Genomic DNA, 57,671 nt, shown 5'->3' with positions numbered 1-57,671 from the left:
ACACACCAGATGCTGCCCGTTGAATGGCGTGCGTAACACGGCCACGTCCAGTAGGCGTTTGTGCAAATCATCCAGTAGCTCGTAAGTATTGCCCTCTGTCACAGACAACTGGACGTCCGCATGCTGCTGTAACCACTTGCGCAGCGCCGGATTCGGGATCACTCCCGCCGAAGAAGACACGGTTCCGAGATTGATGGTCCCAGTAATCCCATGTGCCAAAGCGCGGACTTTATTTTCGGCCGTCGCTGACAATTGCGTCAGTTGTTGGGCATAGCCAACCAATAGTTTGCCAGCAGCCGTCACCGTCACGCCCTGAGGTAGCCGGTTGAATAGCGTCACCCCGAGTTCTTGCTCCAGTTGTTTGATTTGATAACTCAATGGTGGTTGAGCGACGTGTAACCGTTTGGCCGCTGCCGTCATCTGCCCCTCTTCAGCCACCGCCAAGAAATAGCGTAATTGTTTCAAATTCATTTTTCAGGCCCCCTCGTCATACAATCTTAGTATACACGACTCTGAAAAATGGAAGTTTACAATTTATTTAAGGCGTGTCAGAAGCCTGGTGAATGCGTTATACTAGTGATAATTAATTTATTAATGAAAGGAGTGGTCACGTGTCGTTTCTTGACCGGCTAAAAGGGATGCTACACGCATTAAATAGTACCGAAGCTAGCACCGAAACTACCGCGGCGTCCACGGAAGAAGCTGCGCCCCGGGCCATCACCGCACAGCGCGCAGACACTCTGGCGACCAACCAAACCGAAGCACTGATCTTGGTCCACCATTTAGACCAAGCCGGTAATACGCTACAACCAGCCGACATGATTGCGGGAATCATTGGTGAAGAAATCCACTTGCCCGCTGTCAGTATTGCTGGTTACCACCTTGTTAACATCGACGGTCTCACGCGCTGGTTCACCAAACCACAGGCCAGCATCACACTCACTTACGAGCGCCAAGCTGGTCAACCCGTCTGGATGTACGCCTACGATATTGACCGCCGCGAGCTGATTGGTCGGCCGACCATGTACCGGGGGAAACTAGGAACCCCTTACGAAGTCAGCGCACCGACCGTCGCCGGGTTTAAACTACTCCGCTCCGTGGGTGACGTGACTGGAGAGTACACGACGACTTCGAAGACCGTCCTGTTCTTCTATCGAAATGAGAACTGGCAACAGACCGACCTCAGCACCGGTTTTATTCAAATCAACCACGAAACCGCGGTCTACCCCTATCCAGGCGCAACGACTACCAACTATCTGACTAAATTACAGCCAGGTAGCACTTATAAAACGTACATGCGCGTGCGCTTAGTGACGCATGAGACCTGGTATGCGATTGGCGACGACCAGTGGATTCCAGAAACCCATCTGCAACTGACCACCGGCGACCAACTCTTACTCAAGCTTCCGGCTGGCTACCGCGTGCAGAATCAACGTCCGGTCCGGCAAACTGGGATTGTGAGCTTTGTTCCTGGTAAACAAGTGCATACGTACATTGAACCGTACGGCCGCTACTTAGCGACTGTTACCCACGGTGACCAAGTCAACTTAATCGAACGGTTAGCGGACGATAACGGTGTCGTCTGGTATTGCCTGCAAGACCAAGGTTACTTGCCCGGGCGTTACTTGACGCAATTGGACCCACCGTTTGCTTAACATACGAACTGAAGACAACGTCAAAAGGCAACAGTGGTGCATTCCAAGCTTGGGGGTGCACCACTGTTGCCTTTTTAATCTTCAGACACAACGTTTGCTTATTCATCCAATGAGCAAAATTAGAGCTAACTAGCACAACGCGGACCGCTTATTTATTTTTTTGTATAAATGCTGCCACAAACAATATAATCGCAATAATTATCGCTAACCACGGACCAGTTGATGAATGATAATGTAGAATGGGATCACCGATCAATCCCACTACTGTTAATATCCCTAGCCAAAAAGGCAATGTCTTAAAAAAGTTTGGGTTAAAGCTTATTTTTTTGATAACGGTCTCTTCCCTTCTAAATCATTTTAGTTATTTTTAATCACACTATCCAATTATATTAAGCAAACCCAAAGCTCGCCTGATGATCCAGTTCCCAAGTGCTCAATGGTCAATTGTACCAGGACATGATTCATGACAAATTAGCACCCACAATACGTTAAGACTGCTTGTCGACAACCATCCACATCAATTCCGTCCCGCGATTAGTCAACAAGAAGCCCTGATCAACACCATGCATGAATACTAGCCCTTCAAATTCACGTTGTCCGGCAAAATTAGCCTCGCCGACTTGGTGCGCTGTCCAACGACCCCACTTAGCGACTGGCAGTGAGGTGATACTTTCATCTGCCACCAAGTAAAGCTTGCCGGTCGCTTCATCATACCCCGTCGATTGGGCAAAAAAGCCCGGATTATTGGCGAGTCCTTCTGTGGCCGCCTCGAAGTGCACACCCGTCGTCGCAATCGACCCGCGATACAAGTCGACTTTGCTGGTCCGCAACTGGCTAGCGTGCGTCCAGTAATACGCGGTGCCGTTCTCATCAAACGCCAACTCATCGCCCAGATGTCCGCGGCCAGTCGTAAAGACTACCCGCGCATCGGGGGTAAGCGACTGCGTATTCAAACGAGTGATCGTGTCATTTTGGTTACGCGCGGCATTTGAAATGAACCATAGCTCGTTCGTCCGCGGATTAAGCGCTAATGACTGGGCATGTCCGGCAGTAAACTCGGGCCCAACCTCAATCGCCGCTAACACTTGGCGGTCAAACGCCGTCAGTTTGCCATCAAACTGGTGCGCAGCGGCAACCCGTAACATCGCCATTTTGCCAGGTCGGCCAGTACCCAGCGCCATCAGCCGTTGCCAGTCATAGCGCACGACCCAGCCAGCTTGTGACGCTTGCCCCGGCTGCTGGTCATCGACATACATGACGTATAAATAGCGATTATTCAGTGAAAAAGCGGCACTCTGCGGATCACCCAAGTTACGAGTCCCCAGTTGTTGCGGTAAATACAACGCCGTTTTGAAGTGGTAGTGGTCGCGATAACCGGCTTGCTGCAGCAAGGTATCCGGCTTATTTTGCACACCCATCGTGGCTAGATAGGCCGCCGTCGGATGAAAAATCACCCGCGGTTGCGTATACCGACCGGCACCCACTAGTGAGAGATAGCGGGATGTCCCCGCAGTAGTAATGGCAACTCGCCGTTGAAACGTCGTCTTGACCGACATCGGCGCTCGTTTCGGGGTAACGATGTCCTTTGATGAGGTGCCGGGGCACATGAACGGCATCGGCTAAGACCCAGCCAGCGCGATGCAAACGTGCATTGCGCACTTGCCAGTACGTGACTAAGCGACCATTCTGTGTCACCATCACTTGGCCGACGCGCACCCACCCGGTCGTCAGCTTAGCGGTCCCGGTGGCCGTCAGATGCATCGTGGCATGGTTCAACTGATATAATTTCGTCTGCTTCTCCTGCAACGTGCAAGTACGAGCCGTCAGCGGTTGCACCGCGGGCCACCGTACCAGATTCGGTGCCGCATGCGCTGTCGTGGTTCCCCATAATCCCAATCCAACCAATAACCCCAATAAGCCCCGCATACTTCGCTTCATCTCAATCGCCCCCATTATCCATTGTCACTGATTGTAGCGTAAGTCCAGTGTGGCCGCTGATTGCAACGGTTGGTTCACATGGTAACTTTACGTGATCATTGTGAGGCTGTACCTAACAGTAAAACGTAATCTGCGCTAGTTATTCCTTGGCATTAAAGATGATTAAGGCATACCCTTTTCTAAGGTCAAGTGCTACCAGCTGAGACCCGCTGGAAACAGTGCGAGTTACTGTAAACTTGCTGTGGTGGATGTTTCCTAGTCCGGCTTCAAGGCATTCTGGGCAATGGCCGGAACGCGGTGGACACAGATTTAAGCCGATAGCCCACGTCTTAAATACTGGTCTTTCACTAACCAAGCAAAGGGCGCTTGCTAAGTGAAATTTCACCACTTGGCCTTGCCCAGAACACCTTCCTGCCGGGGACAGTATTCGAAAGGCGGACATGTGCGGACTCAACTTTCTGTTGGATTAGTCGTTGGTTCCTTGAGATAGAGTGAATTTGACATTAACTGTTAGATTGTTTTCTAACAATCGCTAAACTTTCTTTCCCATGGTTCAGTTTTTCGAATCAGGAGCTTCACGGAAACTGTCAGAACTTCCTCTGATCGTCTGAGTTAGTAAAGCCTCAAATTATAAACGAAGGTAATTTTATCGGCTGAATTCAAAGCTAATCGCCATTAAAATTAGTCAATAATACTCAAGTACCATAAAGCGTTAACGATACTGATTAATTATTTGCTTGAAGGACCAGTCAGTTAATATTCGGTGGTCAATTATACCCAGATAGGTGGCCGTTCATCCGCCATTCGAACGGCTTCCCGACTGTAGGGGCTGGCTGACAATGCTCAAGGGCGAAGTTCTTCTTGTCCGGGTGGTCTTCCCGGGCTAGAAGAAGACTCGTATTTGAAATTGCGCAGTGCTTTTCTGCGTAAGTTCAAATCGATGTCCGCCCTGTTCCAGCGTTGTCAGCCGGCCCCGGAAGTCGGAATAAGGAGATCACCAGCTGACGAACAACAATCCCACCTGGCATGCCTTAACCCTGATTCATGACAACTCAACGAGTACAATGCAGGCAGTTTCAAATGAATTCACTGCTCACTTCACCTTCGATAATAAAAAAGTGGTATAGAAGCTCCGATTGGATAACTTCTATACCACTACTTTTGTATTATTAGAATTTACAAACACGGTACCCCGCGCGAAAACGGTCAAACAGTCAAAATGGTCTAAAAGTTCTACCACGGCCTACTGTCAGCTAACAAATAACGACAGTTGAATCACGATTAAACAAACGACCTGTGATTAAAGCTTGGACGTCAATTTAACATCTGGATACTTGTCAGCAAACCAGCGTTCGGCAAAGGCGTTTTCGAATAGGAATAGCGGTGCGCCTGAGCGGTCTTTGACCAGTAAGTTCCGCGAACTGGACATCTTTTCATCCAGCTGGTCAGGGTCGATCCAGCGTGCGGTCTTACTACCCATTGGTTCCATGACGACTTCAGAATTGTATTCATTTTGCATCCGGAACTTGAACACTTCAAACTGCAGTTGACCAACGGCACCCAAGATGTAGTCGCCAGTCGAGTACGAGGTGTACAGCTGAACGGCCCCTTCTTGAACCAGTTGTTCGATTCCTTTGTGGAAGGACTTCTGCTTCATCACGTTTTTGGCAGTGACGCGCATGAAGAGTTCTGGCGTAAATTGAGGGAGCTTTTCAAACTGAACGGCGTGCTTGCCGGCATAGATCGTATCACCGATTTGGAAGTTCCCCGTATCGTAGAGGCCGACGATATCGCCAGCAACCGCCGTTTCCACCGTTTCACGTGTGTCTGCCATGAATTGCGTCGAGTTGTTCAGGCGCATCTTCTTGCCAGTCCGTTGTAAGACGACGTCCATCCCACGGTCAAATTCGCCTGAGCAGATCCGGACAAAGGCGATACGGTCCCGGTGGTTGGGGTTCATGTTAGCTTGAATCTTGAAGACAAAGCCCGCAAATTCATCATCGGTTGGTTCAACGACTTCATCGTCACGGGTCTTGTGCGCCGCTGGTTTAGGCGCGTACTGTAAATAAGTCTTCAGGAACGTTTCGACCCCGAAATTGGTCAACGCGGAACCGAAGAAGACCGGTGTCATATCACCAGCCATGACTTTAGCTTCGTCAAAATCATTGCCGGCTTCATTGATGAGTTCCACTTCGTCCAAGGTATCGCGGTAAATGCTGTCCTTGGTCAGTTCGTTGCTAGGGTCGAGTTCGCCGTTATCGTCCAACGGTAAGAACGTTTCTCCCTTCGCTTCGTTATGATACAGCTCAACGCGGTGATTGTACCGGTCATACAAGCCTTTAAGGCCCTTACCCATCCCCATTGGCCAGTTCATTGGGTACGTTTCGATGCCCAAAACTTCTTCGACTTCGTTCAACAGGTCGAGTGGTTCGCGGCCATCACGGTCCAATTTATTCATAAACGTGAAGATCGGAATCCCACGCATTTTACAAATTTGGAACAACTTCTTGGTTTGTGGTTCGATCCCCTTAGCCGAGTCGATCACCATGACAGCGGAGTCCACCGCCATCAAGGTCCGGTACGTATCTTCAGAGAAATCCTCATGCCCTGGGGTATCCAGGATATTGATCCGCTTGCCATCATAATCGAATTGCATCACGGAACTAGTGACTGAGATGCCCCGCTTCTTTTCGATTTCCATCCAGTCAGACTTGGCGAAATTACCACTCTTCCGGGCTTTAACGGTCCCAGCTTGACGAACGACGCCCCCGAACAACAACATCTGTTCCGTAATCGTCGTTTTCCCGGCATCCGGGTGAGAAATAATCGCAAAGGTGCGCCGGGTGTTGACCGCGGCGGTTAATTCTGTCTTATTCATTAAAAATTCCTTTCATCTTACCTTTATATTCAACGTCCACGGTGCTACCGTTCCACCGTAAAAAAACATAGCCTTACATATTTTACTGATATTTGACCAAAAAATCCAGTACCACCCCTGTGCCAGGCGAGATTTATCGAAAATTCACTTTACAAAGGCGTTTTATTCGGATATTAATCGGTTTCAGTCCGCCAAATAAAAAAATAATATGGCCTTTTGTTTGGTTTCATGAATTAAGTTGTGTACAATGTAATTGTTTTAAACGTTCAGTTTTGCAGTCTATCAGTCTATCAATGAGGAGGATGTTTTGTATGGCAGAACAATTTGATGTGTTATATCTCGGTAGTGGACATGGGACCTTTGATGGTGCGATTCCGCTCGCTGCCCGTGGCAAAAAAGTCGGTGTGATCGAAACTGATTTGATTGGTGGAACCTGCCCGAACCGGGGTTGCAACGCCAAAATCACTTTGGATCAACCAGTGGCAATCAAGAACCAAGTCGCGAACTTTCAAGGCTACGGCCTAACTGGCGGCCCTGAAATCGACTGGAATGCCAATTTCAAGCACGAACGGGCCGTCATCGAAGGCTTACCGGACATGATTGCCGGTCTGATGGAGCAAGCAGGTGTGACGCTGATTCATGGTCGCGGCGAATTTGTGGACGCCCACACGTTACAAGTCGGCAATCAAACTTACAGCGCAGACAAGATCGTGATTGCGACCGGTCAACATCCGCACCGTTTGGACATTCCTGGCACCGAACTCGCCCATGACAGCAACGACTTTCTAAACCTGACTGACCTGCCACAACGGATTACGGTCATCGGGGCCGGCTACATCGGCTTGGAATTTGCTAACATGGCACTGACAGCTGGTAGCCAGGTCACCCTCCTCATGCGCGGCGACCAAGCGCTGCGGCAATTCCACCAACCATTCGTTGAACGTTTATTGGCCGAATTGCAAGACCAGGGCTTAGATATTCGGCGTGACTGGGTGCCAACCGCCATCGAGCAAACGGGCGACCAGCTGACCGTCACGAGTGCAGACGACCAAGTGACGACTGACTGGGTCCTTGATGCGACTGGCCGGCAACCCAACACCGCTAACCTCGGACTCGAAAAAATCGGCGTGACCTATAACAAGGCTGGCATCACCGTCGACGACCACTTACAAACCAGTGTCGCTGGTGTGTACGCCTCTGGTGATGTGATTGCCAAGTCTCAGCCCAAGTTGACGCCAACCGCGATTTTTGAATCCCAGTACCTGACCCACTTATTCACGGGTGACACCAACGCGGCGATTCAATACCCAGCCATTCCATCTGTCGTCTTCACCTCACCACGACTCGCCCAAGTTGGGACGATTCCAAGTGCCGATGCGAGTGACGTCAACGTGACCGTCAGCGATTTGAAAGATGATTGGTTCCGCCAGACGACGCGGGACGTCCAGGGACATAACCTGGTCGTGACTGATGACCAACAGCGCTTAGTCGCGGCGGCTGAATTGGGTGAACAAGCCGATAACACCATCAACACGTTACTACCGGCCATTCAATATCAACTGACACCCGCCCAACGCGAACAACTCGTCACCCTCTTCCCAAGTATCGGGTCGACAGCTTGGTCCGCCATTTAACAAAAATTTTATTGTGGCAACCAGCCCCGTCAAATTAGGGCTGGTTGCCTTTATTTACATTTAGTTGAAAACTTTTTACATAAATATGGTTGAAATTTGTAAATAGTTTTATTACAATGAAAGCGAATACAAAAAGTGATTAATAATTTTCATATAAAAGAGGGTTTTAATGATGAAATTAGGATTGATTGGTTTAGGTAAAATGGGCATGAACTTGGCACTCAACATGCATGACAATGGACACACTGCAGTCGGGATGGACCTTAACCCCGATAACTTACAACGAGCTGCCCAACAAGGCATCGCGACGGCGACGGACTTAGCTGATTTAGTCGCACAACTGCCGTCTCCTCGCGTGATCTGGATCATGGTGCCAGCTGGCAAGGCTACGGATAGTGTCATCAGCCAGCTCGCCGATAGCCTGAGTGCCGGTGATATCGTCTTAGACGGTGGCAATTCCCACTACCAAGATAGCATCCGCCACGGCGAACAACTCGGCGCACAACACATCAACTTTTTAGATGTTGGGACTTCCGGTGGTCAAGCCGGTGCTCGCCACAATGGTAACTTTATGATTGGTGGCGACCCTGCGACATTCAAAGTCGTCGAACCGCTATTTCAAGCAATTGCAGCACCCGATGGATACTTGTACACCGGCCCAGTTGGTAGCGGTCACTACTTGAAGATGGTTCACAATGGGATTGAGTATGGTATGATGGCAGCAATAGGTGAAGGCTTTGATGTTTTACAGCATAGTCAATTCACTTATGACAACGCTGCTGTCGCCAAGATGTGGAACAACGGCTCCGTCATCCGCAGTTGGCTCATGGAACTCGCCCAAGACGCTTTCAGTAAAGACGGTAACTTGGACGACATCAAAGGGGTCATGCATTCATCCGGCGAAGGTCGCTGGACGCTAGACACCGCCCTCGACCAACAAGTGGCCACGCCGGTGATTGCCATGGCACTGATGATGCGCTACCGGTCTACCACGGATGATACCTTTACGGGTAAAGTTGTTGCCGCATTACGCAACGAATTTGGCGGCCACGCTGTCGACCACGAATAGGAGGAACCTGCACCATGACTTACCTAATCGGAACTGATTTAGGAACTACAAGTACCAAGTCGGTCTTATATGACCATCAAGGCCACGTCATTGCCAGCGCAAACGTCGGCTACCCACTCTATCACGATACAGTGACGACTGCGGAAGAAGATCCGCAAGAAATCTGGCAGGCCGTTCAAGCCACGATTCACCAAGTAAGTGCCGGGATTGCCACCGATGAGATCGAAGGAATCGCCTTCTCCTCAGCAATGCACAGCCTGATTTTATTAGACGCCAATAAGCAACCGCTTACGCGTGTGATTACCTGGGCAGACAATCGCGCCGCTGCGGATGCCGCTGCCTTAAAGGCTCAACCACTCGGCCAGCAACTCTATGAGATGACCGGGACCCCGATTCATCCGATGAGTCCACTAGTCAAGTTACACTGGTTTGCCAACCAGCAACCAGACTTATTGAACCAAGCCCGCTACGTGGTCGGTATCAAAGAATACATCATCTACTTAATGACGGGACAGTTGCAGATGGATTATTCGATGGCCAACGCGACCGGCCTCTTCAACCTGTATAACTTTGACTGGGAACCCGCCGCCCTCGACTACGCTCAAGTGACGCGGGCCCAACTCCCACCGTTAGTTGATACGGATGCGGTGATCAACGGCTTGACGCCGACTGCTGCTGGTGAGCTAGGGTTACGTTTGGCCACCAAAGTCATCATGGGGGCTAGCGATGGCGCACTCTCTAACTTGGGCGTTGGCGCCGACGAACCCGGCGTGGCCGCAATCACGATTGGGACATCCGGCGCCGTACGGGTCATGACGAAACAACCTTACTTAGACCCTGAAGGCCGGCTCTTCTGTTACTACGTGGCCCCGCATCACTGGATCGTCGGCGGCCCCATCAATAACGGTGGTCAAGTCTTCCGCTGGGTCCGCGATGAATTGTTTGCGACGGAATCGCAAGTTGCACGCGACCACCAACAAGACCCCTACGACCAGTTGACAGCGCTTGCGGCCACCGTTCCCGTTGGTGCGCACGGCCTGTTATTCCATCCCTATTTGAGTGGCGAACGGGCCCCACTGTGGAACGCGGATGCGCGCGGTTCACTGCTCGGTGTGACGACGACCACGACAAAGGCCGACATTGCACGCGCCGTGCTCGAAGGCATCGTCATGAATTTGAACACCGTGCTCCAACTGACTGCCGCAGCCGAACCAGTCCATGCGATTCGCGCCACGGGTGGCTTTGCCCGCTCTAGTCTCTGGCGTCAAATTTTGACCGATGTCCTCGGCCAACCCATCACGATTCCAAGCAGCTTTGAAAGTTCTTGTCTGGCCGCTGCCGTGATTGGACTGAAAGCCCTAGGACACATCGATGATTTAAACGCGATCCACGCGATGATTGGCGCAACGGAAACGTATCAACCCAACGCAGCCAATCATCAACTGTATCACCAACACCAAGTCGTTTTCGACCACGTGACTGCGCAACTCGCGCCACTGTATCACGAAATCGCAACTCTTAATCGTTAGGAAGTGTACACCATGCCATTCGTTGTTCTAACACTTGGAATAATCTTACTATTATTACTCATTATTAAATTCAAGCTGAACACCTACATCGCACTGATCGTCACCGCGGTCGTGGTGGGAATCGGCTTAGGAATGCCGCTGACGAAGATCGCCACCAGTATTCAAAATGGGATTGGTGGTCAACTGGGCGAACTGGCCCTCGTCTTTGGGTTCGGTGCCATGCTCGGGCGCTTAGTCGCCGACGCCGGTGGTGCTTATACCATTTCGACGACCTTAATCGATATTTTTGGTCGTAAACGGCTCCAAATTGCCATCGTGGTGGCTTCCTTCATCATCGGGATTGCCCTGTTCTTTGAAGTCGGCATCGTCCTGCTGATTCCAATCGTCTTTGCGATTGCCATCGAAGCGCAAGTGCCAGTGTTGTATCTTGGGATTCCAATGGGGGCGGCGTTGTCCGTGACCCACGGCTTCTTGCCACCACATCCGGCACCCACGGCGATTGCCACGACGCTAAACGCCAATGTCGGCCACGTGCTGCTATTTGGGATCATCATTGCGATTCCAACGGTCTATATCGCGGGTCCCTTGTTCTCACGTTGGGCCCAGAAAATGGTGCCAGACGCCTTTGCTGGCAAGCCTAAGATGCCACTCAGTAGTTCTGAACGCAAATTCAAAGTCTCCGAAGCGCCTGGTTTTGGCCTCAGTGTCCTAACCGCCCTCTTCCCAGTCATTTTGATGACGATCACAACGGTCTACGAACTCGTCGTTGACCACGGCGTCACGCCTAAGAATCCGTCAACTATCGATTCAATCGTGCGGTTGATTGGGGCGCCCGGGATTGCCATGTTGATTTCGCTATTATTTGCACTCTGGTCAATGGGGATTCACCAACACAAGTCCCATAAAGCCATCACGGCCACGGTTGAAGACGCGACCAAGTCGATTGCGATGCTCCTCCTGATTATCGGGGGCGGTGGCGCCTTCAAACAAATCTTAATTGACGGTGGTGTTGGTAAAGCCGTTGCCCAACTCTTCAGTGGCAGCAGCATTTCCCCACTTATCTTAGGTTGGCTTGTTGCCGTTATCTTGCGGGTCTCACTGGGTTCTGCGACCGTTGCAGCCCTGACCGCTGCGGGCTTAGTCGCGCCATTAATGACGCAAGCCGGTATTGATCCCGCGCTGATGGTGATTGCGATTGGTGCCGGGAGTGTGGCTGCTTCTCACGTCAACGATGCGGGCTTCTGGATGTTCCGCGAATACTTCGATTTGACGGTCAAACAGACGTTACTGACCTGGACCGTGCTAGAAACGATCATCGCGGTCTGCGGGCTCGGTGGTGTGCTGGCACTCAACGCGGTGTTCCATTAATTTTCTGACATTGAATGTGGGTGGTGTTTGGTGCGTGATGCTTTAACAATGGCGTGGCCACTCACCTCATCCACTGAATCTGACTGGGCATTGGCTCACTGTGGGTGCAATACCGGTCATCCTAAAAAATCAGGTTCCTGAGACCTTGCTCGGGAACCTGATTTTTTTGTGATACTCATGAAACGGGTGATATTGAGACCCGATTTAATCAACGCAACTACTGGTCACTCGCCTAGTCTCACAGTGCCACTTCCAAGCATTGATGGAAAATCGTCACTGGATGCCAGTGAACATGGCGCCCACGTTTCAAAGCCGCACCGTTTCAATTGGGCTCATTGGATATCTCTGAATATATGACGCTACGTTTCGAGATTAAATCGCTTCAATCCAGCTCATTGCCTGCCACATTCACGCCTTACTTCGAGGACTTGGATGACTTTTTATTAGCTGGGGTGCTGGCTTGCGTCGCCTTGGCCGGTTGCGGCTGGTAGACAGTCGTTTGTTTGCGGAGATGCTCCTCATTGCGCAGTTCCACAATGTTGTACAAGTAAATGACCACCGTCCGAACTACCGCGTAGAACGGAATTGCCAGAATCATCCCAAGGATCCCAGCGATGTTGCCGGCCGCTAACAAAAGAATAATAATCGTCAACGGATGAATCTTCAACGTCCGCCCAATGATGTTCGGATAAATCAGATTACCGTCAACTTGTTGCACGATGACCACGACAATGATGACGTAAACGACTTGCATTGGTGATTGCGTGAAGGCCACAATCAGTGATGGCGCGATTCCGATGTACGGTCCAACGTACGGAATAATATTGGTCAACCCAGCAATCACGCCCAGCAATAAGCCATAGGGTTGTGAGATCAGGATATAACCAATCGCGGTGAAGGTCCCAACGAATAAGCACTCGATGACCTGACCACTGATATAACTGGAAATCGTATCACCCATTTTTTGCAACAAGCCAATGACTTCCGGACGCTGCTTCTTCGGTAAAAACCGACTGATGGCCGGAATAAACTTCTCGCTGTCCTTCAACATGTAAAACAGCACGACGGGAATCGTGATGGCCATGATGGTCACACTAGTAATCGTCGAAATGACGGTGACAACACTGCTTGACAACGAGGACAGGAAGTTCTGAGCATACTTACTAATTTCACCATTAAACTGCTTGGTATATGAGGTAATGTCGATTTTTTGCAAGACCGAACTGTTACTGATCATCTTGGTGGCGACTTTTTGCATCTCAGTCGCAATGCTTGGTAAGTTATAAATCAGTTGCGTAACCTGTGTCACCAGTCGTGGTAACAGGGAAACGGCACCCCAAGCTAGAATTCCGAATAATAGCACAAACACAATTGCCACGGCCCCGGTCCGTGAAATGTGAAACTTCTTATAATGGATCTTGGTCAGCAACTTGACCAACGGATTTAGCATGTAAAACAGAAATCCGGAAATCACGATTGGCATGAAGACGACACTCAAAAACGTGCCGATTGGTTGAAATAGAAAGCCAATATTGGTGCAGACCCAGATCAAGGTCGCAACGATTAAAATTTCGAGTGACCAGAATAATAAGGACGACTCCTTTAGGCGCTTAAACACTCGCGCTCCTCCCCTTCTTGGTGCAATTATTAATGCAGCATTAATGCGTCAATTATACCCTATTTTAGTTCACAGTAATATGATTTCGAAATTTCTCACAAAATCTATTTAAAATCGATGAGAATAATGGTAATTTAATTAATGAACGACAAACTGTTAAAGGAGCGTTTAATTATGTCACGTAAAATCGCTATTATCGGGATGGGCCACGTTGGCTCCACCGCCGCACACTACATCGTCGCCAATGGCTTTGCCGACGACTTAGTTCTTATTGATACCAATACCAGCAAGGTTGAATCAGACGCCCTTGATTTCCAAGACGCCATGCCTAACTTGCCTTACCATACCAATATCATCGTCAACGATTACAGTAGCCTGGTCGACACCGACGTCATCATCTCTGCCATCGGGAACATCAAGCTACAGGACTCCCCAACCAACGACCGTTTTCTGGAATTGCCGTTCACGAGCACCCAGGTCAAGGATGTTGCGACAAAAATCAAGGCCAGTGGGTTCCACGGCATCATGGTCGTCATCACCAACCCCGTGGACGTGATTACGTCGATCTACCAAGCAGTGACGGGTTTGCCAAAAAACCATGTCATCGGAACGGGCACGTTACTCGACTCCGCACGGATGAAACGCGCCGTGGGTCATGCGCTCAACTTAGATTCCCGTTCAGTTGATGGCTACAATCTCGGCGAACACGGTAATTCCCAATTCACTGCTTGGTCGACGGTCCGGGTCCTCGGTCACCCAATCACCGAATTAGCAGCCAAACGCGGCCTTGATTTGGATCAACTCGATGCCGAATCACGTGAAGGCGGCTTCAAGGTCTTCCACGGTAAGAAATACACCAGCTACGGCGTTGCCACGGCAGCGGTGCGGTTAGCGAACACCGTCTTAAACGACGCCTTAACCGAACTCCCCGTCTCCAACTTCCGCGAAGAATACGGCGTCTACTTGTCATATCCAGCCGTGGTTGGCCGTGACGGCGTGGTCGAACAAGTCCAACTTGATTTGACAGACGAAGAACTGCAAAAACTTCAAGTCTCCGCCGATTACATCAAAACTAAATACGCTGAAAGTCAAGACAACTAGTTCGTTTGAGATTAGTTGTGGCTGACTGACTTGTAACCGGGCAACGCGCGTTCTGCGTTGGCCGGTTTTTGTGTGGGATGGTTTTTGTAACCATCAACGTTCATTTAAAAAACAATCGCGGATAACTGATTACAGTTAGGAAATATAACATCCCGACGAAAAGACGTGCAAAGCAGGAATTCACGGCCTATATTAGTGGACAGCTTTGACACATCTAATCGTAATCAGGAGGACTTCACTTTGACACTTAAGACGCGTATTGCTACAAGCACCATGCTCACGCTAATTAGTTTAAGTTCAGTTGGCTTCACTAGTATCGCCAGTGAAAGGGCTCGCCCGCTATATGGACAAATCCGTCGTTATCAAACGATCACACTGTACCCGCAACTTCCGACCAGTCGCCGGCAATTACGACGCGGCCACCACACCCACCTTACGAGCACCGTCACGTTTAAACTCGAACACCCCGTCGTTGGCTTTGGTGGCACTTATTTCCACATTGTCAGCGGGCGTACCACAGGTTGGGTTCGTCGTCAGGTCGTGCGACCAGTTGTGACAGCTCGTATTCAGCCGAAGTTGTTTATTATCCGACAACGCGCCATTCATGGTTCGATTGTCCCACCAGTTGGCTCATTACTTTGGACCAATATTTCGGCAAAGAATCTCCGCTTGAGCACTTCTAAACGACTGACAGCCACACAATTAAGACGACTCCGATTACGAATCACCAGTCACATTTGGACCAACCATGGGCAATATTATCAACTCAGTGGTCGAGACGGATTCCGCGCCTGGACCCCGATTACGCCTGCTGGTTCGCTTACGACGCCGGCCGGTTCTAACCCGACCACGCTCACACCGCATGCTACAACCGGGATTTCAGCAGGTCAACACGTACCTACTAACGCGCATCTCACGACTCCAGTAGCACTCAGGCACACCATTTCTGCACCAGGGGTAAAGGTGGTCACACCACATACGCAATCAACCAAAACCGCCGCACCTAGTCGTACGCCACAATCACAGACAAGCATCGCGGCACCTCGTTTGAATCACACTGCGGCACAACCTAACAGTCAACAAATGAGCTCAACGGCCACTCAGGGGATTCGGGTCACGACAGCGCCGACGAAGCACGCAACGACAGCGATTGTGCACACTAACCATCCAGTTGCCACACCAACCAGCGCGACAGGGATCAGCAGTGCACCAGCAACCGCCCCACAAGCAGGCCGAGTTCCCGCAGTATCTCAGGCTAGCTCAGCTTTGAAATCAACAGCAGCCGTTCCCATTGTGACGTCCACATCCCAGAAAACGGTCGTGAAAGCTAGCAGTGCGGACAAGCCAGCTCAGTTGCCGAATCGCGAGCACGGTGCATCTGATAAAATTAGCGTCGTTCATCCGGGGCAGCAAGCTAGTTCATCGCCAGTCAAGCACGCTGTCGCTAGTCAGGCCGAACCGATAACGAGTGGCCGGCCAACGACGAGTCAAGTGGCGCTCACAAAAACGGGTCACGCCACTGCAAGCCAGTCAACGACCAGTGCTGCTAATGCCACTAGTCAAGCTACATTGACGAGTCAGAGCGGCACTGCCTCTCAAACGCAGCCAGCCACGAGTCAGTCAACGGCTAAATCGGCGATGAGTGCTACGTCCAGTCAGGCAGCTTCCAGCATTTCCAGTCAGTCCCAACAGACTAGCCAGTCTAGTAGCGCTGCGTTAAAGCCTAGTACACCGGCATCCGCAGCCACCCCGGTAACAGCACCCAAGTATACGGCCCAACAAACCTTGCAGACCATCAACCAACTGATGACGGCTAATCATTTCATGGGCACGTTGCTACTGACGAACAACGGACCTGCTGGTGTGCACATTTTGCCATTCGGTTCAGCCAACCTGCCCCAACATATCGCCAATACCGCTGACGAGGCATATCCATTGGCATCACTGGAAAAATCAGTGACTGGTGCGATGATTCAACAGTTGATCGACGCTGGCAAACTAACGATGGACACGACGCTAGCCAAGTTTTACCCACAAGTGCCGTACGCACAATCCATCACGATTCGGCAACTACTTGACCATACATCCGGGATTGAGATGGGCGAACCGGTACCTAGTCAAGCGTTGACGAACGACCAACAAGCAATTGCCTTCACGTTGAGTCACTTGACTTCCACCAATCAGCATCACTGGTCTTATTCCAACGCCAACTTCACCCTGCTCGCCGGCATCATCGACCAGCTCACAGGCAAGTCCTATCGTGATAACTTACAAACAAGCATTGTCGCACCACTGGGATTGCAGCATACGTTCATCTACGACCAAGTCCCGGCAAATGCGGTTCATCCGCAACCGTACACGTACAGCAATGGCGTGACCATCGCCCGCACGATTTCGACCAATCTGCTTTCAAGCGAACTCGGCTGCGGTAATCTGTATGCTAGCGTTGGTGATTTTTACACCTTCATCAACAGCCTAGTCAACGGCCACGTAGTTACTCCGGCGGGCTTCCAAGAATTAGCTGATCATCTACAACCCGTCTATTCAGGTGGCATTTACTACCGGCCGGATGGCACCCTACGCATTGGCGGGGCTGACAATAGCCTGTACAGTCTATACATCGGGACCACGGACGGTAAGGTGGCGATGGTACTGTTCGCTAACCAGGCCAAATGGTCGACCATGAATACAATTGGGCTTCAAATCGAACAACAGTTGGCCCAAACAGCGACCCTGTAATCTGGCATCAGCGGGTAGCCGTATTTAAGCAGTCACATTGATTCTGCGATAACTCAAGTGGTTATGTAAAACCTAATCATCGTGATCATCGGACTTAAGAACGCGCCTGCTTAGCGAATTACTGAAGCATTATTTCAACCTCGCCTCTGCCTATCCAGACATTAGTTATAATCAGCACCAACTTCAAACCACCAAACTGCCTTCGCACCAACGACAGATATGATCGCATCCAAAAAAGGTCCCAACACTAATTCGTGTCGGGACCTTTTATTGCGAGTGCCAGTACCGTATTAACGGCGACCGCACCCAATCTTTATCATTAACTGAATTCCATATCGTGATGATTCGTCTTGGCCAATTGACTGACGATTTGTAACCAATCCTTCATGCTGACCATAACAGCTGAATCTTGGGTATTGGGATTTTCCACCTCAATGGTATCGTGGCCTTGATTAACAATCGTTAACAACTGGTTGATATTTTTCTTTGCTAATGCGGTAGTAACTTTTTTCATACGCCCATCTCCCAATCCGTTCCATAATTGTTGCCATTGTGCACCAATCAACGAAGTGCGTCAAGCAGTGCGAGCAATTATTCAAGTAACTGAGCAATATTCTACACTATCCCAGCGGGCGTTGCACCTAAAAGGACCGCATTTTACCGAAAATTAAAGTCGCGGGGTCTTGAACATCGACTTGAGCACGTTGCGGATGATTTTCATCTGTTCCGCTGTAATTGGCTGACCGTCGTATTCAAACTGGTTTTTCTTATTCTCGACCACTTTTTTCAAATCAACGGCAGCAGAATTGGCGCCCTTGGCAGTCGGTTCTTTATCCTTACCAACTAATTTGGTATAACTCGTTCCTAACACCTGGGCAACTTCTTTCAAGGTCCCCACTGACGGTGTGTGTTTCTTCCAACTATAGATGGCGCTGGCACTTAGGCCTGCCAACGTTGCCACTTCAGCCAAAGTCAAACCGTTCTTCTTTGCAAACTGACGAATATTTTTGAGTAATTCACCATTATCGATCTTCAAAAAAGCCATTTTGGTCACTCCTGTCAACATTCTAATCTCTGAATTGCCGAGCTATTCAAGCTGTTCGAATCATTTAAACAAACCGCAATCACGTTGCAACATCCTTGTCACATTCACCGCTTATGATAGGGTCAACGTTTGATAATGAAATGGGACACGGGGATTTCGGGGAGGAAATACATAATGAAACAACGTCTTATCGCATTAATCGTTGCCATTGTCGGTCTAACTGTCGGTCTGTTACACGCCCCTGCTGTCGAAGCACAAGCTACCAACCGGGTCATCACGACCACGGCGGTCACCAAGACAGCCTATCTGACTAAGAATTCACAGGGTGGGCTCTACCAAATGAGCGGTCCTGCAAACAATACCAAAATCAAATCACTCGGTAAACTGCAGCGCTACGGCAACCCAACGTGGTTCGTCACCAAGCAACGGCAAGTCCGGCTCGCCAACCGCACCACCGCCAAGTATGCTTACGTCACGAGTGCCAACAATCGTGTCAAGGGCTGGGTCAAGACGGGTTCCATTAAGAAGAGCACGCGTTCCTTCACGAACCTTTACAACGTCGCCAAATCCAAATTCGGTCACCGCTACGTTTACGGTGCAGTCGGCCCCAACACGTTTGATTGTTCCGGCTACACCAAGTATGTCTTCAAACAAGCGGCTCAAACAAACCTACCGCGAGTCGCACAAGCGCAGTACCGGCAATATCGCAAGATCTCCAAGCAACGCGCACAAAAGGGCGACTTGGTCTTCTTCGGTAGCAACACCGGCTCGATCTCACACGTCGGTATTTACGTCGGCGGCGGTAAAATGATTGACGCGCAGGATAACGGCGTCAAAAATGAAAAAATCTACGTTCCCTGGTGGCACGCTGTCGGTTATTGCCGGCCCGTCAACTTTGGCGCTTAACTAGTCAACCTATGCCATCACCCATTGGACCCTCAGGCTAACTGGTGGGTCCTTTGTTATTTTCGCGATTATCCTGACCGCTGTCAACTGTGACGGTCAGTTCGGACTGCATCCGACTTAACTGGTGCTGTCTGGCGCTCGAATCGCCGCGGTTCCTTTGGTTGATACGCATTGTGCTAATTCTTAAAAGCAGCCAGCCGAGGACCCGCTGGAAACAGCGCAAACTTGCGTAACCTGCTGTTGTGGCCGCGTCCTACCCCGGCTTCCAGGTATTTCTGACAACGCTGGAACGCGATGGACACAGATTTAAGCCGACAACCCACGTCTTAAATACTGGTCTTTCACTAACCAAGCACAAGACGCTTGCTAAGTGAAATTTCATCGCTGAGCATTGTCAGAAACACCTTCCAGCCAGTATCCCATTCAAAGGCTGAAAAGTATGGCCCCCAACTTTTTGATAAACTAGTCGTTGTTTCTTAGTAAACAATCATTTGGCATGAGTCGTGATTGAACCATGCCATCTGTTAAGTTCAAAGGCCGTAATTTTAACATTTTACTTTAAGACTTGTTTCTGACGGAAGCTATCATACTCGTGTTCAAATTACGGGAGCCAGCAGCAACGCGGAACATGTCAGAATTCTTGCTAGTCACCCAAGATACAAAAGTCTAGAATGCTAAACGGGTAGCAAATCTATCTTCCAAAGCTATGAATATTTTCTATCAAAATTGATAAACAATCTTCTGACCACCATATCATTTTCTAAATGGGACAAGTATCTAAGCGCTCAATAAATCTTCATCGATTCTGATTCAAACTTTGTATGAAGGGCCAGTCACCTAATATTCAGTGATCAATTGCACCAAGTTAGGTGGTCGTTCATCTGCCATTCGAGTGGCTTCCCGACTGGAGGGGCCGGCTGACAATGCTCAGTAGCCAAATTATTCTTAGCTGGAAGTGGGGTGCTTCCGGCTTAGAATAAGACTCGTATTTGAAATTGCGCAGTGGGTTTCTGCGTGAGTTCAAATCGATGTCGGCTTACGTTCCAGCAATTGTCAGCCGGCCCCGGAAGTCGGACTAAGGTGCACACCGGCTGACGAACAGTAAACTAGCCAGCACGATTGAACCATCTTTATGACGAATATCCACATACGTATCACGTATTTATCGATAACAAAAGGGAGCGCCGAAACGTGGCTGCTCCCCTTGTATTTTAATTACGCCGCTGACAAACCGTCAGCAGAGCTATTGCCGACGTGATAGTTCTTGATAGCGACTATACCAGATATCGATGTAGTCTTGTGAAAACGGGCCTTTTTTGTGCTTGATCCAGTCGACCAACACCTTCACATTTGCTTTTAAAATGCGATCAGTATCGGCTGAATAGTGCCACTGGGCGCCGTGTTCTTCGTACTCATCAACATCTAACAACCGGCGTTCACCATCCGGAAAGACTTTGACATCCAAATCATAGTCGATGTACTTCAAAGCCTCTTTGTCTAACACATATGGTGATGCCAGGTTGCAATAGTATGAAACGCCGTTATCGCGAATCATCGCCACGATATTAAACCAATAATGCTTATGAAAATAAACGATTGCTGGTTCCCGCGTCACCCACCGACGGCCATCATCTTCGGTGACCAGTGTGTGATCGTTACAACCAATTAAGACGTTCTCGCTTGTTTTGAGTACCATTGTATCGCGCCAAGTTCGATGTAAACTTCCGTCGTGCTTATAGCTTTTGATCGTAATGAAGTCGCCTTCCTTAGGTCCTTTCGCCTCGCGCGCCATATTAACCCAACTTTCTAACTGAGGGTAAATTTTCATCGAATTTCATTAAACATTATACCAGATTTTTATGGCGTGCGGGCAGGTAATTCGACCTTTTCACTCATCCGCGACTTGTTCGTCGATAAATCGGTTAATTTCATCCATCATGAAGCCCTTTTGAAACAGGCTGCGTTTGGTCCGCATCGCCCGTTCGCGAAAGCTGTATTTGCGGTTCCGTTGCCAGAGCTTGGTGCCTTGCGTGACGAGGGCTTGCCACTGTTCATCTTCATCTGGTTGAAGGTCTAAGCTAGCAATCGCGGCCGTAATCGTGTCATTGTCAAAGCCCTTGGTCATCATGCCTTGGCGCACCTTTTGTTGCATCGTCTTAAACGCCTGTTTGTGATAACGTTTGGCAAGCTTACGGGCTAATTCACTGGCGTTGTCGATTTGTTCGTCTGGGCTAAATTGCCCGGCTAATGCGTCGTCAATCAGCTGTTCACCGACCCCTTTTTGACGTAGGTTCTGGCGAATCACCCGCGGCCCCTTATCACTGGTCCGTTTGGCCGTGCGTACAAAGGCATCCGCGTACTGCTGGTCATTTAACAACCGCAGTTCGCGCAACTGTTGCATCGTTGCATCAATCACGGTCTCCTCGATTTCTTCGTCACGCAACTTATCATGGACTTCCTTTTCCGTCCGTAACTGGTGCGACAAATAATCCAACGCCCGCGTGTATGCTCTGGAAACGTCGTCCGCGGCAATCATCGCCGTTTGGAGCTCAGCATCGATTTCCATGCCCTTGAAGACGCGAAACTTGATCATCACCGATTCACTGATGGGAAACGCATACTTGCCATCAAGATAAATATTGTAGCGTCCCGCCCGTTTTTGCGCGACGATCTTCGTCACTTTCTCCGTCATGCTTATCCAGCCTCCGATTCAATTAATGGTTGACTATAGTGTACCTAAAAATCGCTTAGTCAAACAACTAATTTCCTCGGGATGGGCCTGAATGCCGAAATAATCAACGACCGTATCCGCAAACCGGTTCAGATTTTGGGCGTCCGTCCCATCTAACCCACTCGCCGCTTGATTGGGCGTGGCACGTCGTTGATGGTAATTACTGACGCCCTGCTGTAATTGCCGACCTTTCTTCAATTGACGGTCGACCATCGGCAGGCTCATATCGATGAGTAACCGGATGCCGCCCGCATAGACTAACTCAGTCATCAGTGGCCGTTCCACCGCATCGATCAGGTACAGCCCGTTATACCAATTGGCCATCCCGCGTTTGGCCGAGGTCTGGGGCATCAGAATCGCTTCCCCGTGAATAATCGGCAACTTATGCGGTGAAAGGCCTTGATCAGTAGCGACGGCCCTGACCAGATGGGAACCTGAAAAACCTAATTGACGCGAATAGCGAATCATCAGTTGGCGCGTGCTCCATTTGGACTTCAAAATACCCCGTTGACGGTCAAAAACCAACGCCTTCTCTGGACATTTTAAGTGCCCGATGTCAAGTAGATAAAATGTCTGTAAAACGTCGATTTTGTCACTTTCTAAACGTGTAGCGTATTTGACTAAGCGTTCTGGCTGCCGGGTGTCCCAGCACCCAACATCGTTATACCAGAACGGATTCACGGTGGTGCTGACAATGTTATTTTGGTTCATGACTCACAAACCCTTCAAAATCTGATTTTGGTCTCTAATATTGATAATTCTGCACGCACCCCTACTGCAGGCATTAGATTAATCCCATCATATCAATAGTGCTCAATCTATCCTAGTACAATGCTCGTAATCGATGGAATTCTCATTGGAAGATTAATAATGAAAGCAAATCGTCATCTTTCATTCATTTTTCACACCCAGCAATCGGTATTTGCCTTCGCTACACTGGAGTCAACCTTGGCCAAGGAATTCAAATCAAACGAGGGATAACTTCATGCACGCAGACCGTTTAGATAATCAAGCCGCGTTCGACTTGCTCGCGGAACCAGAACACCAACGTCTCCTCTATGGCGCCTTGAGAGCGGCCAACATCACCCGCTACCACCCGCAATTCGAGGATTGCGTCACAGTTGCCCACCTGACCTGGTTGGCCGCCTATCAGAATTACGAGCCAGAATTACCCGCCAATCTGCCGGACTTTCGTAAGTTCGCCTTTCGCCGCATCAAATGGCGCACCGTCGATTATTTGCGGCAACAGACGCTCCGCACCCAGTCACAAGTCGACTTGGAACACGCCTTACCAGTCGCAATCGACCCAATGAGTGACCAGGAAGCCCACTGGCAACTTTCAGCGCTACTCACAGATTTATTGCGCCAATGCCGTCCCGGCGAGCGCATCTACCTGACTGAATTCTTTTTGGAAGAACAATCCGTGGCCGATATCATGCGGACTCACGGCGTCAGTCGGCGCACCGTTTATAACTGGCGGGCCAGTCTGTTGGCGAAGGCGCATCGGCTGTATCAGGCCACTGGGGAGCAGGATTGAGCCCTGATGGAGAGGGATTCGCTGATCGTGGTGTCAATTGAACTGCCGGCAAATCCTTAGTTGGTCGCAGCTGGCAGTTGATTAGTCGCTAGCTGGCAACAGTCAGTAAATCACCAGTGGTTACTTCATCAATAGCCAGTGAGTCGCAAGCATTCTAGCACGATAATTTCTACCGACCAACGCTCCCATCATTGGCGGGCACGCGCACGATAAAAAACCACGTTTCAGGATAGAAAGGACTTTACGCCATGCACACTTGGTTGAACACACAGCTCATCATGGTCGCCACCGACCATCAGCACCGACTTCACCGCCAAACTTGGCACAACTGCCGCAACTTGACCGACGCGGATTTGGCCGTATTACTCCCAATTTTCACCCGGTTAGTCGGCGACGCGATGGCAAATGTCGAGCTTCACATGACCACTGAATACGCGAATTAACGGCATTTTTAAAAAAGTTTGTCAAAAAGTTGCACAAAATGGCCTGCTCAGCCGTCTGTATTAATGTAAGCTGGCCAGCCTACCACAACAACTCTAGGAGGAACTACAACATGACTAAAACTTGGTTAAAAGCAACCCTGACTGTTCTAACGACAACTGATCTGGACGAACAACGTAAGCACACGTTTAACGGCATCGCCCAGGACGCGACCGACGAACAACTTGCCGCTTTTGGTAAAGTCATCGAAGTTTTGACGGGTGACCAATTCACCACCGCCAACTTGGCAAACGCCTACCGCTACGACCCACAACCCGCTGCTTAATACACCCACATCCTTAGGAGGAACGCCATGAAAACCTTAGACTTAAGCTTTAAGACCAGCACCAACAAAGTTCACCACTTGAAATTACACTACGCCAACGACAACTTGAGTAAGGAAGTCGTCAGCCAAGCGATGGCCGATCTGGCTGCCACTAAGCTCTTCGCCAAGGACGGCGAAAACTTAGTCGCTGAACCATTAGCCGCTAAGTACGTCGAAACGATTGAGACACCAATTATCACGGCACCAAAGGCTTAAGCGTATTTCCCGTTGTACCCATAAACAGCTGTGACGTATGCAGATACAATAAAGGCCGGTCTGGAAATCTTCGGATTTTCCAGGCCGGCTTTTATTGACAGTAGAAAATAAAAAAGCGCGTCGGTCGCCCGATACGCCATGAAACTGTCTTATTGAAACACTTATTAACAAGCTATGTCAGGTTTTTCTGTTCTCAGCGAACGCTAGTGGTTAACTAGTAAAAACGTTCTGAATTTTCTGTCCCCAGCGGACGTTAGATTAAATGGTCTAACAGATATCTGATTTTATAGTTGCCTGACCAACTGAAGAAAACGAATTTTCTACATAGCAACCATACCAAAATGCAAACACTTAGTCAATCATTCCGTCCATGATTGAAACCACTCTCAAATATCACAGGACAGCCGCGTCGCTTTAGTTGCGGCCCGCTCGACCGGATAAATTTCAATGATGATACTGTTACCGACCGGATGCCAATCGATGGCTTTAACGAGTGCCCGCATGAACGTGCGAGTAATCTGTGTTTTGATTGAAATCCCGCTACGTTCGACATCGTCATAAAAGATGACCCGCTGATCCAGCTTGTCGACTTTAAAATAATAGTACGCAAAGTGGGCCGTGCCACGTTTCAAAATTAAGTGGTATGAATTATTATAATCCGCGGGAAATACCGTGATCCAATCGTCATTCATGTCGGACATCCTTTTCACTTGAATTTGAGCTCTGCCTTAATTGTACCGTGAACGGTCGGGAAAGCCTAGGGGAAATGTAACGCGTTTAATACGTGCTTTTGGATGGACATATTCAAGCCTGAATAAATTTCTCGAGTCATGAACAAATCAGGGAATGTAACAAGTTAAACTGCTTTGATATCGACATTAGCTCCATCACCTTGCTATTGTTACTGCACAAACTAACCAAAAAACGTCGCCCATGGTTTCAATATCCACTCATGGCCGACGTTTCATATTAAGTTCATTTTAGCGTAGTTAAGTCATTAGCATATAGATATGAAATCAACTTTCCAGTATCATTAGCTTGCCAAGCACGCTCTTGATGTGATCTTTCTGACAATTCAATCGCGTTCAAGTGACCAAACCGTTGAACAGTATCCATCATCACCGCCAACTCTTGTTCTGTAAACAGTGCACTGTTAAAGTTCGCAGTTGTCGTAAAAAAAGTCCTCTCGGTAACACCATCATTCACTACTTCTTCTGTAAGCTGCTTTGCATTTTCAATTGCACCATATAATAGACTATAATCATTGGGTACAGGCCCATAAGGTAAACGTGCGTATGGTACACCTGTTATTGAAACTGTATTTTGAGCAAAAAACTTAAAATCAGTATAGAAGAGTAGCTTATTAAGTTTAGTCTTGGTCACCTGAGGCACTTGCTCAACAAAATAAAGAGCCATATTAGCAAACTTTTTGAGATCAAACGCACTAAACCCCGAATACTCTGAGTAATTTGTGACTTCAAATTGTTGGTTGATTCCTTTTTCAATCCATTTTTGCGGCGTCCGTTCAGCGGCATCTCCCGTCTGTCCCCGAAAAGCCTGCTTACCGCGTTCAGTCAGCATGTCTTTGGAGGACTCATAAAGCGACTGCGCCAACTCAGGGGTTGCTTCTAAGGCAAGCAACCGTTCACTATTAGTCTCAGATGCCAGCGCGCCAGTCTCATAAGTAGCAATCGTCATGTCTGACCATCCGAACAGTGCCGCAAAGTCGTGCTGACTTAAGTTCCACCGTTGACGTAAGGCTTTAATTCGATTTGGTGTAATCATCATGTGCTTACTCCGGTATGCATCGAAAGCAGTGTTAATCGCCTCATTATCAATCTCTTGATCAAAGACTTGCTTGCCAGTCGCATGGTCAAAGCGTGCTTTGGTCACCACCGTAATTTGCTCACCATGAATCGTGTAAACTTCTTGAATTGCTCTGACTTCGGTTTTCATCCTCGTACCCCTTCACTCAATGTCTTGTGAAACGAGATAACTTCAGCTAGTCCTGCACATGCTTCCGCTTAATGACCAGCCAATTCTCACCAACTAGGCAACTGTTCGATACTTTGAAAAACACCAACTTTGCTCGTGACTTTCCGACATTCAACGGGACTTCATCATTGAGCCATAATTGACTGTAGCATCGGAACCATGTTGTCGCAAACATCATGACTCACGATCACTAAACCGACCGCGGAAAGCAAGTAATCGCTGCAATTATATGTGATTGCACTTCCAGCAAGATGGTAACTAGCTCAGTCCAGTGTGCCCGGTTAGCCACTATCATCAAGATAAAACAACCGACTTAGCTTCATTAATACCCGTCCAAACATCCCTAACCCCACTGTTCATTAACTAATTTTACGCCAGCCGACTTTTCCCACTTATCGCGTCATTTTAAGTTGCTAACGATTGCATCTTTGGCCAATGCTGGTAAATTATAGTTAACCAAATTTCAAAAAGCCATGTAACGCCTTGGCTCCCGTAGCTGAATGCAAAACACGGGTTTATTATTTTAGGATGTTTGCTATAATAAACTTAAACGAAGCCCCAAAGTTAATCTTATCAAGTATATTTACTTGATAGCCATTTTGTACTATAATCATTAGGTTGTATCGATATCGTTTATACATAGTCAGTTTGCAACAACCCGAACAGTAGTAATAGATTAATCTGGCTGTGGTTTACGGGGGAAAATATTTAAAGGAAGCATAGGGTGTTACTTATGGAATTGAAGGAACGAGAAATCAGACCGATTACGATTGACGCTGTGCGTCAGCATCGTCGCTATGGTTATCGGTTCGTTAAACGTGTGTTTGACTTTGTCGCTAGCCTCTTAGGCCTCATCATCTTATCACCACTCTTCTTAATTATCGCCATTGCGATCAAGCTTGAAGATCCTAAGGGCTCGGTTTTCTACTCCCAAACACGTTTAGGACGCGGTGAAACGCCGTTCAAAATGTATAAATTTCGCTCGATGGTTTCCAACGCTGATGAATTGTTGGAACAATTACTTAAAAATAACGAAATTGATGGCGCCATGTTCAAAATGCAAGACGATCCACGGGTCACCAGGATTGGTAAGTTCATCCGCAAGTATAGTATCGATGAACTACCCCAATTGCTAAACGTCTTACAAGGTTCCATGAGCTTGGTTGGGCCACGGCCACCGCTGCCACGAGAAGTTGCTGAATATACGGAATATGACAAGCAGCGCCTGGCCGTCAAGCCTGGTTGTACCGGGTTATGGCAGGCCACCGTTCGCAACAGCGTGGGCTTTGATGAAATGGTCAAGTTAGACTTACTATACATCTCCAAACGCAGCGTGTCATTCGATGTCTACATTCTATTTAAGACAGTCGTTATCATGTTCAAGCCAAACGGTGCTTATTAAATTAGCCACAACTAAAAACGTTGAACCAAATTCAGGGGGATTTTGGTTCAACGTTTTTTTGTGTGGACGACACATGAACCACTTAGAAATAATCTGTGCAGCATAAATCAATCCAGTCTGCTATTCACTGCTCCCCCTTTTCTGTGTGCACCGTCACATCAGACGACCGAAAATAGCTGCCGGATACGATTGATTAGTCAGGGCAGATTTTGGACCCACTTGTCTTGCAAAGGTGGCGTGCGAGGTCTCGGACAGATTCAGCTAAATTATCCACCAGTAATAATCGATATTAATAAACGATTTAGTTTGAAATCACCGTTAATAATATCGATGATTTTATCAAATAATAAGTTTGTTAATAACCAACCTTAGCCGGTTAAAACCACTATCAACCGGCTAATAGGCTATGATACAATGAGTTGAATGTTGAGGAATTCAGCATCAAACTGCTTAATTGCATCAAGGAGCCGCTCATGCGAATCATAAGGAATTACTTTTACACAGCGGGGTATAACCTCTTAATTTTGCTGACCCCCTTACTGACCGTCCCGTATATCTCACGGGTCTTAGGTCCTACCGGAGTCGGCATCAACGCGACGACCAATTCGATCATCACCTACTTCCTCTTATTTGGGACAGTTGGCATCACCATCTATGGGAATCGGGAAATTGCGTTTATTCGCGACGATCGCGCGCAACGCTCACAAACTTTTTGGGAGATTGAAATATTACAGTTGGTGACTATTAGCTGCGCTTATCTCGCTTTTTTAGTGTTTCTCATGTTTGAGCATCAATTGAAGATTTATTTTTTCTATCAATCATTTTATATTATTGCGGGCGCTGTCGACATCTCTTGGTACTTCATGGGACTTGAGGATTTTAAGAAGACCGTCTTGCGGAATATGCTTGTGAAAGTTGCTTCAATCATTGCGATTTTCACCTTCGTCAAGACCGCGCAAGATACTGGCATCTACATTTTAATCTTGGCTGGCTCCCAAGTGCTGGGGAACCTCACGTTGTGGCCGTATCTGCGCCACAGTGTCGCAAAGCCTGACTGGCATCACTTGCGACTTTTCCGACACCTACGACCATCAATCGCCCTATTTATTCCGCAGATTGCGACGACCGTCTACTTGGCGTTGAATAAGACGATGCTCTGGCAGATGGATTCGTTGACTGCGGCGGGCTTTTATGACTACTCAGATAAGCTGATCAAACTAGTGCTGGCCCTTGTCACCGCCACGGGAACGGTAATGCTACCGCACATTGCTAACCTGTTCATGAAGCAACAGCTTGAACGGGTGCGCCAATACCTATACATGTCGTTCGACTTTGTGCTGGCGATTGCAATTCCAATGGCACTGGGGGTCGCGGCGGTCGCCACCACGCTTGCGCCGCTATTTTTTGGGCGCGCTTTTTCAGCGGTCGACCAGTTGCTCATGATTGAAGCGCCCGTTATCATTTTAATCGGCATGAGCAACGTGCTCGGCCAACAGTTCTTACTGCCGACCAAGCAAACCAAGACGTACACCATTTCAGTGACAGTCGGTGCGCTGGTCAATATGGCTTGTAACATTCCGCTTATCTGGCTGTGGGGCGTCGCCGGGGCCATGCTGGCAACGTTGATCTCAGAAGTTTGCGTGACTGGCTATCAATTGATCGTGACTCGTCACAGTCTCAAGACGCGTAATCTGTTCACCGGCGCGCTTAAATACGCATTAGCCGGTGCCATCATGTTTGCGGTCGTCTACGGCTTAAACATCACCATGGCTGCTTCCTACTTGAATCTCGCGATGCAAATTGGCGTCGGCGCCCTCATCTATGGCGGGCTGATTTTAATTCTACAACCACCCGTACTCGCTAACGCCGCTAAGCTTCGGAGCCGCGTACATTGACCGACGTGTACTGACTGGTCCAATACCGTCACTAATGCAGGTGTCCCACCACCAGTTATTCTAATTACTGCTAACAAAAAACGTTCGATAAGCAAGTCTGACATGACTTGCTTATCGAACGTTTTATTTTGCATCCCTAATATCATTCAGCTAAATTTCAAGGCTAACACCCCTTAAAAATGGGTCCGTTTAGCCGCTTGCGGGAAGAATTTACGTTTCAATAAATTGTAGGCTTTCGCCGGCAACTGTTGTTTTTCCATGTACATTACCGGTACTTCCACGTAACTGAGGTGTTGATGGTTGATCCAGACGTCTAACAATAGCTCGGATAGATAACCAAAGACGCGGGCTTCCTGAACATCGTAGTCTGAAATATCGATTCGGTTTCGAACTTCAAATAGGATATCGAAGACCCACTCGGCGTAGGCGTCAAATTTAGGACCAGGCATAATCATCATGTTAAACATATGCGCGGACGTCTGATGCATCAAGCGGTCAAAATCTGCTAAGAAGTCGGGGTGTTGGTCGTGGATGACCGTCCGCATCACATCTAACGGTTCCTGATGGTGCGCGTGGATGTAATGCGAATAATTCGACTCGATATAATAGTGGCGTTTTTTCGGCACAATGACATCATATTGCTCAAGCAAGCCTTCAATCTCGTCCATTGACAGAATCCCTGCCAGCTTGCGTTTCGGTGCTTCTGCTAAGTAACGCCGATATTGATTTAAGCCCTTGATGTCCGCATGACAATTCTTCCAGATCCAATACATCGCAGTTAATTCATTAAAATTTGGATTGCTGGCCGAAATATTATCGCCGACATTGTCCGGTTGATAATGCTGCGGTGTCACCCCATTGAGCGCCGCCCCGACAAAGATCGGTCGATACGTTGAATCTTGTGGCATTTGATACGGCTTATGTGCCGCAACATAAATTTGTACTTTCATTTGCCAGTCCCCCTCTGGTCAGAAATCGCGACGAGTTTCTACACTCGTGTCGCGACCGTTTAAAAATGCAAGTATTTACAAACGACTGTTAATTCACTTTATCATCTCTTGGTTCACTGAGTTGTACATATTGTTTTTCACCGCGTCGCAGCCGCTTAAACGAGTACTGTCTGGGCAAGAAACATACGCGCAGCACTGGTAAATGTGGGATTGCCCACATCGCAAGTGTCACAAACGCAATCCGATAACCAATCGTGACGACGGTTGCAACCAGTGGCCCGCCGTGCGGCAATACGAGACCGTTGACCCAGCCCGCTAGTCCAATCACATCCAAGTCGATCAGATGAAAACATAACACGACTAATGATAATTGGCCGTACCGTTTTAGGCCCTGAACGACGCTTCTTGCCGCGTGTTGGGACAGCCATTCACTGAAGCGAATCACGCATAGACTCCCTGCAACACCACCCATCACACTAATCAGCAAGTTCGGCGACACGGGAACCGTCAGCGCAAAATAACCTTGAAAGGCACTTAACAGCCACATGAACGTCAACAAGAGATACCAGGGTGACGGCATCCGCTGTAACAGATTCGTTTGCCGCACCAGGTATCCGGCGTACAAAAAAGCTTGTGCCAACAAGGCCGCGTTAAACGCCCATGGCAAGTACGCGATTTGGCCTAAAACACCACCACTGATGGCGAGCGCAATCACGATGACGCCACGAGCCAAATCTTGGCGAGTCCGTTGCGCATACCGTGCCGTCAGCGTCATCCAGCCGTTGAACAACTGAATGGCAATGAACATACTCAGTAAGAACCATACCGCGCCAATCGGTTGCACCTGCCAGTGCCACGGATTAAAGACCGGTGAGCCCGCACCATAGACAGCGGCTAACAACCCCGTTTGCCAGCTTGGAAAATATGCCAGCAGAACGGGATTATGCGGCAACCAGCGCGCCACGGCACTCACGACGAGGACTAACACCGCCGTCGCGACGTACGGTAACAACAAATTGACCGCCCCACGCCGACACTCTTGAATAGGCGGGCGTGGATGATACAGGTAGCCACTCAACATGAAAAAAATCGGCATGTGAAAGGCGAAAATCAAGCTACCAAAGAACTGACCGTTATACGGCCCCAAAGTATGTCCAACGACTACGGCTAAAATTGCGATCCCCTTTGCAATATCAATCCACTCAATTCGTTTAGCCATCCGCCAATCCCCCGCTCAGCTCGGCTCCGCCGAACAAATCCGGAAGTAACTGACGGGCCCACCGCCAGTGTCGGAGTAACCACACAACTTCGACACTCACGAGACCGACTGCTAGTGTCCATAACCAGGCCGCCCACCAAGCCCCGATTATTGGGGTCAACACGCGGTTGATGCCTGTAAATGGCTCAATCAACAGGCCAGCGACCAATAAGGTTCCGTAGGCTGTTTGGACAAAGTTGTGCCGCCGCGGCTGTTTCAAAGTCGTGCGGTTCATGACCCACGTCGCAACGGTTACCCAGAGCGTCAGGCACGGAATGGCTTGAAAAGTCTGGGCAAAAGGTTGACTGCTGATGAGGTCGAAATTATGCTCCAGATTGACCTGATACATCGTGACCGAAACCATCACTGCGTAACAAGCCACAGTCAGTAGCCACGCGACTAACAACTGTTCACGCGTGATGCGTGTCAATAGGTCAGCCTGACTGAGCCAATAACCCATCAAAGCGAAGAAGCACCCCGCTGTAATCGCTAATGGTGGGTCAATATTGATGGTCGTAAGTCCCGTGAAGAAGACCACGATCGGTACCATACCAATGAAGACAAGTTCTGCCCAAAACAGGTAGCGCTGAATCGTGATACTGGCATGGTGCGCAATCACGCGTAGTAATGGCAACGTCACGAAGAAGCCCAACAATTCGTATAAAATATCATAGAAGCCCACTGGCGCCTGGGCGAGAGCCGTAAAGAACCCCGCCAGATTAAAATTAGCTAGGCCCTGGGATTGTCCCAATAAATCTTCCAGATAGAAGAACAATGAGAACAGCGCAATCCCGCCCATCAACCAGAGAATCTGCCGAAGCAACTGACTAATGGCTAATGCCGGTCGACGTAACTGGGCGGCCCCGAGTGCCATCAGTAACAAGTTGGGCCCGGCAGCGGTCGCTAAAGCCACGACGAGTTGCGGATAGAACCAGATTTGTTGCGGTTGATGGCTAAAGCTGAAGACGCCGTTCATATTGGTGTCCCCAAACAGAATCAGTAACAGGGCCACGATGACAATGATGCGTTGAACCCGATAGGCTTGTTTATGATTCATCCGTCAGTGCCCCCCTTGGACTAACGATTGGTTGGTCAAAGGCCGCGCCAACCGTCGTATGATAACTTGGCAGCTCCGCAAACAGCATCAGGATGAAGCTGTTATACGTGACTTCCAGAAAATGTTGATCAAACATGCTACTGATTGCGATGGCCATCATGATGACCGGTAGCAAATAATCGTTTTGCTGTGTGCGCTGATACAAAAACCAGGTGATTCCAGCAATTACGACGACTGTGAACAATAAGCCGTATGAAATCAGCATATTCAGAAAAGAAGAATCAATGAAAAAGTACGTGGTCAGGCCAACGCCGTTCGTAAACGTGTTGACTCGGTCGCCACCCCAGCCATTGATTGGAATCGGCGACTGCCCAAACAACTTGACGCCATAAGCCAGCAGCGCATTTTGCCCCAGTGCTAAGCGGGTCGACAAAGCGTCATTGAGCGTGGCCAGTAGCTTATCTTGATAATTAAAAATATTCGAGAGACCAATCATCAGCCCACTTGCAATCGGTAACGTTAAAAAGCTGTAGCGCAGCAGTGGCCGCAACCACTTGAAATGCTGATTCTTCCGGCGATAGACATAGACCAAATATCCGCTGATGAGCACCACTAAGGCAATCGTATCGGTCATCGTCTTGGTGAACTGGTAAATCACGACTAACCCGAGTAGTGCCGGAATCAACATGACTAATCGGAACCGCCGTGCTTGCAAATACAAGTAGGCTGCGCAGATGTAAAAGATGTGGGCAGCGAAGTCCGTTGTATACACGACCCCAAAGGACTGACGCACCCCGTCGTCAGTCACGAACGTAATGTTTTTAATCAGGCCAATCTCGGCGGCAATGAATGCTAGGAGTAAGATGCTCCCGACGACCGCCAGATAGACTTTCATGATTCGACGAAAAGACACTTGACGGGCGGCTAACACTAGCATGACCGTCGGCAACAAATAGTGCGCCCCCGACGTCAGTGTCACGACCGTCACCAGTGCCAACAGGCTGACTTCACCAATGATTTGGCGCGGTGTCAGTGCTTGAAAGCCAACAATTAGGCCGAACATTGCGGCTAAGGTCGCTAACTCGACCAAAACGCCTAGCTTGTGCGGATACATGACATTAAAGGTCGTCGTTTGTAGCGTCACGGAAGCCAAATAGACCGCAAAGATCATGAGATAGACCGCCTGGTAATCCTGAACCAGTCGGTGCCATTTAAATCGCTTCATCTTGACGCCCCCAACCTTGCACAAATTTGACGAGATACGGACTGAGCACCGCTAAACTGCCCCCAATAACGAGGACCAGCTTCCAAATCGCTCCCCGAATCACATTCGGTGTCCGTTGAACTCGCCGCCTGACCGTTGTGATGCGGTAATGCTTCAATGACTTTAAATTATCCGTGATGGCCACCTCAAACGCCCGCGCATTCAGACGGGCGACTGACCGCGAACTACTCGACGCCGTCACGCGTAACACCGGCTGATGTTCAACGGGTGTCGCCTGGACCGATTCGCTTAATTCCTGAATCGGCTGCCAGATGCCAGCATGCATGTAGGCGTAGGCACTCGCCTGCGTCAACACGATACCTTGGTGCGGCATGACACTGAATTGCGGTAACAGCTTAATGTCTTGACGCCGTTGACGGCGACGCTGAGATGCAGTCATCTTCGCCCGCGGTTTTTGGACGATTTTCAAGTCGACTTGTGCTTGATACACTGGCTTGGGAAGCCACTGATTGAGCCCCCAGCCAATGCCGATACTGAGCAACATAATCAGTAATTCGAGCGGTAACCACCGCCACGCTAGTTTAAAGCGTTCTTTTGGTTGGACCTTCATTCGAATCACTCACTCCCATGTTGACTAATTTGAAACTGTGTCCAGAGATAGTCCGTCACTAATAAGTGTTGCTTCCCCGTGGCACGAAAATGCTGATTTAAGCGACGGTAACGCGGTTGTTTCTGTAAGTGACCACGCGTTACTAAGCTGAACACCAACTGATAATGGCGATTGCTTACCGCGACCAGATTCACCGCGGTGACCCGCTGATGACGCGCATGCTCGAGTCGCACTGCCCCGACTCGTTTGACCGGTTCCGTTAGGCGCTGTGCACGATAGATCAATAGCCGCGATCCCTGCTGGCGAAACAGGACCAATTGGCGATTGATAAGATTCAGGCCAACGACCTGCTTGGCTTGTAGGTTGCCTAGGCGTAGTTGCTGCCAGCGCGTCACTTTGAACCGACTCGTCAGTTGCCCGTAATAGAGCTGCACGCGCTTGGTCTGCCGGTCAGTACCGCGAATGATGACTAGTGGTGACTGCGAGCGACGTGCCAGCACCGTTTGGACTTGACCGTGCTTAAATCGTGTCGTCGTCACCTGCAACCGCTGGCGATGCCAGTCTTTGAAATTGGTCGTCCAGTACGCCAGCGACCCGTCAAACAACGTCAGCCGGCCCTGGCGATAGCTGACGCTGGGCTGTTTCAAATGGACATTTGGATAACTGATTGGTAGCTTCGTCCACACCCGCCCATTGTGACTGGTACTGATCCGCCCGTACTGCGCCGGATTGCCCTGATACTGGCGATTCTCAAAAACGGGCGTCGCGGTATTTTGTGTTCCGGCCTGTAGATAGCGCGCCTGCCGCAACGTTTTTTGAATCTCCGGATTCGTCAATGCCGAGCGATACTTGAGTCGAATCGTCTGATTATGCCGTGGCAGCCAGGTTCCTAGTGGATTGCGATTCGTTAAGACGTAGCCGTTGATTCCGGACTGAAATAAATTGCGGTGGTTCGCCTTACCTACCAGTAAAATGGGGCTAGGCGAAATAATCGGTGTGCCATTTTGATCCGCTTGATAAATGCGCGTCACCGTATCCTGCCCGCGCTGGATGCTGAGCGCGTAAAACGCATAGCCTAGTAATAACACTAGCAGGGACAGGCTACCCCCAATTATCACCAGCCGTTTCTTCATGTTCAATCATCACACATTCTTTTAATTTACCGGTGCAAATTCCGCCGCGACCGTCACCAACGCCGCGTGGATCACCTGGTGCATGTCATAGTACCGGTATTGCCCGAGACGACCACCAAAAATCACTTGTGGTTCAGCCGCCGCTAACTTCGCGTACTGCTTATACAGTGCATTGTTCGTCTGGTTATTGACTGGGTAATACGGTTCATCCCCGCGTTGCCAGTTGGCCGGGTACTCCCGTGTAATCACGGACTGATCCGCATCGCCCTTGCCGAATTCAAAATGCTTATGCTCGATGATCCGGGTATACGGGGTCTCCGCATCCGTGTAGTTGACGACCGCATTACCTTGATAATTACCAACGGGCACCGTCTCCGTCTCAAAACGTAGTGAGCGGTAGGCTAATTCTCCTAATTGATAATCGAAGAACTGGTCAATCATCCCGGTAAAGACAATCTTGGGATAAGCTGCTAAATAGGCATCCTTATGGGCAAAAAAGTCAGTATTGGTTTCCACGGTGATTTCAGGATGGTCGAGCATCTTCTCAACGATCTGCGTATAGCCACCGATTGTAATCCCTTGATAAGTGTCGTTAAAGTAATTGTTATCGTACGTATAACGGACCGGTAACCGACGAATGATGAAGGCGGGTAAGTCGGTGGCCTTTTGTCCCCACTGCTTTTCGGTATAGCCCTTAATCAACTTCTCGTAAATGTCGGTCCCAATCAACGCGATCGCTTGTTCTTCCAAGTTACGCGGTTGCTGGTCGCCTAAGTTGGCTGCGGCCCGTTGCTCGGCAATCTTAGCCGCCGCTTCAGCCGGCGTCCGGACGCCCCAGAGTTCGTTAAAGGTATTCATGTTGAATGGCAAGTTGTACATCCGGCCCTTATAATTGGCGACCGGACTGTTAGTGTAGCGGTTAAAAGTCGCAAATTGGTTGACGTAATCCCAAATCTCCTGATCGGAGGTATGGAAAATGTGTGCACCGTATTGGTGAACTTGGATTCCCGCCACTTCCTTGGTATAAATATTGCCGGCGATGTGGTCGCGCTTCTCGATCACTTTGACCCGTTTGCCCCGTAAGGCTGCTTCGTGGGCAAAGACGGCGCCGAATAATCCGGCCCCCACAACCAAATAATCGTATTGTTCGTTCATGTGAATTCCCCCAAAAATTAACTTCGTTCTTGGTGAATTATAACAAACATTACGTGATAAACAATCGTTCAACATACGGATATAACGGGTTTTAATCAAATATCCGGGCTTGTTAAATTAACTTTACTATCTAAATAACAAATATTATTATGATTACCCGTTTAAACGCGTTTGTGTCGAGGCACGTCTAGCCCGTCATCTGATTTAGCTATTACCGACTAATAATCTGTTCCAGTCAGACCGCCAACCACAATATTTATCATCTGAGATTAGGAAATAAATTCGAAAATTAAATTTTGTGGGGTCCAAAAAACCGTCCTAATTAGTCAGACTAACTTGGACGGTCAACGGGTGACGTTTAAAATTTCTGCCCCGGCATAAAATTAGGGTTCAAGCCTTCTTTTTCAATCACCGCGTCCCGCAACGCTTGCGTATAGGCCTTGATGACCATTTTACGATACCCCCGATAAAATGGCCCACATAGCTTGAATAGCAAGCGTGCATAGAAATAGCTCAGCCAGGCCAGACTAACCACTGGATTGGCCCGCCAGCGTTTGATGGTGATGAACCGGTTGCGTAGGCCGTAGTAGAGTCGCCAATCTGGAATGAAGCTAGTCTTTAGGTCCAGCGACGGTAAATAGGTCTTGTGAATCAACTTGGCCGCACTCACGTTGACTGGTTTGGACAACTTGGCCGTCCGGACCGCGTATTCACAGTCATCCCACCAAATGAAGAAGCCCGCATCGGCCACACCGACTTGCTTAACGATCGCCAGGCTCATGAAGACGCCGCAGAAAGTGTATTGGTCAAACTCAAAGTTACCCGTGTATGCCGCTTCAGGCACCGCCTGCGTCCGAAAAGTACTCCAACTTGTGAAGCGATTGCGTTGATCCACTTGCAGGCGACCATCTTCCACGTACACGCTCCCCGTCAGGATTTGGCGGTTCGGATGGGTCGAATGATACGCGATTAATTTTTCAAAATAGTCCGCTTCAAAAATGGCATCGTCATCAGATAACGAGACCCAGTCAAGGTTCGGGTCGGCCTGAGCAATCTGCATGCCCCGCGCAAACCCGCCGGCACCACCGATATTTTGTTCCAAATAGCGATAGTCGACCTGCGAATTCGTCAAGATACCCTGATGTTCCAGCGCCGCACGCGTCCCATCGGTCGAATGATTATCAATGATGATGATCTTGGTCGGCGGCACCGTCTGATTCATCAGCGCCGTAATTGATTCAAGTAACAATTTTTTGCGGTTAAAGGTTACCACAACTGCCCCATATTGCATGTTCGTCCACTCCTAAATCGTTTCGTTGACCTGCTTTGGTCTGTCTTCTAATTGTGCCGTCATCACGATGGTAGAAATGCGAGTTGGCGCCCCAATCGTGCGTGCCAACCATCTCGATAGCCCGTCACGTAGGCTTTGATAAGTGGCCGCGCCTGGCCCCAGCGATTCCGGAAGAGTAGAATCGCCAGTAATTTACGTGCCAAAAAGCGGCGACAATACCAGCGCGTCACGCGATTAGCACCGCGATGCTTCAGTAATAACGCAATGCGGTTGCGCATCACATAATACTCTTTCCACGGCGCAATCGAGGCGCGCGTGTGAGTCGTTTTGTGTAAGACTTTGGCCGCACTAAGATTCATGAACCGGCCGTACTTCAACGCGCGGACCGCGTATTCAAAATCATCAAACCGAATAAAATAATCCTGCTCAGGCAAGCCAATGTCTTCGACCACCTGCCGACTCATTAGGACCCCGACAAATGAGAAAATGTCATACATAAAATCTTGCGCGTAAGTGGCTTCACTGACTGGTTTGACTGTCAATGTCGCCGGATTCGTAATCAACTCGCGATGCATCATGTCGTGCGTGCCGTCCGGTAGTAGGACTGAGCCGGAAAAGACTTGTTGTTGCGGATGGTCAGCGATACCCGCCCGCATGGCCTTGAAATACCCCGGCTCAAACAGCGCGTCGTCATCTGAAATCGAGATCCAATCACAGTCGGTCTGCAACGCCAGCCGCATTCCAGTCGCAAATCCCGCTGAGCCACCCAAGTTTTGTGCACAGCGGACATAGTGTAGCCGTTGATTATCGAAGTCAAAGCGCTGATTAATATAGCCCTCAGTCCCGTCCGTCGATGCATTATCAATCACGAAGATGGTCTCCGGTGCCGCTTCTTGGTTCAGGGCACTCTCCAACGCTTCCCCCAAAAGTTGTTTTCGATTGTAAGTGACAATCACACATGCTATTTTAGCCATAAGCTTCCCCCAAAGTGCGTTCTATACTGGCAGTCGCGAACTAAATCAGTCCGCTGCCGTTCCCAAAATCACAGTGATACCTCACACTGCTCTAGTGTGCATTATAGCTAGAAGCGAAACACCAAGACAAGCACTTAAATTTTTAAGTTTGGTGAATTAATATTCTGTATTAAATAATCTGTGGAATGATATTAATGCGTTTTTGAGCTGGTGAGCGCAAAAAAAGCCACGGCAGATTGGCACGTGGCTGATGAGTTGGTACGGATTGAATTGCATTTGACAAATCATTACCTGGTCAGTTACTATTTTAATTAATTTTTCTGATTCTGTTTGGATATAACTGGATATTGACCAATATTTATTCGGGTTCATGGGGTGATTGAGCGGTTATGGCTAAAAAGTCACGTGACTATTCAGACATTATCTTCAAATTTAGAGTTTCAAAGACAACCCCATCTTACTATGCACACATAAGCTATTATTCCTAATAAATAATGCTTATTCTCCGCCAAATCTACTTTCTTTCAGCATTACTATCTGCTGTCCGTGTTGGACGAAATGGTAACCCATTTTCCAATAGGCTCTGTTTGAAAAATAGATTGACCGCTGTTGAGAGATCAAGTCCCATGTCCTTATACAACAGTTTGAGTTGCTCCTTTTCTGCCTTATCAATTCGCATGGCAAACATCGTTTTATCATTATTACTATTTGACACCATTAGTACCCCTCCAATATGACTGTATTCAGTAGAAACATTACCTATTTATTAGCCTGAGCAGTTGATACGACAATAAAATTAATCATCATTCTGACAAGATTCAACTTACTTTTGTCAATACCACCCCGATATACTTGAGAAAAAAGTCGGTGTCATCTACACTCAGCACAATGACTTCTGTCAATTGTCGTGGCTAACACTCATTCAACTAAATGTTAGGAGCTGAAAACAATGATTAATCCCAAATTAGTTCGCTTCAGTCTACTTGTCAGTTGTCCAATAATTTTGATTACTTTAACACCGATAAGCGCTCAACGAATTGCTGCTGATACCCTTGTTGACGCACACGCTGAGGGACTACTGCCTTCCAACAAGGACAACAATTCAGTCTTACAAAAGATTATCAGTACACCACACGTTGGGACAACTACCATTAACATCCCCACTGGCCAATATCGTTTTAGGCCTGGCGCCATTAAACTACGGTCTAATTTAAAGTTTAATTTTGCAAAGGGTGCCAGCTTCAAAATCAATCAAGGCGCTCTGTATTTCGTCTATCCCAGCCCTCACGCAGGCTATAATGGTGGGATTAAAAACATCGTGTGGGACAACGCAATATTTATCGGAAGTGATGACCAGGGACAAAGCTCATTTACGCAAAGTTTACATCACGCACAACAAGTGAAGTTTCTCGATAGTACCTTTTATAATTGTGAAAAGCCAAATGGCCATTTTCTTGATATTGATGGTAGTCGAGACATTCTGGTTGACCATTCAAGCTTTTGGGGATTCAATAGTAGTCCGCAAGATCAGTTTAAGGAAGCCATCCAAGTTGACTACTCTAATCTAGTAGCGATGTCTTATCCACTTGCTGGCGACAATTATGATAACCTGCCTTCGTATAACATTTACGTTCAGCACAGCCGCTTTTTGCCAATTATGAATCATCAAAAAATTCGCTACTATGCTCCAAATCCAATCGGTGAACATGTCACCTACAACAACGGAAAAGCCGGGATTATTCATGACATCTACTTTACTAATAATGAAGTTGTTGACGCCCGACCTCAAACCGACATCGATACGGGCACCATTAACTTTCGTGGCGTCAATCGGCTAACGATTGCGAACAATCACTTTCTCGCAATTCATGCAACTACGCCAGCTAATTACATTCGAATCCATAATCCACTCTTTAACTACCACATGTATGACATCAAGATTATTGGCAATCATTTTACAAATATCAAGCCCCACTACCAAATGATTCTTTTTAACACGCGCTATCGAAACGGCTCGATTAGTTCTGTGCTGATCCAAAATAATGTCGTAACAACTTATTCACGTCCAAGTCAGTTTATCAGAAGCTACAATAGCAAAATAACCGCCATCAATAATCGCTTTACTAGGCTGGTCCAAAAGTGATTCCATTTGGCTGTGCCTCTACTAACCTAACAACCAATCACCTGGTGAGCTTCGCGATTACCAAGCTTGCCTTGCCCTCAAGCCAACGATTCGTCACATTAATCCGAGTGGCTGCCCATGAACAAACCCGATTCTCTATTCGATTAAATAGCCCTTGTCTTGCCATATCAATTAGTGTTGCGACCACGTAGACAATCACGGTCACAACGATTAGTCTCACGATACTCAACCACCAGACTGTCTTAAAAACCGTTCCTAGCCCAAATACTGTGTGCCATAGCCATGGTCTGATATATGGATTGTCATGTATTAAATATACAGATAACGTTGATGCTGCTACCAAATTAATGCTTTTACGACTTTTGATTGGTTTTGTTCCAACGAGGATAAATAAGCCAACTGCCATTCCTAATGCAAAAATACCATTACTACCAGAACCAGCCAAGACCGTCGCGTGCTCGATGAAAAATGTTTTCTTGGTTATCAGGCCAAGCCCATCTAAACAGGCAACTGAGGCAATATATCCAATCAGTGACCCCCAGAACAGGATGCGACCGACTAAGCGGTACCGTGGCTGCAATAGCTGCCTAAAGCGCATTTCGGCACCAATCAGATATAACATTATAAAGCTAGTAATATTAGTGGCACCCAACGCAACTGCATTATCAGGCATTGTGGCAAAAACAATCGGCAAAATAACGTTGGTCAAAAATAGGAGCTCAATAACAAGTCGGCGCATACCGCTCGTCGCTTTATTTAGAAAAATATTGATGGCCGGTATAAATAAATACATGACAACATAACTCGTCATGAACCAATAATTACTGAAAATCACAGGTAGAATCGACTTAACCAGGCCAGCTAGCGAAAAGTTCTGCGCACCAATCGCTATGGCAAATACGAACAGCCCTAACGAGTAAATAAAAATGGCCAGCCAGATCTTAATTACCTTCACAAGTCTAGCTTGCGAATAAACCATGAAATAGCCCGTAATTAGTACAAAGATTGCAACGCCCATCTTCCCAAAAACAACTAGCGACTGCAATAAAAAAATTGTGACGCCATGTGCTAAAAAATGTGGAATTGTGTAAAAATCTATCGTCGCCTTATCAAGCCCACCATGAACAATTGCGTGATGTAAAACAATCAAGAACATGGCGACAATTCTCAACAATTCAATATTCGAACTTCTTTGCTTTTTCATTGAAATATTCTCCGCCCTTGTTTTACTTTAATATCTTCTTAAGTAACGTGTTCTTGATATAAACAAAATTCTCTTGATGATGATAAATTCCGATGATGATCACTATCAAAAACAACGCAATCAAAACAACGTTAATGATTGCAATCGCCAATGCTGGCCAGTTCAAATACGTATCAATCCAGAAAACCAACCAGGCCAATAAAGCAATTAAGATTCCCATTGAGAGCAAGTTACCAAAATAGGTTTTTAAATAAAAGCTTTTAAACTTACCTTTAAGCGCAAATCCTTTCTGAAAGATGAGTAATGGTTCAAACCAAGAGTTGACAAGAAGGTTCGTCAAAATCGTTCCAATCAGAACACCCTTTATACCCAGATGAAAGACTGTTAGTAAGGTGAGTGATAAGATAAAGTTAACCAGTGCCTCAATGACCGACTTCTTACCGTTTGGCACAAATAAACCGTATGCGGATACAAATACAATCGAGGACTGCCGCAACTGATCGATGAAATAATTTAAGACAATCACAATCACGGTACTGCTAGTCAACACGTAATTTTTGCCGGCCCAAGCATGCACAAATGGATTTAAAGCAACTAACAAACAAGCTGCGGTAATTGTCGTCATAACTAAATTAATATAGAAATGAGTCTTGTATATAAAAAGACTTTTCGTTGCATCCTTTTCAGCAATAAGATTACCGATACTTGCTGTTACCGAGCTGACCAGCTTTGATAAGATCGTACTAACACTGGTCACGATTAATAAATAATTTGAATAGATACCGACGATAGCCAGCCCCATAAATGCCGATAGTAGTAAATTATCGGTAGAGCGTACTACAATGCTGCCAATCCGTGACCCGACCATTCCAATGATGTTACTTCGAATCTGCCTGATATCAAATCGGCTTAATCGTAATTTGGTATTTTCTTTGAGATAAGGATACTCACGATTCACCAATGCCGAAATAGACAAGTTGGAAATTAGCGTACAAATGGTTGCGACAATCAAATAAAGTGAATATGCCTTAAAGAAGTACAAGACAACAATTTGTAGTATGGTCTGCAATAAGGTGTACTTGAACGTATTCATGGAACTTTTGTATTCTTTTTGATCCGCAATCAAAATCGACCGTTTATACGTAAAGAAATAACTCACGACCGAATTACTTAGATATAGCAAAAAATAAATTGGAATATGTTCAATATCACCATAGTTTTTAATGATATATGGAAATAACGGAATCAACCCAACTCCAAGTACTAAAATAACCAGCCCGATACCAGTATATGCTCGCTTGATGAAATTCATCAGTGCAGATATTTTTTTATAATTCCTATCATAAATTGGTTTATATAACGAAAAGACAATCGAAGTCCCAACACCAAGCTCTGCAAATGACAGATAAGTCAGTAAATTGGTGAACAGGCCATTTAAGCCCAAAAACTCCTTCCCCAATATTTGAATGAAGAAGGTCTGATTGACAAACCGCAAAATAATTGTCAGTACTTGTAATAGTGTTAAGACTGTTGAATTAACGAACGCCTTTCTCCAACGACCAGTTGTTTTCTCTCCCATTATGCAAATTACCTTTCAAAATCTGAGTGTTGCGCAAACTTTTCGTCTAACGCACGGACTAATTCGGTCTTCTTTTGAGCATAATCAGTTGTATCAGCATCATTAACACAAACTAAGTGATGCTTGGAATGCGCTAATTCATTAATCAGTGCATGAGTCTGATTAAGTGTGTAATACGCATCAAATTTAGGACTCCGTGGTGCAAACGCCCCTTTTTCCAAGCGGAAATAGCGTAGCAAGTAAATCGTGACGTCATCACGTGTCCGAAAGCGGTGATTCACCGTTTGAGTTATCCTTTGTTGCCACATCTCTCTTGCTGCGCGATACTCTGATTTCGTAAATGAATAGGCGTTGTGATACAACACATAATTCGAAACGCGGGCACCATTACGAACGATTTGGATCAAGTTTTTAATGTTTCCTCTAAGCCTATAGTTTCGTGAAAGCATACCGCTAAAACTCTGCCGTCGCCCCTTCAACCACTGATTAATGCAGAGGATGTTGTTGAATAACAGAAAGTCAAAATCACTATTTGGAATCAGCCGACTATAAATACGAAAATCACATGGTAATCCATCTTTGAAAAAATCAGTTGGCGAGACGTCTTTATTGATCAAACAGTCATCATTAAAGTAGACAAACTGTTCCGACAAACCGGGAATCTGATCTAAGCAGAAATCAATGGCATTAGAGTTGAATGTTGGTAACGCTGTGCTTGGTATAATCTCTTGATGGTCAATTACAGTCAATCGTGAATTAGTCGTACTCAACCAACTTGGGCGCTGATGGTCAGTAACCAAGTAGATATGGTTCACCCAGTTGGCATATCTTTCAATTGATCGTAATAAATAACGAAGCGTGCCATAATCACGAAATCGCTCGTCCCCATTGCTACTGTTCACGACTTTCTTTCCAGAATAAGCCTGTTTCTTCTGTTGCCATTCAGGATCCGCTGAATCGACCCAACTAATGACAAAATCAATTTTGTCCAAACAATCCACCTCCTATAACAATTTCTTTAACAACTCAGCAGTTCGCTGATAGTAAACATCCTCGTATAGATTTGTAATACTTTGCTTCACTTGAGCTGCTGGAAAATGAGTCTTTCTATCCACAAACTTCTGCATAGTCGCAGCAAAGCGTGTCGCATCACCATCGTCGATTAAAAAGCCATTATCTTTATTGATGATGTCAGCCGGTCCAACTGGACAATCAAACGAGATAGTCGGAATTCCTCGACTTATTGCTTCTGCCAGGACCATCCCAAAGCCTTCAAAAGTTGAAGTTAAGACCAGCGCATTCGCATGTTCAATTTTCTCCCAAACATTTGAAACCCAGCCATGCCAAACGATATGTGACTCAATTTTTAGATTCTTGATGTAAGCTACACATTGCTGATATTCATCCTGGTTAGCAGTCGTATCCGTCCCATAGATGTGTAATTTCCAGGCCCCCTTCAGCTGTACACAAGCATCAAATAAAGCCTGCATATTTTTCTGCTGTTTAAACTGAATTCGGGCCACATAAATAAAATTCGTCACCTGATTTTCCGATAAAATTGTTTGATTACTTTTAGGAATTGGATTATAGATTAGATGGATTCGAGATTGATTAATTCCGATATCCATCAGTTGTTGTCGAATCCCACCACTAATCGCTAGGTGCTCATCGGCTAACGCTAAATAGCCTCGGTCACGGGTTGAAAAATAGTCATTTATCGAAAATTGCACCCACGAGATCAACTTAAAATGGCGAAAGTACAATTTTCTTGCTAGGTTAGTCAAAAATAGTAATCTAGGTGTAAATACAATAACGGCATCAGCATCACACCGCCACATATAACGGAGCAGCTTACTAGCCTTGGTTATTCTACCTGCCCCAGCGGTACCGATTGTGATTTGAGTACGCTCATCGAGCCGCTTGAGCCAAACAGAATCACCCAACATTTGCGACACATACAGCTCAAAATCATACGTATCGGCAAAGTGATTAATAAAATTCGTAATTACGCTTTCTTCTCCGCCGTGGCCTGCCATCGGACCAGTCACGATCGTAATCTTCTTCTTTGACGTCATCGGCTTCCCTCTCAAAACTAAATTCTGGATAACAAATTAACACCATTAGTACAGCAACTGGACATTGATATGGAATAAGCAATTGATTCTCCGAAATACCAGAAATCAAGTAAATCAAGAAAAATGCAACTAACGCATACTGCTTATGCCAAATGCTCTTTTTGAAAGCCACCATCAATAACACCATCACACTAACGAAGGCAACTAGCCCGTTAATGATTGGGAAAAAGATGAAGTCACCATCAAACGCACCCCGACCAACTGTCCAATTTACACCAGTGAGAACGACATCTGCCAACTGATTACCGAATAAATTCATGTCATAATTCGCTAAATAATAGTTCCAGATTGAAGGTCTGCTCGTAAAGATATCGTTTAATTGTGACAAAAATGCATAATTATTGAAATTATGTCCGATCCAAAGACATATTCCAAAAAAGATCACTGGTAGCAGAACTAATCCATAACTGAACCATTTAACTTTCAGAAGGTGTTCAATAATCGGCGAACTGATTTTCATGGCGACAACAAGCACAATCAACAAGAGTGCTGTAAAATCTTCCAACACAAGTAATAAAATCGTCGCTGCAGGAATTTCAACCCAATTAATGAATGATAATTTATGCCAGTTAAGTATCCAATGCATCACAACCATGCAAGCACAATAAAACCCGGTTGTATTGGGATTTCTGAATCCAATTCCCAACAGACCAAGTTTTGCCTCATGCATTGGTAGAACTTTCAGCAAGGCCAAACCGATTACAACCACGAAAGCAATAAAAAACGAAACTAAGTAAACTTTCAATACTAATCGGACGTCCATTATATTAATCGTATATAATCCCAGCAGGAAAATAATGGCCACATTCAGATTTCCTCTTTCCAAATAGAAGAACATTAATAGGCTCAATACAAATAAATATAACCACTGCTTCACTTTTTGCGTTCGGCCAACTTGTTGCAGAACAAACAACGTATATAACCCAATGTACATTCCATAAACCAGATACTGCCAAAAGCTTGAAACAAAGACTAATTTAAATGAGCTATTATAAATAGTCATGTAAATCAGAAATATCGCCAATGGTATCGCACTCAGTTGTTTTTTTGATAATTTCATACTTTCTTCCTTTACAATGAGGTGCAGTCACCCTTACTCGCGAACTCGTTCAAAACCGGATGCATTTGGAAAACGGCGATTAAAAAGACCAATAATTTTTTGTAAGTCGCGGTCAGTGGCATCGATCGTGTCATTAACATTGGTGATTTTTGCCTTTTTATGTCCAAATAACAGCTGTCCAGTTTTCTCTGGATTATTCGTATTGGCAGTCTGTCCAAAATACATACTCCGAACGTCGACATGGCCCAGAATAATCTGGTAATAACGCACAAACTGAATGGAATAATCATCAGAAGTCCGAAACTTCTCAGAAAAATTTTCCAGCAACTCCGGCTCTAATTGATGATAGGCTGCGGCCATATCTGATTTAATAAACGAATAGGCAGTATGGGCATCATATAATTCCGTAAATCGTGGAAAAGCGCTCAAGAACACATTCAATAAAAGAACTGGTAACCCTTGTTTGAATGAGAAAAATTGCTTCCATCCACGCTTAAGTACCTCACGCTTGTTGACTAATTGATTTATCTTCATCGTGTTATTCACCAGCGTATGATCGTATCCTTCAATCGGCATAATAATGGATTGGCCAACCGTATCACGTGCTTTACCATCTTTTGAGAAGAAATCTTCTGGTTGAACCGGCTGATTGATAAAAAAATCGTCATTAAAATAGACAAAATGTTCGCTGAGTCCTGGAATCTTAAATAGATTCCAATCAATGGTATTGGAATCAAAAGTTGGTAAAAACTGTTTATCAATAATTTCACTGTGATCAATAATCTTAATTTTAGGATTATCTAGATTTAGGAAATCCGGTACTCGATGATCCGTAACAATATATATTTTGTGGACCCAACTCGCATTTTGTTCAATAGAGCGGAACCAGTACTTAAAAAGTCCAAAATCACGATAGCGATTCTGGGCAATTTCATCGTTTTGACGACTTTCTGGCTGCTTCCGTTCATACTTAGCCTTTTTTCGTTGCCAGTCCTCATCATGGTTATTGACCCAAGTGACCACAAAATCAATTGGAAAATCTGCTTGCATAATCATTGTCCTCCCAACACCATTTTCACAAGTTTCGCAGGAATTTATAGAGAACCATTAAGAGATTGGCAGGTAATATTCTTACGGTTCCGCGAATCAAAATATTACGTAAGTATTGAGAACGTTTAAGAAAGCCATCTCGTACTAGTAGGTTTTGAAAATGGATTTCTTTCTTTAAGTAATGTAGGCCCCCGCGTTTGTGTGCAAACTCTCGATTGACATGCGCTTTTACTAACGTATCAGCTAAATTGGAAACTGGATATTTCGCATGAATCACACGTAGCCATAAATAATAATCTTCAAAAAGCGGGACGTCCACATAGCCACCGACTTCATCAATAACTGATTTTTTGAACGTAACCGACATATGATTGAAGGGATTGCGGACAACGCTCTGTTTGATAATGTGTTGATAGTCCACTGGAACTTGTTTGACGTCAAAAGGATGTCGTTCATCTTGATCAAATTCATAAATCTGAGTCCCAACAATCGCCGTATCCGGATGTGCACGGAACCATTCAATCGTTTTAGTCATTCGTTGTGGCATATTTAAATCGTCCGAATCAAAACGAGCCACTAATTCATTCGTACATGCTTTGAGTCCCTTGTTAAGCGACCGTCCAAGTCCTAAATTTGTTGGGTTTTTCAACTCAACAAATCGAATGTTGGCACGTTCAAACAATTGACGTTCTTCATGAATCACCGACTCAAGTTCTTCTGTCAGCTTTCCATCCTTCACCAAAACAAATTCAGCGGGTGGATAATCTTGATTTAGAACCGACTTTAAAGCTCGTTTCAATAATTGCGGCTTTTCATTCACATAAACTGACATCAGACCCGCATATTGATAATCGGTCATACTGGCAATCATCGTGCACCGTCCCCAGCGAACACAATCTTAACAGTTCCCAGCAACATCTTAATGTCGAACCAGACTGAAAAATGCTCGATATAATAGTTATCCAACTTACACTTGGCATCTGGTGTAATATCATAGCCGCCGTTAATCTGGGCATATCCAGTAATCCCGGGAATAATCCGTAAGCGTTTCGGAAAGTCCGCAAATTGTTGGCTAAATTCTTCCGTCAAGACGGGACGTTCTGGCCGAGGTCCGACCAGACTCATATCACCTTTTAAAACGTTCCAGAATTGTGGCAACTCGTCGACCCGCGTCTTACGCATAAAGCGCCCCACTGGTGTAATCCGGGGATCATTTTTCTGAGCCCAAACAGCGCCAGTCCGGGCTTCGGCATCCTGATACATCGACCGGAGCTTAATCACGTTAAAGCTCTTGCCCATTAAGCCGACCCGCTCTTGCTTGTAAAATGCAGGCCCCTTAGACGTTAGCTTGACCCAAATCGCAAATATTAGGACGATTGGGGAGCTTAACACGGTGCCAACTAAGCCAACGATTAAATCGAAGACGCGCTTCACAACCAATTTCCAACCAGTGACTGGTCGACCAATCATCGTTAAAAATTGATAATTCGTCTGTGGTTGAATATGACTGACTTTGACCGTTTCATTAATTTCGACTTGCTTCACGTTGTTGTGCCCCTTCCCAGTATTTGCTTAACCCTGCTTCTAATGACCATTTCGTGGTGTATCCCAACTTAACTAACTTACCAATGTTAGCTACCGAACGTTTAACTTCCCCGTCACGCCCCTGTGCCATCTTGACCTGTAATTTCTGACCAGTCACCGTTTCATACGTCTCAATAATGCTTGTCAGACTTGCTTCGTTACCATTTGCGATGTTAAACACTTCATGACTCGTGTCGCTCTTGGTAATTAGCCATAACGCCTGGATCACATCTTCGACATAGACAAAGTCCCGTGTCTGACTGCCATCACCATATAACGTAAACGCTTTGTTATTCTTCAAGCAGTCCGTCAAAATCGACAGTACACCTGAATATGGCGAGCTCGGATTCTGACCGGGCCCGTAAACGTTGAAAAAGCGGACACAGACTGTTGGTAAGTCGTATAGTTCGCCGTATGCTAGAACAAAACGTTCCGTCGCATACTTATCAATCGCATAAGGGGACAATGGGTCAACTCGTGAATCTTCTTTTTTAGGTAACTCTGGCAGATTTCCATAAACTGCCGCTGAGGAAGTAAACAGGAACTGCTTGATTGGCAGCGCAGTCTTGCGAATATACTCCAACATATTGAAGACCGCCGTTTGATTGACAGAATGCGTCTCTGCCGGACGTTCAATCGAATCCGCCACGCTGGCAACTGCGGCTAAAAAGTAAATGTAATCGGGTTGTTCTTCCTGTAACAACTGCTGCATGAACTTTTCATTGCGCACATCTTCAACATACACGGTGACTTCATCCTGATGCTTAATATTATGTAAGTCCCCCATGGACAAGTTATCGACGACGACAACGTCCAACCCTTCGGCGACCAAGTGATCGACCAAATGGGACCCAATAAATCCTGCTCCTCCAGTTACTAATGCCTTCATTCAACTCGCTCCTTCTACTAAAACAACCAGTGCTTCCGCTGTTTACGTGGCATCTTGATTTCGCCCAGTTCAATCTGATCGCCATTTAACAAATCCCGAGCGTTGGCTGCAAACCGTTCAGGATATTTGGAATTCAGTTCATTTAAGACTTGAAAGGCCTTCGTCATTGCAAAGCCACGGTTTTTCAACGTGTGTGCATCCGAAGCAACCACTTGAACTAAACCGCACTTCACAAATTCCTTGGCCGTTCGTTGGACCTGCTCCCCGAAGGTCCCAACTAAGCTCGTGGCTGTGACTTGAGCCAAAACCCCTTGTTCAACTAACTCATATAAACGTTGGGGTTCCGCAATAATCTGTGCATTACGTTCCGGATGGGCGATGACCGGTGTGATACCCTCGCAACTTAATTGGAAAATCAATTCATCCAAATAACTTGGGACCATCTCATGAGGTAGTTCAAGTAATAAATAGTTTCTACCGGTATCTATACCCAACAAGTCGTCCAGATGATCCATCAGTTGCCCATTGAGGTGAACCTCCTGACCTGGAAAGACGGTCAATTGGATATCACGCAAATTCAATTCATTTTGAAAGTCCGCGACAGCCTGCTTCACATTGACAGCATGATTTAAATAATGTCGATCCATGTGATGCGGCGTCGCGAGAATATAACGAATGCCGTCCGCCACCGCTTGTTCCGCCAGTTCAAGTGATGCGTCCAAGGATGGCGAACCATCATCGATTCCTGGCAAAATATGGCAATGTAAGTCAACTAAATTATTTATCTTCATTACTGTAGTACCCGTAACCATTGTCATAGCCGTAATAGCCGTGATGTGAACTATCCCGAACGTCATTCAAGACGCTTCCCAGGATATTAGCATGTGACTTCTTCAAAGAACGTACCGCATCCCGCACGGCTGCCTTTTGCGCTACGCCTTGACGAACGACCAAGACAGTCCCATCAACCTTGTTGGCCAATAACTGTGAATCGGTCACTGGTAGGATTGGTGGTGCGTCCACAATTACTAAGTCCAACTTACGGGTCGCCGAAGTCAAGAACTCGGTCATCTTGTTACTCCCCAATAGTTCTGCAGGGTTCGGTGGCTTAGGACCACTCGTCATCACGAATAGATTGCCAATTACGGGATGAATCGCATCGTTAACATCATCCAGTTGATTACCTAGCCACGAACTCAGACCTTTTTGGTTCTTTAAGCCAAATGTCTTGTGAATGGTTGGTCGCCGTAAATCGGCATCCACCAGTAGGACTTGCATGCCTTCCTTGGCATATTCAACGGCGAGATTGCCGCTGACAGTTGATTTACCTTCGCCCAACATAGCTGAGGTCACCATCAAGGTCCTTAACTTTCGGTCAGACGCGGCGAAGTTGATATTCGTTCGAATCGTCTTGATCTGTTCGGTAATGACTGACATCGGTTCATTAATCGCCGTCAGATTAATGGGTGCCGTGGTCGTCGTATTCTGTTCTTTACGTTTAAACATTGAGCACCCTCCTATACACGTTTCATCGCGTGTGAATTCGTCCGGTCATTGTGCGGGTGATAACCACCATTGAGATTCAAGACCTGCTTCTTCATTGAATGTTGATGCTGATGATTGACTAGGCCCAAACTGGTCAGTCCTAAATCGTCCGTCAAAAAGTCAACGTCATGCACGCGCCGGTCGGTCAACATCCGTACTGCTGCGTAGACGATACCGAGTAACAAACCAGCAACTAACCCGATCAGCAGATTGAGTGGCTTCTTGGGCGAAACCGCACTTTTAGGTGTTTCTGCAGGTGCAACAATCGTGACGTTGTTAACTTTAATAATCTTTTTGACCTGATTCTTGAAACTCCGTGCAATCTGATTAGCAATCGTGGCACTCGCCTTAGCATCGGCATCAGTCACTGCAATTGAGAAGACCTGTGAGTTGGTCGTACTGGTGACACTAACTTCACTCTTCAGCGTATTTAGCGACCGTTCGATGCCAAACCGCTTACTCAACTGTTGCTTAGCTGGCTTCAACACGACCTGACCCGCAATCAATTCCTTGTAGGTGGTGATCATCTGAACATCGGCTTGCTGACCCGCATACTCGGTTGCAGCGTTCGTATTCTTACGATTGACCAGAATCTGAACACTCGATTGATACTTCGGTGTAATAACAAAGAACGTCAACCCCGCTGCGACGATCAATCCAGCCACCGTAAAACCAATGATTGCCTGCCAATATTTGCGGACTAACCGGATAAAGAAGTCAAAACTTACTACTTGATCCATCATTCACTCTCTAAAACTTAATAGACTTTGCTAACATTTTATGTAACGTCACTATTTTGAAAAGAATGATTCCTTTTACGACAAGGGTTTAACCTGAATTTGATAAATTTACGATAAACTTGTGTCAATCACGACTTTTATCGATGTTTTTATACAATAAAACAACAGATTAAATTGACAAATATAAACGAGATGTTATATTTATTTACAGATTGTGTTTAAACGGCATTATTTTTTTCAAAATAGTGCCGTTTTCCCGTGCAATCCGGTGATGTACTAGATGATTGATTATATTTATTAATTAATATGGTTTATAATTACTATGTAATAAGCAGAATTAGTACGTTCCACGAAAGAGTGTGATAATGATTTACTACAATGTCGAGCCACTGCGTTCCCAACAGGAAATTACGGCCTTCGTCAACTATGCCCGCAACGGCACGCATGGCGAACGGAACGCCCTCTTGATCTTGATTGGCTTAAACACCGGGCTACGAATGAGCGATATTCTTAACCTGAAAGTGGCACAAGTTCGCTACCAAGATGTCGTCCAAATTACAGAAAAAAAGACGAAAAAAAGACGTCTGATTTTACTCACACGTCTGCGTCCACAAATCAATCACTATATAGAAGATTTACCTGATTCTGAATACCTGTTTACCAATCGCCAACATCACCCTCTGAGTGTGAATGCTGTCTACAAGTTGTTTCAAACCATCGCTCGCAAGATGAACCGAACTGACATTGGGACACATACACTACGTAAAACGTTTGGATACCACTATTACCAGCAGACACACGATATTGGGACGCTGATGATGATCTTTAATCACTCCAGTGAAGCCATTACAAAGCGGTATATCGGACTTAGTCAGGACGTGATTATGAGGCAGATGGCCGGGTTCTCGTTGGGAATTGAAGGGGCATCAGTGGAAAAGAAGAATAGTCAAAAGACTGGTTAGTCCCGGGGGTTGCGGGGTTGACCAGTCTTTTGACTATGGCTTTGTTCATTATTGATTATGTCGTGCGTAAGTCTGCTCAACTTGCGCTTTGCTAGTCTCCCACCAGCTACGATGGGACGTATACCACTCAATCGTATCCTGGAGGCCAGCTTCAAAGTTGGTGTACTGTGGCCGCCAACCAAGTTCAGTTCGTAGTTTGGATGCATCAATTGCATACCGTAGATCATGTCCTGGTCGGTCTCTGACGACATCATAAGCGTCTTGCGGCTGCCCCATCAACTGTAAAATCATTTCAAGTACCGCCTTATTGCTCATTTCCCCATTAGCGCCAATCAGATACGTTTCACCAATTCGTCCCTTAGTTAAAATATCCCAGATTGCAGCCGAATGATCATTGGTATGAATCCAGTCACGAACATTATTACCACTTCCATATAACTTAGGACGACGTCCACTCAAAATATTGGTAATCTGGCGTGGAATAAACTTTTCGATATGCTGGTACGGGCCATAGTTATTGGAACAATTTGAAATCGTCGCCTGCAGGCCAAATGAACGGGTCCAAGCTCTCACTAACATGTCACTGCTAGCTTTAGATGCCGAGTATGGACTTGAAGGCTGATATGGGCTGGTTGGGGTAAATTTACCTTCATCGCCACTGCCGTATTCAGATAACGGCAAGTCCCCGTAGACTTCATCGGTGGACACATGATGGAATCGCTTATGCTGCTTAGTTGCCGCCTGTATTAGCGTGTATGTGCCTACAATGTTGGTCTGAATAAAGGGCCACGGATTAACTAATGCCTTATCATTATGGCTTTCTGCAGCAAAGTGCACGATTGCATCAGCTTTGGAGACTAATCTATCTACTAACGGCGCATCACAGATGTCACCAACGACTAGTTTAACGCGGCCACCCAGTATGTCGGTCAGGTTAGCACGATTGCCGGCGTAAGTTAGCTTGTCCAGTACGACTATTTGTACTTTTGGATGCGACTCATAAACATATCTAGCAAAATTCGCACCGATGAATCCAACACCGCCTGTGATTAGTAGATGATTCATATTAGCAACACCTTTCTTAACGACATTTTGAATGTATGTACTTAGATCTCAAATTATTCCAACGTTTCTTATTTAGTAGTTTGAACACTAATTATACATATATCTTACTAAAAAAATACTCATACCGGTACTTTACCTATATTATACCTTTCATATTCGGATAATTACTTTATACTTTAACAAAATTATATTTCGGAATATTTTCATAAAACAGAATAGTTTCAGAAACCACTTGCTATGAATTGAGCATTACCATGATAGCTGTTAAGTTATATTGAACGATTTTTAGAAACGCCCTTAATCAGTCAATAAATATGCTATAATTATTCAGTCGCATTTCATTTATTAATACAACAACTGTGAGGAATTACATGAAAATTGTAAAAAACTATCTTTATAACGTCGGTTACAATATTTTGATTTTACTTACCCCATTGCTAACAGTTCCCTATATCTCTCGGGTACTTGGTCCCTCAGGAGTCGGAATCAACGCAACAACTAATTCAGTAATTACATACTTTTTACTTGCTGGAACAGTCGGAATAACAATCTACGGCAATCGTGAAATTGCCTTTATCAGGGAAGATGACAGAAAAAGATCTCAAACTTTTTGGGAAATTGAATTTCTGCAAATTACGACAATATCAATTGCATACTTAGCATTTTGCGTTTTCCTATATTTACAGAATCAGCTCAAAATATATTTCTTCTACCAATCCTTTTTGATTATTGCAGGCGCTTTTGATATCTCCTGGTTTTTTATGGGGCTTGAAGATTTTAAGAAAACCGTTATCAGAAATATGATTGTTAAATTATTATCCTTGGCTTCAATATTTGTATTTGTCAAAAACAGTCATGATGTGGGGATTTATATTCTAATCCTATCGCTGTCGCAATTGTTGGGTAATATTACTCTGTGGCCATATTTGCCTAAACTTGTCTATCCTCCAAAGATTAGCGAATTGCGAATGTTTCGACATTTAAAACCTTCTTTAACTTTATTTGTTCCACAAGTTGCCACAACTATTTATCTTGCCGTAAATAAAACAATGCTTTGGAAATTGGACTCTGTCACTGCCTCCGGATACTATGATTACTCAGACAAGCTGGTAAAACTCGTGCTTGCTATCGTCACCTCCACAGGTACGGTCATGCTTCCTCATGTGGCAAACCTTTACGCCAAGAAACAGATCAATAAAGTGAAACAATATTTATATACTTCGTTTGACTTTGTTCTTTCAATCTCCATACCAATGTCGTTTGGAATTGCTAGCATCGCAACTGCATTGGCACCATGGTTTTTTGGAAAAGCTTTTACTTCTGTAAATATTCTCCTAATAATTGAAGCGCCAGTTATCGTTCTAATTGGGCAAAGTAACGTAATCGGGCAACAATACTTACTACCCACAAAACAAATGCGTACTTACACAACTTCTGTAGTACTCGGTGCAATCACTAACATAATCATCGATATTCCGCTAATTCTGCATTGGGGTGTTTACGGCGCCATGCTTGCAACATTACTATCTGAGTTGGTAGTAACATTATATCAACTAATCATGGTTAGAAAATCACTGAGGATCAGTTTGTTATTTACCAATTCACTTAAGTATATTTTCGCTGGAATTATGATGTTTATCCCCGTATACATTTTGAATGTAACAATGAATATCTCCACAGTTAATCTCGTCTTACAAATATTGACTGGTTTACTTGTTTATGTCGGATTCTTGCTAATTTTACAACCTTCTATTATATTTAAACTAAAATCACTTAGAGAAATGTAAACAGAAAATGAGAGTGCCTAATTAGATGCCTAATTCTTTCTAAATTGTTCAGGAAAAGAGTGTTCTAAACTTCTCAAAGGCTGAGATGTTTAGAACATGTCAGCAACGGTTGTAAAATGTTGGAAAATACCGATTAGAAAATGTCGGTTTTCCAACATTTTTTTACGGTAAAATAAACGCATCTCAAATTTGGAGGAACTGAAATGCGTTTAGA

Annotated in this window: 51 protein-coding genes (1 of these 51 running past the window's edge); 17 read left to right on the top strand and 34 right to left on the bottom strand. The window is 46.5% G+C overall.

The window, feature by feature from the left end; genetic code table 11:
- Window positions 1–471, bottom strand: the 5' portion of a protein-coding gene (locus MZO40_RS14010; protein ID WP_088769765.1) for a LysR family transcriptional regulator. 420 nt of this gene lie to the left of the window's left edge; the window shows 471 of its 891 coding nt (coding positions 1–471); it begins with the start codon at window positions 469–471; its stop codon lies beyond the left edge, outside the window.
- Window positions 472–611: 140 nt separating this feature from the next.
- Between MZO40_RS14010 and MZO40_RS14005 the strand changes: the two genes are divergently transcribed.
- Complete coding sequence (locus MZO40_RS14005; RefSeq protein ID WP_252133359.1) at window positions 612–1,655, top strand: MucBP domain-containing protein; 1,044 nt, start codon at window positions 612–614, stop codon at window positions 1,653–1,655.
- A gap of 488 nt (window positions 1,656–2,143) precedes the next feature.
- Here the strand turns inward: MZO40_RS14005 and MZO40_RS14000 are convergent, their stop codons facing one another.
- Complete coding sequence (locus MZO40_RS14000) at window positions 2,144–3,211, bottom strand: hypothetical protein (RefSeq protein WP_252133358.1); 1,068 nt, start codon at window positions 3,209–3,211, stop codon at window positions 2,144–2,146.
- A gap of 1,682 nt (window positions 3,212–4,893) precedes the next feature.
- Window positions 4,894–6,471: a peptide chain release factor 3 gene (locus tag MZO40_RS13995; RefSeq protein WP_050340357.1), complete on the bottom strand. Its 1,578-nt coding sequence runs from the start codon at window positions 6,469–6,471 to the stop codon at window positions 4,894–4,896.
- 311 nt (window positions 6,472–6,782) lie between these two features.
- Between MZO40_RS13995 and MZO40_RS13990 the strand changes: the two genes are divergently transcribed.
- From MZO40_RS13990 to MZO40_RS13975, 4 genes are all read left to right on the top strand, one after another.
- A complete protein-coding gene (locus tag MZO40_RS13990) occupies window positions 6,783–8,105 on the top strand; it encodes an NAD(P)/FAD-dependent oxidoreductase (protein WP_122218025.1) in 1,323 nt (440 codons plus the stop codon).
- Between the two features lie 172 nt (window positions 8,106–8,277).
- Window positions 8,278–9,174, top strand: coding sequence for a phosphogluconate dehydrogenase (NAD(+)-dependent, decarboxylating) (gene gnd, locus MZO40_RS13985; protein WP_105962157.1), 897 nt, complete (start codon window positions 8,278–8,280; stop codon window positions 9,172–9,174).
- A 14-nt stretch (window positions 9,175–9,188) separates the two neighbouring features.
- Window positions 9,189–10,703 (top strand): gluconokinase, encoded by a 1,515-nt coding sequence (locus tag MZO40_RS13980; RefSeq protein WP_065674612.1) that lies wholly within the window; start codon window positions 9,189–9,191, stop codon window positions 10,701–10,703.
- Window positions 10,704–10,715: 12 nt separating this feature from the next.
- On the top strand, window positions 10,716–12,071 hold the full coding sequence (locus MZO40_RS13975; RefSeq protein ID WP_003638263.1) for a gluconate:H+ symporter: 1,356 nt from the start codon (window positions 10,716–10,718) through the stop codon (window positions 12,069–12,071).
- 415 nt (window positions 12,072–12,486) lie between these two features.
- Here MZO40_RS13975 and MZO40_RS13970 read toward each other — a convergent pair whose 3' ends face one another.
- Window positions 12,487–13,689: an AI-2E family transporter gene (locus MZO40_RS13970; protein ID WP_105962156.1), complete on the bottom strand. Its 1,203-nt coding sequence runs from the start codon at window positions 13,687–13,689 to the stop codon at window positions 12,487–12,489.
- A 174-nt stretch (window positions 13,690–13,863) separates the two neighbouring features.
- On the opposite strand from MZO40_RS13970, the gene MZO40_RS13965 reads away from it, so the two are divergent.
- Window positions 13,864–14,790, top strand: a complete 927-nt coding sequence (locus MZO40_RS13965) for an L-lactate dehydrogenase (RefSeq protein WP_003638261.1) — start codon at window positions 13,864–13,866, stop codon at window positions 14,788–14,790.
- 240 nt (window positions 14,791–15,030) lie between these two features.
- On the top strand, window positions 15,031–17,529 hold the full coding sequence (locus tag MZO40_RS13960) for a serine hydrolase (RefSeq protein WP_225367292.1): 2,499 nt from the start codon (window positions 15,031–15,033) through the stop codon (window positions 17,527–17,529).
- A 319-nt stretch (window positions 17,530–17,848) separates the two neighbouring features.
- On the opposite strand, the gene MZO40_RS13955 is transcribed toward MZO40_RS13960, so the two are convergent.
- The gene (locus MZO40_RS13955; RefSeq protein WP_021337480.1) at window positions 17,849–18,043 is read right to left on the bottom strand and encodes a type II toxin-antitoxin system Phd/YefM family antitoxin; all 195 of its coding nucleotides are present in this window, start codon (window positions 18,041–18,043) and stop codon (window positions 17,849–17,851) included.
- A 153-nt stretch (window positions 18,044–18,196) separates the two neighbouring features.
- A complete protein-coding gene (locus MZO40_RS13950; RefSeq protein WP_003638258.1) occupies window positions 18,197–18,574 on the bottom strand; it encodes a helix-turn-helix domain-containing protein in 378 nt (125 codons plus the stop codon).
- Window positions 18,575–18,748: 174 nt separating this feature from the next.
- Here MZO40_RS13950 and MZO40_RS13945 point away from each other — a divergent pair, with 174 nt between their 5' ends.
- On the top strand, window positions 18,749–19,480 hold the full coding sequence (locus MZO40_RS13945; protein ID WP_252133357.1) for a C40 family peptidase: 732 nt from the start codon (window positions 18,749–18,751) through the stop codon (window positions 19,478–19,480).
- Between the two features lie 1,243 nt (window positions 19,481–20,723).
- On the opposite strand, the gene MZO40_RS13940 is transcribed toward MZO40_RS13945, so the two are convergent.
- The 3 genes from MZO40_RS13940 to MZO40_RS13930 all read right to left on the bottom strand — a co-directional run bounded on the left by MZO40_RS13940 (window position 20,724) and on the right by MZO40_RS13930 (window position 22,922).
- Window positions 20,724–21,272 carry a DUF402 domain-containing protein gene (locus MZO40_RS13940; RefSeq protein ID WP_003638256.1) on the bottom strand — a complete coding sequence of 183 codons (549 nt, stop codon included), beginning with the start codon at window positions 21,270–21,272 and terminating at the stop codon, window positions 20,724–20,726.
- A 96-nt stretch (window positions 21,273–21,368) separates the two neighbouring features.
- Window positions 21,369–22,172, bottom strand: coding sequence for a recombination regulator RecX (recX, locus tag MZO40_RS13935; protein WP_105920450.1), 804 nt, complete (start codon window positions 22,170–22,172; stop codon window positions 21,369–21,371).
- Window positions 22,173–22,205: 33 nt separating this feature from the next.
- On the bottom strand, window positions 22,206–22,922 hold the full coding sequence (locus MZO40_RS13930) for a hypothetical protein (protein ID WP_088769775.1): 717 nt from the start codon (window positions 22,920–22,922) through the stop codon (window positions 22,206–22,208).
- Window positions 22,923–23,196: 274 nt separating this feature from the next.
- Between MZO40_RS13930 and MZO40_RS13925 the strand changes: the two genes are divergently transcribed.
- From MZO40_RS13925 to MZO40_RS13910, 4 genes are all read left to right on the top strand, one after another.
- Entirely contained in the window at window positions 23,197–23,748 is a 552-nt protein-coding gene (locus MZO40_RS13925; protein ID WP_252133356.1) for a sigma-70 family RNA polymerase sigma factor, read from the top strand.
- Between the two features lie 248 nt (window positions 23,749–23,996).
- Window positions 23,997–24,191 carry a hypothetical protein gene (locus MZO40_RS13920; protein ID WP_105962154.1) on the top strand — a complete coding sequence of 65 codons (195 nt, stop codon included), beginning with the start codon at window positions 23,997–23,999 and terminating at the stop codon, window positions 24,189–24,191.
- 110 nt (window positions 24,192–24,301) lie between these two features.
- Window positions 24,302–24,514, top strand: coding sequence for a hypothetical protein (locus MZO40_RS13915; RefSeq protein WP_050340371.1), 213 nt, complete (start codon window positions 24,302–24,304; stop codon window positions 24,512–24,514).
- A gap of 27 nt (window positions 24,515–24,541) precedes the next feature.
- Window positions 24,542–24,769 (top strand): DUF2922 domain-containing protein, encoded by a 228-nt coding sequence (locus tag MZO40_RS13910; RefSeq protein WP_050340372.1) that lies wholly within the window; start codon window positions 24,542–24,544, stop codon window positions 24,767–24,769.
- Between the two features lie 386 nt (window positions 24,770–25,155).
- Here MZO40_RS13910 and MZO40_RS13905 read toward each other — a convergent pair whose 3' ends face one another.
- Together MZO40_RS13905 and MZO40_RS13900 are read right to left on the bottom strand one after the other, a co-directional pair.
- Window positions 25,156–25,461, bottom strand: a complete 306-nt coding sequence (locus MZO40_RS13905) for a hypothetical protein (protein ID WP_003638248.1) — start codon at window positions 25,459–25,461, stop codon at window positions 25,156–25,158.
- Between the two features lie 283 nt (window positions 25,462–25,744).
- Window positions 25,745–26,725 carry a type II TA system antitoxin MqsA family protein gene (locus MZO40_RS13900; RefSeq protein ID WP_181186610.1) on the bottom strand — a complete coding sequence of 327 codons (981 nt, stop codon included), beginning with the start codon at window positions 26,723–26,725 and terminating at the stop codon, window positions 25,745–25,747.
- Window positions 26,726–27,497: 772 nt separating this feature from the next.
- Between MZO40_RS13900 and MZO40_RS13895 the strand changes: the two genes are divergently transcribed.
- Both MZO40_RS13895 and MZO40_RS13890 read left to right on the top strand, forming a co-directional pair.
- Window positions 27,498–28,166: a sugar transferase gene (locus tag MZO40_RS13895; protein ID WP_181185853.1), complete on the top strand. Its 669-nt coding sequence runs from the start codon at window positions 27,498–27,500 to the stop codon at window positions 28,164–28,166.
- Window positions 28,167–28,639: 473 nt separating this feature from the next.
- Window positions 28,640–30,061: a polysaccharide biosynthesis C-terminal domain-containing protein gene (locus MZO40_RS13890; protein ID WP_105962153.1), complete on the top strand. Its 1,422-nt coding sequence runs from the start codon at window positions 28,640–28,642 to the stop codon at window positions 30,059–30,061.
- 173 nt (window positions 30,062–30,234) lie between these two features.
- On the opposite strand, the gene MZO40_RS13885 is transcribed toward MZO40_RS13890, so the two are convergent.
- From MZO40_RS13885 to MZO40_RS13840, 10 genes are all read right to left on the bottom strand, one after another.
- On the bottom strand, window positions 30,235–31,011 hold the full coding sequence (locus tag MZO40_RS13885) for a DUF4422 domain-containing protein (protein WP_003638244.1): 777 nt from the start codon (window positions 31,009–31,011) through the stop codon (window positions 30,235–30,237).
- A gap of 88 nt (window positions 31,012–31,099) precedes the next feature.
- On the bottom strand, window positions 31,100–32,230 hold the full coding sequence (locus MZO40_RS13880) for an acyltransferase family protein (RefSeq protein WP_105962152.1): 1,131 nt from the start codon (window positions 32,228–32,230) through the stop codon (window positions 31,100–31,102).
- Window positions 32,223–33,326: a polysaccharide biosynthesis protein gene (locus MZO40_RS13875; RefSeq protein WP_216779762.1), complete on the bottom strand. Its 1,104-nt coding sequence runs from the start codon at window positions 33,324–33,326 to the stop codon at window positions 32,223–32,225. The genes MZO40_RS13880 and MZO40_RS13875 overlap by 8 nt, the downstream gene beginning before the upstream one ends.
- A complete protein-coding gene (locus MZO40_RS13870; protein ID WP_105962150.1) occupies window positions 33,316–34,551 on the bottom strand; it encodes a polysaccharide biosynthesis protein in 1,236 nt (411 codons plus the stop codon). Before MZO40_RS13870 ends, MZO40_RS13875 begins: the two co-directional genes overlap by 11 nt.
- Window positions 34,538–35,161, bottom strand: a complete 624-nt coding sequence (locus tag MZO40_RS13865; RefSeq protein ID WP_088769786.1) for a polysaccharide biosynthesis protein — start codon at window positions 35,159–35,161, stop codon at window positions 34,538–34,540. The genes MZO40_RS13870 and MZO40_RS13865 overlap by 14 nt, the downstream gene beginning before the upstream one ends.
- A 5-nt stretch (window positions 35,162–35,166) precedes the next feature.
- The gene (locus tag MZO40_RS13860) at window positions 35,167–36,294 is read right to left on the bottom strand and encodes a polysaccharide biosynthesis protein (RefSeq protein ID WP_252133355.1); all 1,128 of its coding nucleotides are present in this window, start codon (window positions 36,292–36,294) and stop codon (window positions 35,167–35,169) included.
- A 21-nt stretch (window positions 36,295–36,315) separates the two neighbouring features.
- Window positions 36,316–37,449 (bottom strand): UDP-galactopyranose mutase, encoded by a 1,134-nt coding sequence (gene glf, locus MZO40_RS13855; protein WP_252133354.1) that lies wholly within the window; start codon window positions 37,447–37,449, stop codon window positions 36,316–36,318.
- A gap of 358 nt (window positions 37,450–37,807) precedes the next feature.
- Complete coding sequence (locus MZO40_RS13850) at window positions 37,808–38,740, bottom strand: glycosyltransferase family 2 protein (protein ID WP_105962147.1); 933 nt, start codon at window positions 38,738–38,740, stop codon at window positions 37,808–37,810.
- 62 nt (window positions 38,741–38,802) lie between these two features.
- Window positions 38,803–39,714 carry a glycosyltransferase family 2 protein gene (locus tag MZO40_RS13845; RefSeq protein ID WP_252133353.1) on the bottom strand — a complete coding sequence of 304 codons (912 nt, stop codon included), beginning with the start codon at window positions 39,712–39,714 and terminating at the stop codon, window positions 38,803–38,805.
- Window positions 39,715–40,228: 514 nt separating this feature from the next.
- A complete protein-coding gene (locus tag MZO40_RS13840; protein WP_225367014.1) occupies window positions 40,229–40,432 on the bottom strand; it encodes a type II toxin-antitoxin system RelB/DinJ family antitoxin in 204 nt (67 codons plus the stop codon).
- A gap of 231 nt (window positions 40,433–40,663) precedes the next feature.
- Here MZO40_RS13840 and MZO40_RS13835 point away from each other — a divergent pair, with 231 nt between their 5' ends.
- Complete coding sequence (locus MZO40_RS13835) at window positions 40,664–41,857, top strand: N-acetylmuramoyl-L-alanine amidase (RefSeq protein WP_252133352.1); 1,194 nt, start codon at window positions 40,664–40,666, stop codon at window positions 41,855–41,857.
- Window positions 41,858–41,894: 37 nt separating this feature from the next.
- Here the strand turns inward: MZO40_RS13835 and MZO40_RS13830 are convergent, their stop codons facing one another.
- The 12 genes from MZO40_RS13830 to MZO40_RS13775 are packed head-to-tail and all read right to left on the bottom strand — an operon-like array spanning window position 41,895 to window position 53,646.
- Entirely contained in the window at window positions 41,895–43,061 is a 1,167-nt protein-coding gene (locus MZO40_RS13830; protein ID WP_105962144.1) for an acyltransferase, read from the bottom strand.
- 22 nt (window positions 43,062–43,083) lie between these two features.
- Window positions 43,084–44,640 (bottom strand): lipopolysaccharide biosynthesis protein, encoded by a 1,557-nt coding sequence (locus tag MZO40_RS13825; RefSeq protein ID WP_105962143.1) that lies wholly within the window; start codon window positions 44,638–44,640, stop codon window positions 43,084–43,086.
- A gap of 8 nt (window positions 44,641–44,648) precedes the next feature.
- Window positions 44,649–45,632, bottom strand: a complete 984-nt coding sequence (locus MZO40_RS13820; RefSeq protein WP_181186608.1) for a stealth family protein — start codon at window positions 45,630–45,632, stop codon at window positions 44,649–44,651.
- A gap of 12 nt (window positions 45,633–45,644) precedes the next feature.
- A complete protein-coding gene (locus MZO40_RS13815) occupies window positions 45,645–46,715 on the bottom strand; it encodes a glycosyltransferase (RefSeq protein WP_252133351.1) in 1,071 nt (356 codons plus the stop codon).
- Entirely contained in the window at window positions 46,630–47,835 is a 1,206-nt protein-coding gene (locus MZO40_RS13810; protein WP_252133350.1) for a hypothetical protein, read from the bottom strand. The genes MZO40_RS13815 and MZO40_RS13810 overlap by 86 nt, the downstream gene beginning before the upstream one ends.
- Before the next feature lie 33 nt (window positions 47,836–47,868).
- Window positions 47,869–48,885, bottom strand: a complete 1,017-nt coding sequence (locus MZO40_RS13805; protein ID WP_252133349.1) for a Stealth CR1 domain-containing protein — start codon at window positions 48,883–48,885, stop codon at window positions 47,869–47,871.
- Window positions 48,886–48,910: 25 nt separating this feature from the next.
- Window positions 48,911–49,744, bottom strand: a complete 834-nt coding sequence (locus MZO40_RS13800; RefSeq protein WP_181186606.1) for a glycosyltransferase — start codon at window positions 49,742–49,744, stop codon at window positions 48,911–48,913.
- Between the two features lie 8 nt (window positions 49,745–49,752).
- Window positions 49,753–50,430, bottom strand: coding sequence for a sugar transferase (locus MZO40_RS13795; protein WP_252133348.1), 678 nt, complete (start codon window positions 50,428–50,430; stop codon window positions 49,753–49,755).
- Window positions 50,411–51,358: an NAD-dependent epimerase/dehydratase family protein gene (locus MZO40_RS13790; protein ID WP_252133347.1), complete on the bottom strand. Its 948-nt coding sequence runs from the start codon at window positions 51,356–51,358 to the stop codon at window positions 50,411–50,413. Before MZO40_RS13790 ends, MZO40_RS13795 begins: the two co-directional genes overlap by 20 nt.
- Before the next feature lie 17 nt (window positions 51,359–51,375).
- Window positions 51,376–52,149 (bottom strand): tyrosine-protein phosphatase, encoded by a 774-nt coding sequence (locus MZO40_RS13785; protein ID WP_105962139.1) that lies wholly within the window; start codon window positions 52,147–52,149, stop codon window positions 51,376–51,378.
- Window positions 52,136–52,864 (bottom strand): CpsD/CapB family tyrosine-protein kinase, encoded by a 729-nt coding sequence (locus MZO40_RS13780; RefSeq protein ID WP_088769805.1) that lies wholly within the window; start codon window positions 52,862–52,864, stop codon window positions 52,136–52,138. The genes MZO40_RS13785 and MZO40_RS13780 overlap by 14 nt, the downstream gene beginning before the upstream one ends.
- Window positions 52,865–52,875: 11 nt before the next feature.
- Window positions 52,876–53,646, bottom strand: a complete 771-nt coding sequence (locus tag MZO40_RS13775; RefSeq protein ID WP_105962138.1) for a YveK family protein — start codon at window positions 53,644–53,646, stop codon at window positions 52,876–52,878.
- Window positions 53,647–54,002: 356 nt separating this feature from the next.
- Between MZO40_RS13775 and MZO40_RS13770 the strand changes: the two genes are divergently transcribed.
- Window positions 54,003–54,605 carry a tyrosine-type recombinase/integrase gene (locus MZO40_RS13770; RefSeq protein WP_105962137.1) on the top strand — a complete coding sequence of 201 codons (603 nt, stop codon included), beginning with the start codon at window positions 54,003–54,005 and terminating at the stop codon, window positions 54,603–54,605.
- Between the two features lie 48 nt (window positions 54,606–54,653).
- On the opposite strand, the gene rfbB is transcribed toward MZO40_RS13770, so the two are convergent.
- Complete coding sequence (gene rfbB / locus MZO40_RS13765; RefSeq protein WP_252133346.1) at window positions 54,654–55,670, bottom strand: dTDP-glucose 4,6-dehydratase; 1,017 nt, start codon at window positions 55,668–55,670, stop codon at window positions 54,654–54,656.
- A gap of 371 nt (window positions 55,671–56,041) precedes the next feature.
- On the opposite strand from rfbB, the gene MZO40_RS13760 reads away from it, so the two are divergent.
- Complete coding sequence (locus tag MZO40_RS13760) at window positions 56,042–57,457, top strand: polysaccharide biosynthesis C-terminal domain-containing protein (RefSeq protein ID WP_105962136.1); 1,416 nt, start codon at window positions 56,042–56,044, stop codon at window positions 57,455–57,457.
- Window positions 57,458–57,671: the final 214 nt, after the last annotated feature.

The sequence above is a fragment of the Lactiplantibacillus sp. B652 genome (genome assembly GCF_023806745.1).
Lineage (GTDB): Bacteria > Bacillota > Bacilli > Lactobacillales > Lactobacillaceae > Lactiplantibacillus > Lactiplantibacillus pentosus.
Note: the sequence above shows the minus strand (reverse complement) of the source record. Positions and strands in the feature narration are given on the sequence as shown.

What these genes read in the sequence shown, in the direction of transcription:
- MZO40_RS13990 (WP_122218025.1), top strand. Translation starts at nt 6,783, where the DNA reads ATGGCAGAACAATTTGATGTGTTATATCTCGGTAGTGGACATGGGACC.
- MZO40_RS13760 (WP_105962136.1), top strand. Translation starts at nt 56,042, where the DNA reads ATGAAAATTGTAAAAAACTATCTTTATAACGTCGGTTACAATATTTTG.
- MZO40_RS13885 (WP_003638244.1), bottom strand. Translation starts at nt 31,011, where the DNA reads ATGAAAGTACAAATTTATGTTGCGGCACATAAGCCGTATCAAATGCCA.
- MZO40_RS13925 (WP_252133356.1), top strand. Translation starts at nt 23,197, where the DNA reads ATGCACGCAGACCGTTTAGATAATCAAGCCGCGTTCGACTTGCTCGCG.
- MZO40_RS13840 (WP_225367014.1), bottom strand. Translation starts at nt 40,432, where the DNA reads ATGGTGTCAAATAGTAATAATGATAAAACGATGTTTGCCATGCGAATT.
- MZO40_RS13955 (WP_021337480.1), bottom strand. Translation starts at nt 18,043, where the DNA reads ATGAAAAAAGTTACTACCGCATTAGCAAAGAAAAATATCAACCAGTTG.
- MZO40_RS13890 (WP_105962153.1), top strand. Translation starts at nt 28,640, where the DNA reads ATGCGAATCATAAGGAATTACTTTTACACAGCGGGGTATAACCTCTTA.
- MZO40_RS13805 (WP_252133349.1), bottom strand. Translation starts at nt 48,885, where the DNA reads ATGCAAGCAGATTTTCCAATTGATTTTGTGGTCACTTGGGTCAATAAC.
- MZO40_RS13825 (WP_105962143.1), bottom strand. Translation starts at nt 44,640, where the DNA reads ATGGGAGAGAAAACAACTGGTCGTTGGAGAAAGGCGTTCGTTAATTCA.
- MZO40_RS14000 (WP_252133358.1), bottom strand. Translation starts at nt 3,211, where the DNA reads ATGTCGGTCAAGACGACGTTTCAACGGCGAGTTGCCATTACTACTGCG.
- MZO40_RS13930 (WP_088769775.1), bottom strand. Translation starts at nt 22,922, where the DNA reads ATGAACCAAAATAACATTGTCAGCACCACCGTGAATCCGTTCTGGTAT.
- MZO40_RS13995 (WP_050340357.1), bottom strand. Translation starts at nt 6,471, where the DNA reads ATGAATAAGACAGAATTAACCGCCGCGGTCAACACCCGGCGCACCTTT.
- MZO40_RS13915 (WP_050340371.1), top strand. Translation starts at nt 24,302, where the DNA reads ATGACTAAAACTTGGTTAAAAGCAACCCTGACTGTTCTAACGACAACT.
- MZO40_RS13810 (WP_252133350.1), bottom strand. Translation starts at nt 47,835, where the DNA reads ATGAAATTATCAAAAAAACAACTGAGTGCGATACCATTGGCGATATTT.
- MZO40_RS13815 (WP_252133351.1), bottom strand. Translation starts at nt 46,715, where the DNA reads ATGACGTCAAAGAAGAAGATTACGATCGTGACTGGTCCGATGGCAGGC.
- MZO40_RS13900 (WP_181186610.1), bottom strand. Translation starts at nt 26,725, where the DNA reads ATGAAAACCGAAGTCAGAGCAATTCAAGAAGTTTACACGATTCATGGT.
- MZO40_RS13785 (WP_105962139.1), bottom strand. Translation starts at nt 52,149, where the DNA reads ATGAAGATAAATAATTTAGTTGACTTACATTGCCATATTTTGCCAGGA.
- MZO40_RS13845 (WP_252133353.1), bottom strand. Translation starts at nt 39,714, where the DNA reads ATGGCTAAAATAGCATGTGTGATTGTCACTTACAATCGAAAACAACTT.
- glf (WP_252133354.1), bottom strand. Translation starts at nt 37,449, where the DNA reads ATGAACGAACAATACGATTATTTGGTTGTGGGGGCCGGATTATTCGGC.
- MZO40_RS13775 (WP_105962138.1), bottom strand. Translation starts at nt 53,646, where the DNA reads ATGATGGATCAAGTAGTAAGTTTTGACTTCTTTATCCGGTTAGTCCGC.
- MZO40_RS13975 (WP_003638263.1), top strand. Translation starts at nt 10,716, where the DNA reads ATGCCATTCGTTGTTCTAACACTTGGAATAATCTTACTATTATTACTC.
- MZO40_RS13850 (WP_105962147.1), bottom strand. Translation starts at nt 38,740, where the DNA reads ATGCAATATGGGGCAGTTGTGGTAACCTTTAACCGCAAAAAATTGTTA.
- MZO40_RS13800 (WP_181186606.1), bottom strand. Translation starts at nt 49,744, where the DNA reads ATGACCGATTATCAATATGCGGGTCTGATGTCAGTTTATGTGAATGAA.
- MZO40_RS13870 (WP_105962150.1), bottom strand. Translation starts at nt 34,551, where the DNA reads ATGAAGCGATTTAAATGGCACCGACTGGTTCAGGATTACCAGGCGGTC.
- gnd (WP_105962157.1), top strand. Translation starts at nt 8,278, where the DNA reads ATGAAATTAGGATTGATTGGTTTAGGTAAAATGGGCATGAACTTGGCA.
- MZO40_RS13950 (WP_003638258.1), bottom strand. Translation starts at nt 18,574, where the DNA reads ATGGCTTTTTTGAAGATCGATAATGGTGAATTACTCAAAAATATTCGT.
- MZO40_RS13945 (WP_252133357.1), top strand. Translation starts at nt 18,749, where the DNA reads ATGAAACAACGTCTTATCGCATTAATCGTTGCCATTGTCGGTCTAACT.
- MZO40_RS13940 (WP_003638256.1), bottom strand. Translation starts at nt 21,272, where the DNA reads ATGGCGCGCGAGGCGAAAGGACCTAAGGAAGGCGACTTCATTACGATC.
- MZO40_RS13910 (WP_050340372.1), top strand. Translation starts at nt 24,542, where the DNA reads ATGAAAACCTTAGACTTAAGCTTTAAGACCAGCACCAACAAAGTTCAC.
- MZO40_RS13835 (WP_252133352.1), top strand. Translation starts at nt 40,664, where the DNA reads ATGATTAATCCCAAATTAGTTCGCTTCAGTCTACTTGTCAGTTGTCCA.
- MZO40_RS13830 (WP_105962144.1), bottom strand. Translation starts at nt 43,061, where the DNA reads ATGAAAAAGCAAAGAAGTTCGAATATTGAATTGTTGAGAATTGTCGCC.
- MZO40_RS13790 (WP_252133347.1), bottom strand. Translation starts at nt 51,358, where the DNA reads ATGAAGGCATTAGTAACTGGAGGAGCAGGATTTATTGGGTCCCATTTG.
- recX (WP_105920450.1), bottom strand. Translation starts at nt 22,172, where the DNA reads ATGACGGAGAAAGTGACGAAGATCGTCGCGCAAAAACGGGCGGGACGC.
- MZO40_RS13865 (WP_088769786.1), bottom strand. Translation starts at nt 35,161, where the DNA reads ATGAAGGTCCAACCAAAAGAACGCTTTAAACTAGCGTGGCGGTGGTTA.
- MZO40_RS13965 (WP_003638261.1), top strand. Translation starts at nt 13,864, where the DNA reads ATGTCACGTAAAATCGCTATTATCGGGATGGGCCACGTTGGCTCCACC.
- MZO40_RS13860 (WP_252133355.1), bottom strand. Translation starts at nt 36,294, where the DNA reads ATGAAGAAACGGCTGGTGATAATTGGGGGTAGCCTGTCCCTGCTAGTG.
- MZO40_RS13875 (WP_216779762.1), bottom strand. Translation starts at nt 33,326, where the DNA reads ATGAATCATAAACAAGCCTATCGGGTTCAACGCATCATTGTCATCGTG.
- MZO40_RS13780 (WP_088769805.1), bottom strand. Translation starts at nt 52,864, where the DNA reads ATGTTTAAACGTAAAGAACAGAATACGACGACCACGGCACCCATTAAT.
- MZO40_RS13920 (WP_105962154.1), top strand. Translation starts at nt 23,997, where the DNA reads ATGCACACTTGGTTGAACACACAGCTCATCATGGTCGCCACCGACCAT.
- MZO40_RS13895 (WP_181185853.1), top strand. Translation starts at nt 27,498, where the DNA reads ATGGAATTGAAGGAACGAGAAATCAGACCGATTACGATTGACGCTGTG.
- MZO40_RS13905 (WP_003638248.1), bottom strand. Translation starts at nt 25,461, where the DNA reads ATGAATGACGATTGGATCACGGTATTTCCCGCGGATTATAATAATTCA.
- rfbB (WP_252133346.1), bottom strand. Translation starts at nt 55,670, where the DNA reads ATGAATCATCTACTAATCACAGGCGGTGTTGGATTCATCGGTGCGAAT.
- MZO40_RS13980 (WP_065674612.1), top strand. Translation starts at nt 9,189, where the DNA reads ATGACTTACCTAATCGGAACTGATTTAGGAACTACAAGTACCAAGTCG.
- MZO40_RS13880 (WP_105962152.1), bottom strand. Translation starts at nt 32,230, where the DNA reads ATGGCTAAACGAATTGAGTGGATTGATATTGCAAAGGGGATCGCAATT.